Below are 57,168 nucleotides of genomic sequence, written 5' to 3' on the forward strand. Positions count from 1 at the left end.
GACACCTGAATGATCCTCAGATGCCGTGCCCGCCCGCAAATCCGGCATGTCAGGCCACGCAGACCGTGCCGACGCACGGCTAAACCACCACGAACCCAGCCGCAAGATCACTTTGTCATTGACCCTGGGCCGATGAGAAGGAAGTGAAGATCCTCAAGGCCCGCTACCACTACAGCGAGTGACCCGATCGCGTGATCTGCGCGGAGGGTGGCCGCGAGCGTTCGTCGTCTCGCGGCCATGCCTTGGCGGCGACGCTGCGGAAATACCGTTAGGGTCGGATCGTGAGCGATTTGAACCAAGCGCCGGACTCGGCGGGACGGTCAGCCGAAGAGCATCAGGAGGGTTGGGACGCCGCGCAGGCCGACCAGTTCGTGGACGAGTTGGTCCTCGGGCTCGAACGGGCCGCCGACGGCGAATCGGACCCGGAGATCAAGTCGCGGCTGCGGGGGGCGGCAATGATCCTGGCCACGGTGGGCCGCCACGTCACCACCGAGGTCGCGGCGAAGATCATCTCGCACGCCATGGACTTCTGAGCTCTCGCCGCCGTCGGCCGCTGAGCGGCCGGCACATACAAAGCACTTATTGCGCATGCTGACTCGCCTCGGCGAGGTAGGTTACGCCCGTGGCGACTGAGCGCGGGGCCGCGGCCCGCAAGGGGCCGAGCCGTAAGCAGCAGATTCTGAGCGCCGGCGCACTCGGCGCGGTAGCCGGGGCTGCGCTCGCCGGGCATCGCGGGCGCCGCGCCGGGCTGCTCGGGGCGGCAGCCGGGGCGGCGATCATGGGCGCCGCGGAGGCTGTGGCGCGGGCGCGGCAGCGCCCCGGTGAGATCCCGCCGCTGTGGTCGCGCATCCTCGCCAGCGGTGTACTGGCCGCCCCGGTCGGCTGGGCCGGCGGGCGGCTGAGCGGGGCCGGGCCGCTGACCGTGGGCACCGTGAGCGGCGCGGCCGCCGGGGCGCTCGGGCTGCGACCGCAGAAGGTGGCGCTCGGCCCGGCGCTGGGAGCCGCGGTGGGCGGCGCGTTCGAACTGCGGAACCGGGCCGCGGAACCCGCGGTCGTGGCGGCGACGAGCGTCGTCGCATTCCGGGTGCTCTCCGCGCTGATCTTCCGCGACCCGCAGGTCAGTATGCTGGCAGAACGGGTACACGCCGAGGAACTGCCGTTCGTCGTGCCGTTGGAATCACGCGGCCGATACGTGGGCACCGGATACGTCAGACAGCTCGCCCAGGTGCTCGGCGGCACCTACACCGCGGACGCGGCGGACGTGGGGATCGTCGCGTCGCTGGACTCGCTGGCCGGTCCCGAGTTCGACCCCGCCCAGGTGGATCCGCTGGTGCGCGAGTTCTACGAGCACACGACCCGCTTCACGCTCGACATCGTGCCCGAGTGGCGGCTGTGGGTACGTCCTGGTTACCTGCTGTACCGCAACCTGCTCGCGCGACCGTTGGGCCAGGCGAGTGTCCCGATGAACCAGCGTGAGACCCAGCGCGGCATCCGCAGTCGAATCGACACGATCGGCGCGCCCGACGACGACGTGGTGGCGGTGCGCGGGTGGATCCGGTCGTTCGCGGACAACGATGAGCCCATCTACATCGGAATTTATACGACGTACCGGCACGAAGGGCGCGGGTATGTCAGTGTCGGTTTCCCGCTTCCCCAGGCCAGCTTCACCGCGACCCTCGCGCCGGCGCCGCGACCGGGCGGCGGACTGGTCCTGTCCAGCCGCAGCCCGCTGAAGCACCCGGGCCATTACCTCACGTACATCGACTCGGAGTCGCGCGAGTTGACGACGGCGGCCGTGCAGGGCTTCGCCGAACAGCTCGACGTGTACGTGGAGGACGACGAGTTGCGCGCCGAGCACGCGTTCTGGGTCTTCGGCCTGCCGTTCATGGTGTTGCACTACCGGATACACCGCAAGGGCTGAGCAGCCGGCGCGCGGCGCGCGGCGGCGCGGCGCGACGGACCGAACGGACCGAACGGACTGGCTGGTTACGCCGGATCGCGCCCTGTCGACTACCCCGTTCGGGCCACCCTGCGCGCAGGTCACCACACAGCGTGTTACCACGGTTGGTGTGGGTTTACCGCGCGTCTGGCGCGGTCCGGTCGATGAGCAGGCGGTGACTACGGTGCGTCAGATTCCATTGGCCTCGGTCAACTTCAGCCAGGGCTTCACAGACGCGTGGAGCGCGGTGGCTCGATTCATCCCCAAGTTCGTGGCGTTCCTGGTCATCATGTTCATCGGGTGGTTGATCGCCCGCGTGCTGGCGAGGGTGCTTGAGGTGGTGCTGCGCAAGGTCGGCTTCGAGCGGATGGCGGAGCGCGGCGGCACCAGCCGGGCACTGGCGAACAGCAAGTACGACACCACCGGCCTCGTGTGCAAGGTCGTCTACTACACGCTGCTGCTGATCGCCCTTCAGCTCGCCATCGGGGTCTTCGGCACGAACCCGATCAGCGTCATGATCAACGGGGTGGTCGCGTGGCTGCCGCGGGGCCTGGTGGCCATCGCGATCGTGGTGGTCGCCGCGTTCATCGCCCGGGTGGTGCGGGACCTGGTCGGGGCCGCGCTCTCCGCCCTGTCCTACGGGCACGTGCTCGCGACGATCGCCTCCGTGTTCGTCCTGGGCATCGGCGTCATCGCGGCGCTCGGGCAGGCCGGGATCGCGACCACGATCACCGGTCCCGTCCTCGTCGCCGTGCTGGCGGCGATCGTCGGCGTGATCGTCGTCGGTGTCGGCGGCGGCCTGGTGGTACCGATGCGTCAGCGCTGGGAGCGGATGCTGGACACGGCGGAGCGCGACGCGCGTAGCATGTCCGCCTACCAGACGGGGCGGTCGGACGCATTGCGCGGCCAGGAGAGGACCACCGCCGCGCCGGCCCCGTACCCAGCGGCGCCCGGCGGCGGCGCCACAGGCGCTACCGGGACCCGCGGCGTCGGCGGCACAGGCGCCCCCTGGCCGACCGGCCAGGAAAGGCCGCCTGAGGCGCCCGGCAACCCGCCGATGCGCGGCTGAACGCGAGCCGGAAACCGGGTCCGTTCACCTTTCGGATCGGTGTGAGCGCCTGTCGCCGGACGCGCTCACACCGATCCGCTAGGGGCAGTACGGCTTACGACCAGTCGCGCGGTCACTCGGTCCTTCGGTCACTCGGTCACTCGGTCACACCGTGCTCGCGCATGAAGTGGCAGATCGCGGTCAACCGCAGCGTGGCGAAGTCGTAGCCCTCGTGCGCGAACCAGCCGATCTCGCGCAGCGCGTCTGTGAAGCCGAGCACGTAGTCGGTCAGCGCCTCACGCAGCGACGGATAGCCCTGGACGGCGTCTCGTATCGCCGCCGAGTGCTGGTCGATCGCCGCCACCAGTCCCGGTTCGAAGGCGAGTTCCGGCAGGCGGCGCCCGAATCGCTGGGCGACTGCGGCCAGCGGGGACGAACCCGCCCGCGGTCCATCGGCGAGCGGGCTGCCGAAGGCCGGACCGCCGAATGCGCTGTCACCGAACCCATCGTCACTGAACGTCGACTCATCGAACACGCCGCGCCGCCCCTCCCTGGTTCCCAAAGGCGGAGCAACAATACCTAGACGCTGTTGCGGTCTTGTCACGGCAGTGTCCACGTCTCGTCCGCGGCGCCCGGAGTGCAGGTGTAGATCTGCAGCTGGTCGGTGTCGTTGGTCGTGCTGGCGTAGAGACACAGACCTGAGCCCGTGTTGACGAGTTGTCCGGCCGAGTTCGCGGTCCACTGCTGCGCCATCGTGCCGTTGCACGTGTAAAGCTGCACCTTCGTGCCCGGGGCGGTGGCGCCGCCGACCACGTCCATGCACTTGTTGAACACCTGGAGAGTGTTGTCAGGTACGACTGTCCAGTTCTGCGCTCCCGCGCCGTTGCAGGTGTAGAGCTGGATGTGGGTGCCGTTCGATGTCCCCGAGCCCGCGTCGTCAACGCACTTGCCGGCGATCCCGGACCTGACCGGACCGACCGGCTCTTTGGCGAATGAGGTCGCCGTGCCGTCGTACGAGGGCGGTGCGGAGGTCGACGCCGTGGCCCACGAGGTGTTCGCGGACGATCCGAGCGAGTACGTCAGCGTCGCTCCGGCGGCGACGACGTTCTCGGGAAGGTAGGCGTTGTTCCAGGCGGCGCCGTTGTACGTCAGCCCTTGTACATAGGGCGACCCGTCGGCCGCGCTCGGTGCGTTGATCGTGATCTGGTTCGCCGCCCCGGGGTTGACGACGGCCTGCGCGAACAGCGCACTGCCGAGCGCGAGGTCCGCGGTGCCGGGGGTCTCCGGATACATGCCGAGCGCGGACCAGACGTACCAGGAGCTCATCTCACCGAGGTCGTCGTTCCCGGCCAGAGCGCCGGGCGAGTCGGTCCAGAGCTGGTCCTGGATCTGTCGTACGTCGCGCTGGGTCTTGTAGGGCTGCGCGATGTAGTCGTACTCCCAGGGCAGTTCGAAGCTCGGCTCGTTGCCCATGTTCGCCTGGAAGCCGGCGAGGCTCAGCAGCCCCGAGTAGCCGGAGAGCACGTGGTCGAGGTATCCGGCCATCGCCGTGTTCCCGCCCTCGGCCGCGGCGAGCCCGGCCAGGTTGAAGGGAATCATCCCGGTGTAGATCAGCGAGTCGCCCTCGGCGAAGTCGTTGGTGTTCGTGCCGCCGCTGATCGGAGCGGCCAGGAAGCCGTCCATCCAGCGGCCGTTGGAGTGCCGGGGCTGGATGTAGCCGCTGGAGGGGTTGAAGATGTTGCGCCAGTCCTGCGCGCGGTTGCGCAACCTCGTCTGTTCCGCGCTGTCGCCGAGCGCCCCCGCGAACGCGGACACCGCGAAGTCCGCCGAGTCGTACTCCAGTTGCGTGGAGACGGTCGCGTACTCGTGGCAGCAGCCGTAGACGCTGTCGGTCGGCAGGTAGCCGAAGGTGTCGAGGTATCCGACGCCGGGTCGGTCGTCGTTGGGCGTCGTAGCCTGTCTCACCATGGCCGAGAGCGCGGCGGCGGTGTCGAAGTCCCGCGCGCCGAACGCGTAGTAGTCGGCCAGCACGATCGCGCCGGGGTCACCGACCATGATGTAGGTCTCGCCGTTGTCCATCGCCCACTTGGGCAGCGTGCCGCCTTGTTCGTAGTCGTCGACCATGGACTGCGCCATGTCGCTCGCGACCCCCGGGTCGATCAGCGCCGTGAGCTGCGCCTGCGAACGGTAGATGTCCCAACCCGAGTAGTTCGCGTAGTGCGCGCGGCCCGCCGGCACCGTGTGCACCCGGTTGTCAAAGCCCAGATACGAGCCGTCGGCGTCACTGAAGACGTTCGGGTGCAGCGAGGCGTGGTAGAGCGCGGTGTAAAAAACGGTCTGCTGGTCCGCGGTGCCCCCGGCGATCCGGATCCTGCCCAGTTGCGCGGTCCACGCCGCACGCGCGGAGGCCTGCACCGCGGCGAAACCCGCCGTGACGGGAATCTCGGCGTCGCGGTTGGCGCGCGCCTCGGCGATCGAGGTGTAGGAGATGCCGACGCGGGCGAGCACGGTCCGGTTCGCCGTCGTGTCAAAGGTCACGTATTCGCCGGCCGGTCCGCTCGCCGTGGAGCCGTACGCGCCGGAGGCGGTGAACGCGCGGTCGAAGCTGATTGCGAAATACAGCGTGAACGGGTTGGTGGCCTCGCAGAATCCGTCGCTGGTCACGGAGCCGGCGAGTTCCGTTCCGCTCAGCACGCTGACGCTGGTCGCACCGGTCGGCGTCTGGCCGGCGGCGACCTTGAGGATCAGGTTCGCCTGGGTCGTGGCCGGGAACGTGAAACGGCCGAGGCCGGCCCGCGCCGTGGTGGTCAGCTCGGTCCTGACGCCGTTGCCGAGGGTCACCCCGTAGTAGCCGGGGCTCGCGTCCTCGCCCGAGTGCGAGAACGAGGTCGAATCAGAGCCCGGAGAGCTGTCGACCGCACCGACGGTCGGCAGGACCGGGACGTCCCCGGCCGCGTCACATCCGGGCCCTGATATGTGTGTCAGGCTGAAGCCGGTGATGGCCGAGTCGCCGTAGTCGTATCCGCCTCCCTTGGGCCGCGAGGAGGTGTCCGGGCTCCACTGGAGCATGCCGTAGGGCACGTCCGCGCCGGGAAAGTCGTGGCCGTCCCCGGTGGTGCCGATGAACGGGTTCACCAGCGAGGAGGGATCGGAGACGAGGACCGCCGGGGCCGCCGGGGCCGCCGCGCGCGCGGCCGCGCCCGCCCCGCCCGACAGGGCGGGCGCGGTGGCGAGCGCGGTGGCGAGAGCAGTCACGGCGACCCTGCGCGGCAGGCTCGAAGCCCTGCGTGCGGGGGTCGTCATCGCGGTTCAGCCGCGCGGAAGGACTTCGGGCAGGACGCCGTCCGCGGGCGCGGTGGTCCAGTCCGTGGAGACGAAGGAGACGCTGTCCGAGGCGAGCAGCGCGACCCGCGCCTGCGCGTCGGCGAGCGCGGGGTCGGTGCTGGAGAGCGCCGGAGCCACGTCGTAGGCGTCGGTGGCCACGACGAGGTAGTGGTTCGCCTTGTACCACTCGGTGTTTCCGTCGCCGACGTAGGTGTTCGCGTCGCCGTCGAAGACCACGAACCAGGGCCGCAGCGTGGCGTCCGAGTAGCGGGTGCGCGGGTCACCGCTCTGCGCGCCGAGCACGCTCGGGAAGATCTCCGCGGCGCCGATCGCTCCCGACGCCGCCAGGCCCTTGAGATAGGTCGAGTACTCGGTGTCGGTCCACAGGTGGTCGAAGGGGTTGCTCTGCTCGAAGGTGCCGGGGATCGCCTCGATGATCGCCTTGCCCTGCAGCGCGGAGCGGCTCGGCCAGTTTCCGGCCCTGGCCGCGGTGTCCAGGTCCGGGTACCGGCTGCCGTCGGGCTTGGTGAGCAGGTCCACCGGTCGGTACACCAGGCCGCCGAGATGTGCCTTGATGTAGGCGTCGAGCGCGGCCGGGCCCATGCCGATCGATTGGTCGAAGCCGGCCTTCATCTCCAGCTTGATCATGATCGGGTTGGCGGCCGGATGCGCCTGGAGCCAGACGCGGATGTCGTCGAGGCAGCTGTCGAGGTTCTGGTCGCGGTTGCCGGTGTAGGCGCCGGCGAGGGTGCTGGTCTGCACGCAGTTGTTGCTGCTGCCGAGCGGGTCGCTGTGGCTCACGTTCCACTTGTGCGTGAAGGGGTTGACCCACACGTCGAGCTCGATCAGCGTGGATCCGGCGTCGAGGGCCTGATCGAGGTAGGTGTAAGCGCTCTGGTCATAGGTGTTGTGCACGCCGACGGAGGTGGCGCCGGAGAGCGGGAGCGAGCCGAGGTCGGCGGCGCTCGCGCTGCCCGGCTGCACCGCCAGGGCGGCGGCCAGGGCCCCGGCGAGGGTCAGCGCGGCGGCGCGGCGCGGGAGGTGGCGCGGGTGGGTAGGCATACCAGACTCCTGATGTGAAGCGGGACTTGCCTTTCGCACAAGGGAGCTTCGGCGCGGCAGGTGAATATGCGCGGTCTCGGGCGTAGCGAGCCGGAGACCACCGAATGTGAACTTCGGTTCAGCTATTCCCGGGCGCGCTCGGGCGCGCCCGTGCGCATAGGTAAGAACTCTGCAAAGGGTCGGCCGGGCGGGGCCGGTGAAGCGCGGCGCGGCCGCTTACGGGATCAGGCCGCCGGCGTAGATCGGGACGTAGCACGCGTACCAGCCCGCGCCGACCGCGAGCGCGGCCAGAACGAGATAGACGGCCGGCCGGCGGTGGACCTTCGCCAGGGACGAGGCGAGCGGCAGCAGCAGCGGGAAGAGCGCCAGGAACTCGCGTGGCACAACGGTGTACACGTGGATCGACGCGTATACGACCGCGGCGAGCAGGACCGTGTAGAAGATCAGCGGCCACGGAACCCGCTGAAGGATCAGGAGCACGATGAGTACGGGGACGGCGAGCAGCAAGGCCGTGGTGATCAGCGTCGGGTAGTTCTGATAGCCCGCAGCGGTACCGAGCATGCCCTCGTGAACACGATGCAGCACATTCTGCACGTTGCTGAATCCCGTACCCCACTGCTTCTGTGCCTTGAGATAGCCGGTGAGACTACCCATGCGCTGCGCGACATAGGCGAGGTAACCGATCATCCCGAGCGGTGGTACCACGAGGGCGAACCACGGCCGCCAAACCGCGCCGCCTGATGCGTCGTCGCGCGCGTGACCGCGGCGCCTGACCAGTTCGATGAGCGCGGCGAGGCAGACGGTGGCGACGAGCGCGTTCGCGGTCGGCCTGGTCAGGCCGGCGAAGAAGCCCAGGATGCCGACGGCGACCCACCAGCGCCGCAACAGCGCGTAAAGCGCCCAGGCCGACAGGCAGATGGCGAGTGCGTCGGCGTAGGAGGCACCCTCGATCACCGCCGAGGGCATCAGCGCCCAGAGCGCCGCGAAGATCACTCCGGTGCGCGCGTCGCGGACCAGCCGGCCGATCTCGTAGAGCGCCCATGCGCATGCCGCCGCGGCGATCCAGGTGATGATCACCCCGGCCACGTCCACGCTCAGCCCGGTGACCTCGTGCACCAGCCGCATCAGACCCGGATAGAGCGGGAAGAACGGGAACGGCGAGCCGAAACGCGCGAGGTGGGTGTTATAGCCGTGCTCTGCGATCAGCCGGTACCAACCCGAGTCCACGAACACGAACAGCCCGCGCTGCGCGTATCCGTGCCCTGCGGACAGGATCGCGAAAACCGCGGTGCTCACCGCACGGATCGACAGGTACAGACCGACCGCGGGCCAGGCGCGCAAGGCCGATCTGCGCGCACGCCGGGCCGCGGTACGCGGCCAGGGCGTCCGGCCGGCGGCGGGGCCGCCCGGCGAAGCCTGGTCGTCTGCCGCCACCACGGTGCTCACGTTCAGCCCGTCCCTTCGCCCTACGCAACGCGACGTACCCGGTACGTCCGCTCATCTGCCTCGTCAATCGGCGGATCATAGCAGCGTACCCCGCCTGCGACGGGAGCCGGTCAGCGCTCCGTGCCGGCGACGCAGGCCTGCTCGCGCGCGCGGCGCTGGCCGATCGTGAGGCTGAGGACGGTGGTCACGGCGAGGGTGAGCACGATGACGCCGAGCGAGAACGGAATCGACACCGTCGGCAGCGCGACCGGGCCGAGGTTTTCGACGCCGGAGCCGTGCAGTGCCTCCACGATCATCTTCAACCCGATGAAGCCGAGCACCACGGACAGGCCGACCGAGAGGTACACCAGCCGGTCGAGCAGGCCGCCGATCAGGAAGTACAGCTGCCGCAGGCCGAGCAGGGCGAAGGCGTTGGCCGTGAACACGATGTACGGCTGCTGCGTGAGGCCGAACACGGCGGGGATCGAGTCGAGCGCGAAAAGCAGGTCCGCCGCGCCGACCGCCAGGATCACCAGCGCCATCGGGGTCAGCGCCCGGACGGCGCCGACGCGGGCCGTCAGCGCGGTGCCGTGGTAATCGTCGACGGTCGGGTGGATGCGCCGCACGAAACGCACCAGGCCGATCTCGCGGGCCGGGGCGGGCCCGGCGCCGTGCCCGGCGGCGAGCTTCACCGCGGTGTACACGAGGAACGCGCCGAAGAGGTAGAAGACCCAGTCGAAGGTGGACACGATCGCCGAGCCGAGCCCGATGAACACCCCACGCAGCCCGAGCGCGACGAGCACGCCCACCAACAGCACCCGGTGCTGGTAGTCCCGGGGCACCCGGAAACGCGACAGTATGATCACGAAGACGAAGAGGTTGTCGACCGACAGGCTGTACTCGGTGATCCAGCCGGCGAAGAACTGGCCGCCGTAGGCCGTCCCGGCCAGGTGACTCAGGCCGAGGCCGAACGCCACCGCCAGTGCGGCCATGGCGGCCACCCACGTCCCGGCCTCCCGCAGGGAGACGGCGTGCGGCGCGCGGCCGACGACGAACAGATCGAGGGCGAGCACGGCCAACAGGCCGAGGACGGTCGCGGCCCAGACGAGTACGGGAACAGACACAGCGGCTTCCCTCCGGCGGACGTGAAAGTCATCAGTCATCGCCGGAGGTCTCTTCCGCCCCGCGGACCGCGGGACCGGTGGCACCGGGACGAGCACACGGACGCCGTTTCGACGCCGCGGTCTCGGCCGTGTTGACGGACGCCACCGCCGAAGTGGGGAGTACTCCCCTCCTTGCCCGCCCATTCTCGCACACCCGGCGCTCGGGCCGTTTTTTCATCCGCGCGAGTGAAGTAACCGGCCATTCGGCGTACGCACCGCAACCGGACGCCTACCCTTGGCTGCGGACTCGCGGCGGCGGACGGGAACAAGGACGCCGCGCCGCCGGTCACGACGTCTCGGCCCGTGCGGCGACTGCGCGGACCGGGACTCGACCGGGTGAGGATGAGCGAGGACGGGCGAGGGCAGGTGGGCGTGACGTGAACGGCATGGAGAGCACCGCGGGCGCGGTGCTGGAAAGCTCGCGGCCCGGACACGCCGGCGCGGCGGCGGACACGGGCGGCACCCGGGCCGGCCCGGCCGGCCCCGAGAGCGGCCCGCTGTGGGACGCCGGGCGGCAGGCGCCCGTACGGATCGGCTGGGATCCGCTCGACGAGCTCGCGGTGCGGGTCGGCTCGACCCTGGATCCGGCGATCACCGCCCAGGAGGTGGTGGACCTGGTCGTGCCCGGCTTCGCCGACCACGCCTCGATCCTGCTGCGGGAGAGCGTGCTGGACGGGGCCGGGTCAGCCCAGCCGCATGCCGGACCGGTGCGACTGGTGCGGATGGCGTTCACGGCCTGGGACCGCGAACTGGCCGAGCGGCTGCGCCCGGCGTGGCCGGTGGGAAAGGTCGCGTCGGTGCCGGAGCACTCACCGTGTGCGCAGAGCATGCGCTCGCACGAGGTGATCATCGACACGATGCACTCTCTGCCGGGCAGCGCCGACGGCTCGGACGTCGAGACGCTTCTCGCGGGACGCCCCGCGGTGTACGCGCCGCTGCTGGCCGGCGGCCGCGTGCTCGGGGTGATGGTGTTCTCCCGCGCCCCGGCGCGCGGCGGTTTCTGCCAGGCGCACGTGGCCTCGATCGAGCGCCTGGCGGCGCGCGCGGCGATCTGGATGGACAACGCGCGGCTGCACGACCAGCTGCGGCACACCGCGATCAGCATGCAGAAGGCGATGTTGCCGACCAGGCTCGCCGCCCCGCCGGGTCTGGAGATCGCGCACCGGTACCTGCCGGGCAGCGACATGGCGCTGGTGGGCGGCGACTGGTTCGACGTGATCGCGCTGTCCGGCGGCCGGGTCGCGCTCGTGGTGGGCGACGTCATGGGCCACGGCGCGCAGGCGGCCAGCGCGATGGGCCAGCTTCGCACGGCGGTGCGGACCCTGGCCGCGGTGGACCTGCCGCCGGCCGAGGTGCTCGCGCACCTGGACGACCTGATGCCGGACATCGACGACTCGCTGTTCGCGACGTGTGTCTACGCGGTCTACGATCCGGCGACCCGGCGGTGCTCGATCTCGCGTGCCGGGCACGTTCCGCCGGTGCTGGTGCGCCCGGACGGCGCGACCGAAGTGCTCCACCAAGTCGCGCCGGGGCTGCCGCTGGGCCTGGGCGGCGCCGTGGGCACGTTCCGGGCGCTGGACGTCGAGCTGCCGGAGGGGTCGCTGTTCGTGCTGTGCACGGACGGGCTGCTGGAGAACAAGGCGCGCGACTTCGACTCGGGGCTCGAGCTGCTGCGGGCCAATCTGGCCGGCCCGGACCGGCCGCTGCAGGAGATCTGCGACCAGGTGGTCAAGGAGCTGGATCTGACTTGGGATCGGGACGATATCGCGTTGCTGATCAGCCGGGTGTGCCGGCAGCCGCCGCGGGACTCGGCGGCCTGGCGGCTGCCCGGGGAGCCTCGGCAGGTGGCGCGCTGCCGGCGGCTGGTACGCGAGACGCTGCGCGCCTGGGAGCTCGACGCCCTGTCCGAGACGGCGCAGCTACTGGTCAGCGAACTGGTCACGAACGCGATCCGGCATGCGGGCGGGGAGTTCCGGCTCCGGCTGCGTCGCGACGCCCGCGCGCTCCTGTGCGAGGTCTGCGATCAAACCGGCGAACCGCCCGAGCTGCTGAGCCCGTCCGCGACCGCCGAGATCGGTCGCGGCATCCTGTTGGTCGATGAGCTGTCCGGCACGTGGGGACACAGGCGCACCGAGTCCGGCAAGATCGTCTGGTTCAGTATCGCCGTGCCCTGAGCCGGCCGTCCGCCGGTAACGCGTCAAAGCCGGCTGCGCCGAAGAGTTCCGCCGCGTGTGCTGGTCTGCTTGTGTGCCGGTCCGCTGGTCTGCTCGTGGGTGCGTGTCGCGCGGCGGCCGCTCCCGCTGAGTGCGCGTCAGACGCCTGCCGCGCGCATGCCGCGCAACTCCTTCTTCAGTTCGCCGATCTCGTCGCGGAAGCGGGCCGCCAGCTCGAAGCGAAGCTCCGCGGCCGCCGCGTGCATCTGCCCGCTGAGGTCCTCGATCAGCGCCTCCAACTCCTCGGCCGGCTTTCCGACGAAGTCCAGCGACGAGACCCCGCCCTTCGAGCCGACCCCCGGAACCGGGGACCTTCCCCGGCTGTTGAGATGGGCGCCGCGCTGGGCCGCGCCGCCGAGCAGTTCCCTGGTGTCGGCGTCCTCACGCGCCAGCGAATCGGTGATGTCCGCGATCCGCTTGCGCAGCGGTACCGGGTCGACGCCCCGCTCCTTGTTGTACGCGATCTGCTTGGCCCGGCGCCGGTTCGTCTCGTCGATCGCCTTGGCCATACCCGGGGTGATCTTGTCGGCGTACATGTGGACCTGCCCGGAGACGTTGCGCGCCGCGCGGCCGATGGTCTGGATCAGCGAGGTCCCGCTGCGCAGGAAGCCCTCCTTGTCCGCGTCCAGGATGGCCACCAGCGACACCTCGGGCAGGTCCAGGCCCTCACGCAGCAGGTTGATGCCGATCAGGACGTCGAACACGCCGAGGCGCAGCTCGCGCAGCAGCTCGACCCGGCGCAGCGTGTCGATGTCCGAGTGCAGATACCGGACCTTGACGCCGAGTTCGAGCAGATAGTCGGTCAGATCCTCGGACATCTTCTTGGTCAGCGTGGTGACGAGCACCCGCTCGTCGCGCTCGGAGCGCACCCGGATCTCGTGCACGAGGTCGTCGATCTGGCCCTGCGTCGGCTTGACGATCACTTCGGGGTCCACCAGGCCGGTGGGCCGGATGACCTGCTCCACCACCCCGCTGGCCTGGGACAGCTCGTACGGGCCCGGCGTCGCCGACAGGTAGACCGTCTGACCGATCCGCTCGACGAACTCCTCCCAGCGCAGCGGCCGGTTGTCCACCGCCGAGGGCAGCCGGAAACCGTGGTCGACCAGCACCCGCTTGCGCGAGGCGTCACCCTCGTACATCGCGCCGATCTGCGGGACGGTCTGGTGGGACTCGTCGATGACCAGCAGGAAGTCCTCGGGGAAGAAGTCCAGCAGGGTGTTGGGGGCGCTGCCGGGCTCACGGCCGTCGATGTGCCTTGAGTAGTTCTCGATCCCGGAGCAGAAGCCGACCTCGCGCATCATCTCCAGGTCGTAGCTGGTGCGCATGCGCAGCCGCTGCGCTTCGAGCAGCTTGCCCTGCCGTTCCAACTGCGCGAGGCGGGCGGCCAGCTCCGCCTCGATGCCCTCGACGGCGCGGGCCATCCGCTCCGGGCCGGCGACATAGTGCGTGGCCGGGAAGATGTAGAGCTCGGGGTCGTCGGTGAGCACCTCGCCGGTGACCGGGTGCAGCGTCATCAGCCGCTCGACCTCGTCGCCGAACAGCTCGATGCGCACCGGGTGCTCCTCGTACACGGGGAACACCTCGACCGTGTCCCCGCGCACCCGGAAGGTGCCGCGCGTGAAGGCCAGGTCGTTGCGGGCGTACTGGATGGAAACGAGCTTGCGCAGCAGCCGGTCGAGCCCGTACTCCTCGCCGACCTTGAGCCGGATCATCCGGTCGACGTACTCCTGCGGCGTGCCCAGGCCGTAGATGCAGGACACGGAGGCGACCACCACCACATCGCGCCGGGTCAGCAGCGAACTGGTCGCCGAGTGCCGCAGCCGCTCGACCTCCTCGTTGACCGAGGAGTCCTTCTCGATGTAGGTGTCGGTCTGCGCGATGTACGCCTCGGGCTGGTAGTAGTCGTAGTACGAGACGAAGTACTCGACCGCGTTGTTCGGCAGCAGTTCGCGAAACTCGTTCGCCAACTGCGCGGCGAGCGTCTTGTTCGGGGCCATCACCAGGGTCGGCCGCTGCAGCCGCTCGATCAGCCAGGCCGTGGTCGCGGACTTGCCGGTGCCGGTCGCGCCGAGCAGCACGATGTCCTTCTCCCCCGCCCGCACCCGCCGCTCCAACTCGGCGATCGCCTGGGGCTGGTCCCCGGACGGCGTGTAGTCGCTGACGACCTCGAAGGGCGCCACTTTTCGCTCAAGGTCGGTCAACGGTCGAGTCATGCTCACTACCGTAGACGGCCACGCCGACAACGCGCGAAGCCCGGCAAAAGCCGCCGCCCGACCGGGGCTTCATGACCTTCGACCCTGTCTTTCGGCGCGGCCGCGTCCCAGCGTGGAGACATGAGCACGACGAGCACACAGACCGCGTCGATCGGTTCTCTCTACAAGGGGCGCAAGGGAACGGTCGACATCATCGACGTCCCGACGCTTTCGTTCCTGGTCATCGACGGACAGGGCGACCCTGGTGCCGACGAGTTCGCCGGCGCCGTCCAGGCGCTCTACAGTGCCAGTTACGGCGCGCACTTCCTGCTCAAGCAGCAGTTCGGCGGGTCCACGCACGTCATGCCGCTTGAAGCGCTCTGGTGGGTCGATGATCCGGCGCAGCAGCACCTACTGGCGCAGGTTGCGCTGGGCGGTGCCACGATGGCCGACACCGACCGGAACCTGTGGCGGTGGCGGGCGATGATCATGCAGCCGGAGCCGATCGACGAGGGCACGGTGGCGCGTTCCGTCGAGCGGGCCCGCAACAAGCATGTACCTGCGCTCGACCGCATCCGGTTCGTGACGTGGAGCGAGGGCCGGTGCGCGCAGACTCTGCACGTTGGGCCTTACGCCACCGAAGGCCCGGCTATCGCGCTGCTGCACACCGAAATCGCCGCTGCCGGTTGTCGGCCGCGCGGTCGGCACCACGAGATCTATCTCGGCGACCCGCGACGATCCGCTCCGGACCGGCTTCGCACCATCCTGCGGCATCCGGTCGAGCTGATCTGACGAGGGCGCAGGCGAGCGCGGGACGGCACCCGCGCCGTGCCTGCGCTGAGCCGTGCCTGCGCTGAGCCGTGCCTGCGCTGAGCCGTGCCTGTGCTGAGCCGCTGCTACCGCTGGGCCACCTTGCGGAACACGGGGCGGGGCAGGTGCCGCAGGCCGGACAGGACGTAGCGCAGCGCGGCCGGGACCCAGACGATCTCCGCGCCGCGGCGCAGCCCGGCGACGATCGCCTCGGCGACGGCGTCGGGCGTCGTGGACAGCGGGGCCTTCTCCATGCCCGCGGTCATCTTGCTCTCGACGAAGCCCGGGCGCACGACCATCACGTGCACGCCGCTGCCGTGGAGCGAGTCGCCAAGACCCTGCGCGAAGGCGTCGAGTCCGGCCTTGGTCGAGCCGTAGATGAAGTTGGCCCTGCGGGCGCGTTCCCCGGCCACCGAGGAGAGCACGACCAGCGAGCCGTGTCCCTGCTTCTTCAACGCGTTGGCGCACACCAGGCCCGAGGAGACGGCGCCGACGTAGTTGGTTTGGGCGACCTTGGCCGCGGCCACCGGGTCCTGCTCGTCGCTGGCCTGGTCGCCGAGCACGCCGAAGGCGAGCAGCACCACGTCGATGTCGCCGGCGGCGAAGACCGCGCCGAGGGCCTTCTCGTGCTCCTCCACCGCGTCGGCGTCGAAGGCGACCGTCTCGACCTCGGCGCCGTGCGCGCGCAGTTCCCGGGCCGCGGCGTCCAGGCGGGCGGACGGGCGGGCGGCCAGCACGATCCGCGTGGTCTTGCCGGCGGCCATCCGGCGGGCGGTGGCCAGGGCGATGTCAGAGGTGCCGCCGAGGATCAGCAGCGACTGGGCGGAACCGAGCGCGTCCTTCATGGTCTGTCTGCTTCCTTAGTGAGCCGATCGGCCTTAGGCGGTGCTGGGGAATGCCTCAAGGGGCGAATCCGGACAAAGTGGCGACCGAATCGTTGCCTTGACACATTCCCCGGCAGTGCCTAGACAGCCAACCGGCGGGACTGGTCTGAGACGAACACCCCGTGCGGATCCACCTTCGCACGCACTTCCCGGAAGTCGCCGAGGCGCGGGTACATCGCCGGCAGGTGCGCGGCGGCCATGCGCGCGTCCTTGGCCAGGTACACCCGGCCGCCTTCCGACAGTACCTGCTCGTCGAGCCAGTCGAGCAGCCGGTCAAGACCGGGCGTGCCGGTCGGGAAGTCCAACGCCAGCGTCCAGCCCTGCGCCGGGAACGAGAGGTAGCCGGGCGAGCCCGGGCCGAACCGCTTGAGCACCGAGACGAACGAGGGCGCCTGCACCCGGCTGATGCGCTCGACCATCCGGCGGAACGTCACGTCCGCGGTGAACGGCACGACGAACTGGTACTGGACGAACCCGGCCCTGCCGTAGACGCGGTTCCAGTCGCGGATGCCGTCGAGGGGGTGGAAGAACCCGCCGATGCTGGCCAGGTGGTGGTGCGTGGCCGGGGTCTTGCGGTACCAGACCTCGTTGGCGATCGCGATCGTGCGCCGGTTGAGCAGACCGGAGGGGAACAGGTCGGGCGCGGAGGTGATCGGCTTGGCGGAGAAGGCCAGCGGCTCGGCCCGGTGCTTGGCCGGCAACTGGTCGAGGGTGGCGAAGTTGCCGCAGTCCAGCAGCGCGCGGCCCAGCTTCGGGCCCTTGGCCAGGCAGTCCATCCAGGCGACGGTGTAGCGGTAGTCGGCGTCGGTGCCGGCCAGCTTCTCCATGAGCGCGTCGAGGTTCGGCAGCTTGAAGGTGTCGACCGCCAGCCGGGAGGTCTCGATGGGGACCATGCGGATCGTGGCGGACACCACGACGCCGGTCAGGCCCATGCCGCCCGCGGTGGCCCAGAACAGCTCGGGGTCGGACTCGGGCGTGATCGTGCGCACGGTGCCGTCGGCGAGCAGCAGGTCCATCGAGGTGACGTGCCGGGTGAACGAACTGTCGGCGTGATGGTTCTTGCCGTGGATGTCGCTGCCGATCGCCCCGCCGACCGTCACATACCGGGTCCCGGGCGTGACAGGCACGAAGTAGCCGAAAGGCACCAGCGCGCGCATGAGGGCGTGCAGCGACACGCCGCCCTCCGCCGTGACAAGCCCGGTTTCCAGATCCACGGAAAGGATCCGGTTGAGGCCGGTGAGGTCGAGCACTCGGCCGCCCGCGTTCTGGGCGGGATCGCCGTACGAGCGGCCGAGGCCGCGGGCGATCAGGCCGCGCGGACCGGCCGTGGCGACGGCTTCCGCGGCCTCGGCGCGGGTGCGCGGCCGCAGGACCTGCGCGACCGTGGGCGAGGTGCGGCCCCAGCCGCTCAACAGCCGCGGGCCCTGCCCGGAATCGTCGTCCTCGGCGGCCCGGCCGGGCTGGGCGGGCGGCGCGTACTGGTCAGTTGGCATAGAACACTCCCAACGCGAAGCAGGCGAGCCAGGTCGCCGCGATGGCCATGATGACCCGGTCGCCGAGCAGCACGTCCTCAGGCTCTCCGGCGTTGCCCGCGTCGACGAACATGGCGTACCGCAGGAAGATGAACGACCACGGCACGATCGAGATCTCGTGCCAGTTCACCCCGGATTCGTGTGCCCCGAGGTTCACCGCCCACAGCGCGTAGGTGAGGATCGTCAGGCCCGCGGCCATCTGCCAGACGAAACGCAGGTAGGACTCCGAGTACGCGGCCAAGGACTTGCGGGTGGTGGCGGCGGCCTCGCCCATGAGCACCATCTCGGAGTGCCGCTTGCCGGCCACCATGAACAGCGAGCCGAACGCGGTGGTCAGCAGGAACCACTGAGACAGCGGGATGCCCGCGGCGACGCCGCCGACCATCGCGCGCAACAGGAAGCCGCCGGCGACCAGCGCGAGGTCGAGCACCAGGATGTGCTTGAACCAGGCGCTGTAGGACAGGTGCATGGCCAGGTACACGGCGACCACCGCGGCCGTAGCCGGGTTCGCGGTCAGCCCCACGCCGAGCGCGGCGACGGAGAGCACCACGACGGCGGTCCAGGCGATCGGGATCGGGATCAGACCGGCGGCGATGGGCCGGTGCCGCTTCCTCGGGTGCATCCGGTCGGCCTCGACGTCGAGGGCGTCGTTGGCGTAGTACACGGCCGCGGCGGCGAGGCAGAACGCGGCGAAGGAGATCGCGCTGGCGCCGAGCACCCTGGACTCGTTGATGCGCCCGGCGGCCAGCGGGGCGGTCAGCACCAGCAGGTTCTTGACCCATTGCTTCGGCCTGGCCTCTCGCACCAGGGCGCGCACGAGCCCGAGACCGTGCGCCGGCTCGAGGATCGCCCCGGACGGCGCCGCGGCAGCCGCCGTGGTCACCGGCGCGGCGTCGGACGGCGAGAGACCGTCCGCGTCCCGTACCGCTTCGGCGAGGACCGTTTCGGCGGCCTCACCGACACGGTCGCTCACCGGTTGGCTGCGCTCGCGCGCGGGGATCGTCGCCACGTCATCCTCCCAAGGCTGCTCGCTCCGAGCGGCGGCGGACGTTCCGCCGGCGCACCCGGGCGAATGCAGCAGTCGTACACGTCGGGGTCCGGCACCGCGCCCCGGCCGCTGCGGTCCACGGGCAACGCTCCCGCCTGGACTGACGGCTAACGGAGGCTATCAGGCGCACGGCCGTGCGACCCACTCACCCGCCCGGCCCGGCGACGCCGCCGCGTCGGAGTTTTCGCACGTCGCCGACAGTGGGCCGGGGCGCGCGCGCCATTGTCACGATCCTGTCCCAGAGCGCTGTGACCTGCTCGGTGAGCTGCCTCGGCGTGCCGTCGTTCGCGATCACCACGTCCGCGACCGCGAGACGCTGCTCGCGGGGAGCCTGCGCGGCGATACGAGCGGCGGCCTGCGCCTGCGTCATACCGCGGTCTTCGACCAGCCGCGAGATGCGTACCGCGTCCGCGGCGTCCACCACGACAACGAGTTCGAACAGGCCGGCCAGTCCCGATTCGACCAACAGTGGGATGTCCTGGACGACGACGGTTCCGTCGGGCGCTGCGACGGTGCGTTCCGTCATCCACGCTCGTACGCGGGGATGGACGATGCTGTTGAGTACCGCCCGCCGGCTGTCGTCCGCGAACACGACGGAGGCGAGCGCCTCGCGGTCTAGTGCGCCATCCGGACCGAGTACCGCATCGCCGAAGGCGTCGCGCACGGCGGCCAGGCCTTCGGTGCCGGGCTCGACCACCTCGCGGGCGGCGACGTCCGCATCGAGGATCAGCGCGCCGCGCTCGGCGAGCAGCCGCGCGACCGTGGACTTGCCTGCTCCGATGCCGCCGGTCAGTCCGACCAGGACGGTACGTCCCTCGCTCATGCGGCCCTTTCTCGTCGAACACGGCGGGCGCCGGGGCGCGGTCGCGCGCCACCCTCCCGTGAAACGCCGACGGGCGCCTGAACGAACCGGGGTGGTTCGTTCAGGCGCCCGAGCGGTGCTCAGCTCAGCCGTTGCCTACCGCTGCTTCAGCTCTGGCCGCCGGCCAGCTTCTCGCGCAGCGCGGCCAGGGCCTCGTCGGAGGCCAGCGCGCCGGTGCTCTCGGCCGGGGCCGAGGAGGAGTAGCTGGACGGGGCGGCCTCGCCCGGAGCGGCCGCGCCGCCGGTCGCGGCGGCCTCGGCGTCGGCCTTGCGGGCCTCGGAGATCTGCTTCTGGTGCTGCTCGAAGCGGGCCTGCGCCTCGGCGTACTGGCGCTCCCACTCCTCGCGCTGGGTGTCGTAACCCTCCAGCCACTCGCCGGTCTCCGGGTCGAAGCCCTCGGGGTAGAGGTAGTTGCCCTCGGCGTCGTACGAGGCGGTCATGCCGTAGAGCGTCGGGTCGAACTGGTCCACGGTCGCGTCGCCGGTCAGGCCCTCGTTGGCCTGCTTGAGCGAGAGGGAGATGCGGCGGCGGTCCAGGTCGATGTCGATGACCTTGACGAAGATCTCGTCGCCGACCTGCACGACCTGCTCGGGGATCTCCACGTGGCGCTCGGCCAGCTCGGAGATGTGCACCAGGCCCTCGATGCCCTCGTCCACCCGGACGAACGCGCCGAACGGCACCAGCTTGGTGACCTTGCCGGGCACGACCTGGCCGATCTGGTGGGTGCGGGCGAACTGCTGCCACGGGTCTTCCTGCGTGGCCTTGAGCGAGAGCGAGACCCGCTCGCGGTCCATGTCCACGTCCAGGACCTCGACCGTGACCTCCTGGCCGACCTCGACCACCTCGGAGGGGTGGTCGATGTGCTTCCAGGACAGCTCGGAGACGTGCACCAGGCCGTCCACGCCGCCGAGGTCCACGAAGGCGCCGAAGTTGACGATCGAGGAGACCACGCCGTTGCGCACCTGGCCCTTGAGCAGGGTGGTGAGGAAGGTCTGACGCACCTCGGACTGGGTCTGCTCCAGCCAGGCGCGCCGGGAGAGGACCACGTTGTTGCGGTTCTTGTCCAGCTCGATGATCTTGGCTTCGAGTTCCTTGCCGACGTACGGCTGCAGGTCGCGCACCCGGCGCATCTCCACCAGCGAGGCCGGCAGGAAGCCGCGCAGGCCGATGTCGATGATCAGGCCGCCCTTGACCACCTCGATGACGGTGCCGGTGACGATCCCGTCCTCTTCCTTGATCTTCTCGATCGTGCCCCAGGCCCGCTCGTACTGCGCGCGCTTCTTGGACAGGATCAGCCGGCCCTCCTTGTCCTCCTTCTGGAGGACCAGGGCCTCGACGTGGTCGCCCACGGAGACGACCTCGTGCGGGTCCACGTCGTGCTTGATCGACAGCTCCCGGGACGGGATGACGCCCTCGGTCTTGTAGCCGATGTCGAGCAGGACCTCGTCCCGATCGACCTTCACGATGGTGCCGTCGACGATGTCGCCGTCGTTGAAGTACTTGATGGTCTCGTCGATCGCGGCGAGGAAGGCCTCCTCCGAACCGATGTCGTTGATAGCGACCTGCGGGGTTCGGACGGTCTCGGTGCTGCTCGTCATGGGGGAAAGGGCTCCGGGTACGGATATGTGGTCGGATGACACACGCGGCGGAGCCTGACTCGGGAACTGAGCGGTTCGAAAGTCGGTGCGGCCCCCTCGGTCCGAAGCCACACGGGTCCGCAGCGCAACAGCCAGGATACGGTCCGCACGCTTCCATGGTCAATCGAGCTTGGTGCGATCGCACCGAACCGTTGCACAGCCGTTGGACACTGCGGGGTGCTGCGAAGCCTTCCGCAAGATAGCGTGTCGGGGCTTCGTTTCGGAAGTACGCACGCTCGCGGCGGTTTAGTGCGCGGTCACGGGCGGTGTGAACGGCAAGAGTCAGGCGGCGGGAGGTAGGCGGCGTGGGCGAGACGGTCGAGAGCGAGGACACGGATCGGCGTGATCTGGTGACGCGACGTCAGGCGGGTCGCGCGGAGACCGTTCGGGCTAACCGGAACTGGTGGGACGGTGCCGCGGACTGGTATCAGGCGGAGCACGGCGAGTTCCTCGGAGACGACCGCTTCTTGTGGAGCCCGGAAGGGCTGTACGAGGACGAGGCGCATTTGCTCGGTCCGGTGGCCGGCCGGCGCGTACTGGAGGTCGGCTGCGGCGCGGCGCAGTGTTCGCGCTGGCTGGCGAAGCAGGGTGCGGATGTCGTGGGCTTCGACCTGTCGTGGCGGCAACTGGAGCACGCGCGCCGCATCGACGACGCGGCGGGCGGACCCGCGCTGCGCCTCGTGCAGGCCGATGCGACCGTCATGCCGTTCGCGGACGGTTCGTTCGACATCGCCTGCTCGGCCTTCGGGGCGGTGCCATTCGTGGCCGATTCGGCGGCGGTCATGCGTGAGGTCGCACGGGTGTTGCGGCCGGGCGGCCGCTGGGTGTTCGCGGTACCGCACCCCTTCCGTTGGTGTCTGCCGGATGACGGCGGCGAGGGCGGGTTGCGTGTGCGCGATTCGTACTTCGATCGGCGCCCTTACGTCGAGCAGGACGAACAGGGCGTCGCAACGTACGTCGAGCATCACCGGACGCTCGGAGATCGAGTGCGTGAACTGACCGGTGCTGGGCTGGTGTTGCTGGATCTGGTCGAGCCCGAGTATCCGCCGAACATGGACGAGCGCTGGGGTGGCGGCTGGTCGAAGCTTCGCGGGCGGCTGGTTCCGGGGACGGCGATCTTCGCGGCCGAGAAGCGTTAGCGGCCAGCCAGAGTAAGGCGCAGCGCCCGCTCTCTTCCCTCCGCTGGAACCAGGCGGGCCACACGGCTACTGTGCGGCTACGGTCCCGGCCCTGGCACGTTTGGAGCGGGTCGGCCGGAACCGCCCGCGACCGCCTTCCGGAAGGGGCGCATCATGGCCCGTCGCCATCTCGCCGACAGCGTCCTGGTGGCCGTGGGAACGTTGACCGGCAGCGTGTTGTCCTACGGCTTCAGCTTCGCGCTCGCGCACCGGCTCGACCAGACCGGCTACGGGCAGATCGGCTCGCTGCTGATGATCTTCCTGGTCGCGTCGATCCCGGCGACGGCGATCCAGGCGGTGACCGCCCGGCGGATCGCCGCGGCGCAGCCGCTCGACCAGGCCGGGCTGCGCGCGCTGACCGGGCCGCTGGTGCGCTGGTCACTCCTGGTCGCGGTCGCCACGACGGCGCTGCTCGGCGCGCTGGCCCCGGCGCTGTCGGCGCTGCTGCCCGCGGTGTCGGCCGGGCAGATCGCGTGGACCGCGCTGGCGTTGGTCCCGAACGCGCTGATCTTCTGCTACCTCGGCGTGGCGCAGGGAAGCTCGCGGTTCGCCGCGTTCTCGATCCTCTTCGTGGGCTTCAACGGAGCGAAGCTGGTGGCCGGCGCCGCGGCGGGCGCCGCCGGGGCACGCCCCGGCCTGATCATGGGTGCGGTGGCAGGGTCTTGGTTCGTGACCGCGGCAGTGGCGCATTACGCACTGCGGGATGCAGTCGGCAAGCCACACCTGGTGCGCGGGATCGGATATGTCCGTGAGCTCGGTACCGCGTCATGGAGCCTGGGCGCGGTCCTCGTCCTTTCTCTGCTGGACGGGCTCATCGCCGCGCACTACTTCAGCGGGGAAGTACTCGGCCGCTACCAGGCCGGCGCGCTGTTCACACGCGCCGGCTATTTCGGGCCGCAGTTCGTCGGCGTGCTGGCCTACCCGAGACTGGCGGTGCCGCACACCCGTCGCAGGGCACTGACCACTGCTGTCGTGCTGTCGCTCGGCATCGGCTGCGCCGTCGTCGCCGCGACCGTGTCGGCGGCCGGGCCGATGATCCGGGTGGCGTTCGGCGCCAAGTACCTCAGCGGCGCCGGCGGCGGATTCGACCTGGCCGCGGCGGCGTGGCTGTTCGCGCTGGCCGGGGCGACCCAGGCGCTGGTACAGCTCGCGCTGCTGGACGCGGTCGCGCGGCGTTCGCACGTGATCGGCTGGCTCGTGTGCGGTGGCATTCTGACCGAGAGCGCGCTGATCTTGACCGTCGCGCACCACTCGGCGACGCAACTGATCGCGACGGCGGCCTGCTGCGGATCGGTGACGGCCGCGGTGAGCCTCACGGTGTCGTTCTCAGCCCGGCGCCACGCGGCTTCGCAGCATCCGCCGCGGCTGGACGCGGAGTACGCGCCCGCGGCGACGTGACCGCGGGTTCTCGCCGAGCCGCGCGGCCGCTCCTACAGGTTCCGCGCGGAGTATGTGGATCGCCCACATGCGCGTGACCTCGGCGTGACCCTACGGTCTCCTTCATGACGACGGTAGATCTGGCGCCCGAGGTTCACGGTGTGGACCTGACGGGGCGCACTGCGCTGGTCACGGGTGCCGCGAGCGGAATCGGGCGGGCATGCGCGCTGGCGCTGGCCGCGGCCGGGGCGCGGGTGCGCGCGGTGGACCTGGACGAGGCGGGAGCGGCCGAGGTGGCCGCGGCGGTCGGCGGCGAGGGCCGGGCGGTGGACCTGGCCGCGGCCGACGATCTCGGCGCGCTGGCCCGGGATGCCGACATCATCGTCAACAACGCGGGTTTCCAGGTGGTGCGGCCGGTGGAGGAGTTTCCCCCGGAGGTCTTCCGGCGGATGCTGGCCGTGATGGTGGAGGCGCCGTTCCGGCTGGTGCGCGCCGCGCTGCCCGGCATGTATCTGCGCGGCTGGGGCCGGGTGGTGAACATCTCCTCGGTGCACGGTCTGCGCGCCTCGGCCTTCAAGGCCGGTTATGTGAGCGCCAAGCACGCCCTGGAGGGCTTCTCGAAGGTGGTGGCGGTCGAGGGCGGACCGCGCGGCGTGACCTCCAACTGCGTCAATCCCGGTTACGTGCGCACGGCACTGGTGGAGCGGCAGATCGCCGAGCAGGCCGCGGCGCACGCCATCGCGCGGGAACAGGTGGTCGAGCAGGTGTTGCTGGCCAGGTCGGCGACGAAACGGCTGATCGAGCCGGCGGAGGTGGCCGCCCTGGTCGTTTACCTGTGCTCGCCGCAAGCCTCGTTCATCAACGGCGCGTCACTGGCGATCGACGGGGCCTGGACTGCGCAGTAGCGTGCGCCCGGAACCAGCGCCGCGGAATGGACCACACGGAATGGACCACGCTGCGGCATCGACAACACGCGGCATGGACGACACGTATGAGACCACCGCGGTACGAACAGCGTCGGAGACGGACACGGTGAGCACGGTGCCGAACATGAACGCCGCATCCGGGATGGTCGCCGAGCTTCCTTTCCTCAGCCTTCTGGTTCAGGACGCCTCCGCCGTCGAGTACGACGGACCGCTCGCGCAGGCGCACGCCGAGGGCGCGGGGCCTGAGGTGATCGCGCAGTTGGAGCGCGCAAGGACACTCGCGCTGCGCGTACGTGCGACGCTGCGTGAACAGCGGCGGCGGGAGACCGAACTGGCGGCGCTGTTCGAAACCGCCAGCGACCTCGCGGGGTTACGCGACCTCGACTCGGTACTGCGCGCGATCGTCGTCAGGGCACGCAAACTACTCGGTACGGACGTCGCGTACCTGACGTTGAACGATCCCTCGGCCGACGACACCTACATGCGCGTCACCGACGGCTCCGTCTCGGCGAAGTTCCAGCAGGTGCGGCTCGGCATGGGTGAGGGGCTGGGCGGACTCGTCGCACAGACCGCCTCGCCTTACGTCACCGCTGACTACCTCAACGACGCCCAGTTCCACCACACGCGCACCATCGACGCGGCCGTGCACGAGGAAGGTCTGGTCGCCATCCTCGGCGTGCCGCTCCTGGCGAACGGACAGGTGATCGGCGTGTTGTTCGCGTCCGACCGCAGGGTGCGGCCCTTCAGCCGGGACGAGATCGCGCTGCTCAGCTCGCTGGCGACACATGCGGCGATCGCGATCGAGTCGGCGAACCAGTTGGCGGAGACCAAGGCGGCGCTCGCGGAGTTGGCCGCGGCGAGCCGCACGATCCAGGCGCACAGCGCGTCGGTGGAGCGGGCCGCGGAGGCGCACGAGGCGCTGACCGGGCTGCTGCTGCGCGGCGCCGGTCTCGGCGAGCTGGCCGGCTCGGTGGCCGAGTTGCTCGGCGGTTCGGTGGTCATCGTGGACGACACCGGACGCTGCCTGTGCGGCCTGCTGGAACCGGACGAGCGGAACGCGGTCGAGGCGGCCGCGGCGCAGTCGGCCAAGACCGGGCGCGCTCTGCCGGCCGGACGGCTGTGGATCGCGGCGGTGACGGCCGGGCAGGAGCGGCTCGGCGCGCTGGTGCTGCGGGGGCGGCCGGAGCTGGATCTGGAGGGCGCGGACCAGCGGATCCTGGAACGCGCGGCGACGATGACGGCGCTGCGGCTGCTGATCGAGCGCTCGGTGCAGGAGGCCGAGCACCGGGTGCGCGGCGAACTGGTCGCGGACCTGTTGGCCGCGGCGGACCGGGGCGAACCTGGGCTGGAGTCGCTGCGGGAGCGGGCTCGCCGGCTCGGCGCGGACCTGGACGCGCCGTACGTGGCCGTGGTCGCGCAGGCCCAGGACGCCGACCGGCGGCGGCTCGGTTCGGCGGCCGCCCACCTGGCGGCGACCGGCCGGGGACTTGCCGGGGAACGCGGCGGATCGACGGTGCTGCTGCTGCCGGGTTCGGATCCGAGCGCCGTCGCGCGCGACGTGGTCCACCATCTGCACGGCGCGATCCAACGGCCGGTGACGGCCGGCGCGTCGGGCCCGGTGCGCGGACCGGCCGCGTTCGCCGCCGCGCACGCCGAGGCGGCCCGGTGCCTGGCGGCGCTTCAGTCGCTCGGACGGATCGGTGACGCGGCCTCCACGCGGGATCTGGGCTTCGTCGGGCTGCTGCTCGGCGGCGCGCAGCCGCGCAGGCCGGAGGTGCCGGCGTTCGTGCGGGCGACGCTCGGGCCGGTGCTCGACTACGACGCCCGGCGCTCGACGGATCTGGTGCACACGCTCGGCGCGTACTTCGGTTCCGGCGGGAATCTGATGCGCACCAAGGACGTACTGCACGTGCACGTCAATACCGTGACGCAGCGCCTGGACCGGATCGCGCAGCTGCTCGGCCCGGACTGGAACTGCCCCGAGCGCGCCTTGGAGTTGCAGTTGGCGCTGCGGCTGCACCACCTGCTGTGACAGGCAGAGCTCTGTCATCGCACAAGGCGCGCTCGGGGCGTCGTCGGATACTGCTACGGACAGTGCGAGTCCGCGATCACGTAGTAACCCGGCCCGGTTTCCTCCAGCGCGTGCACGGTGAAGACGTTCCACAGGCCCATGTTCTGATTTGAGCCGTCAGCGTACGTATAGCCGCCGGACTGGTATGCGTGTCCGTCCACGGTCTGCTGGTAGTTGCTCTCCGTGAAGCACTGCGGCGCGAACGTCGGGGACGGCGAGGACGACGGTGACGCACTCGGGCTCGCGCTCGGTGTCGCGGTGCCCGTCGCCGTCGCCGTGGCCGTCGCGCTCGGAGACGAGCCGGAACCGCTCAGGCCCCAGAAGACGGCGGTGTAGTAGGTCGAGCAGATGTAGTTGAGGAAGTACGCGCCGGTCGCGCCGCACTGATTCGTCCCCGAGCCGGGGTTCACGGCCAAGCCGTGACCCATTCCGGAGATCGCGTACACCTCGACGGCGGGTTCACCGGTCGCGTCGTCGTAAATGCTCTCACTCGTGCCGCCGGGCAGCGACGCGGTTGACGAGGCGGTCTGGCTGATGCCCCACACGCCGGTCCACTGGTCCATCAGCTCGGTCGAGTTGGCCGTGTTGACCGTGTAGTCGGCGGTGCCCTGCCAGATCGCTACCCTCGGCCAGGGACCGCTGTATCCGGGGTCTGAGCCGGTGGCGAGTGCGGCCCACTGCGAGACGCTCTTGCTCACCGGGCCGTCCATGCAGGGGTACGCGGTGCTCTGGCCGCCGGCGGCGCACTGCGCGGGAATGCCGGAGTCGACCGAGCCCGCGGCGAAGACGTCCGGGTAGTCGGCCAGCAGGTCCGCGGTCATCGCGCCGCCCGCGGACAGTCCGGTGACGTAGATCCGTGAGGCGTCGATCGAGTAATGCGCCTGCATGTACTGGACCATCTGCATGATCGACTCGGCCTCGCCGTGGCCCCGGGTGTCCTCCGAGGAGGTGTACCAGTCGAAGCATTCGGTGGCGTCGTTCGTCGAGGGCTGCTGCGGGAAGACCAGGTCGAAGCCCCACAGGTCGGCGTACTTGGGCCAGCCCGAGTCGTCGTAGTAGTCGGAGGCCTGCTGGGTGCAGCCGTGCAGGGCGACCACCAGCGGGGCGCCCGGCCGGGTGGAGGAGGGTACGTACTCGTACATCTGTAGCGCGCCCGGGTTCGAGCCGAAGTTCGAGACCTGGGTCAGCGCGGCGGCGGCCAGGGCGCGCCGGCCCGAGCCGGTGGCGACGAGGAACGCGGTGAGGACGGCGAGCACGACGGCCAGCGCGCAGGAGGCGCGGGTCGGCCGGCGGCGCGCAAACGACAGCGGTTGCACGGAATGCCTTTCGCCGGGGGACGGGACACGGCGCCGGAGGCGACTTGCCCGGGGTGTTCGTCCCGGCGCCGTCTGCCGTGAAGGTAGGGCCGATTCCGTGCGGCCATCATGTGGCGCGGCTCTACTTCAGGCCGTGCCGACGTGTTGTTCGCGTGCGGTCTGCTCGACCAGTTCGGCGGCGACGCGATCGGCGCCGGCGCCCGGGCCGACGATCGTGTAATGGTTCGTGTCCGGGATCAGCGTCACGGTGACCCGGGAGCGGTCGAGACCCGCGGCCGTCAGCGTATCGGCGTCGTAAAGGCCCTGCGGCTGGTTGAGGATGCCGCGTTCCGCGTAGAGCAGCGCGACCGGGCAGTTCAGGGTGTTGATTGCGCCGCGGACGAATTCGTCAACGATCAGCTGGCGCCCGTCCGCGCGTATCGCCTCCGCGACGCACGAGGAGACCACCTTGCCGTCCGGGCGCCTGAGTGTGTCGCGACCCAGATACGCGGTCAGTTGCGCACTCCAGTTGCCGACGAACGCGGGGTGCTCGCGGTGGAAGTCCAAATAGGCTTCACCGTCGGCGAAGGTCATGCGCAGCTTGCGGATGGCGGGGCCGACGGTGTTTTCGAGCACCTCGTCCGGGTCGGTCTGCGGCGCCGGCGCCAACCGGACGCCGCCGTCCACGGCGAGGAGTGAGCGGACCCGGTCCGGATGCCGCGCGGCCAGCGCGCAGACGACGAACGCGCCGAGGGAGTGCCCGGCGAGTACGGCGCGCTCCAGTCCGGCGTGGTCGAGGAGGGCGAGGGTGTCTTGCACGTCCACGTCGATGCCGAACGGCGCGGCCAGATCGCGCGAGTGGGCGCGGCCGCGCAGGTCGAGAGCCAGCAGGTTGACGCGCCCGTCGACGGCCTCTGCGACCGCGGCCCAGGCGAGCGCGTTGGCGGTGATGCCGTGGACCAGGACGGCGGTCGGCGCGCCGGGATCGGCGGCGGGCCAGCGCAGGACGGCCAGTTCACCGCCGCGCACCGGTACCCGGATCTCCTCGAACGCGCGGAAGTCAGCCATGCGGTGTCACCCCTTCTTCGGCGGCGCCTGTCGAGGACGCCGCGTTGTGCCCCGGAAGGACGTTCGGCCCGGCTTGCGGGGCGGATCGGCGGATCGGCGACCTTGGCTGCGTCGCCGAAGCGTCCGCAGACAACCCGCTGTGTCGGCTCCCGGCGCGCTGCGCCCGTCTTCCGTTTCTTGTCCGCACCCCATGCCCTACCCGCGTCTTCGATGCGCGTAAGCGCGCGGGCAGCGTGGCCAGTCCGCCCGGAAGGAAGAAGACCACGGCCACGAAGCAGACGCCCAGCAGGAAGAGCGGCTGCTGCAGCGGTCCGCGCAACGCGCCGGGGAGCGCGGCGACCGAGGCGGAACCGGACAGCCGGGTGAGCGACTGGTCGGCGTAGGCGTAGAGCACCGCGCCGGCGACCACGCCCCAGCGCCGCCCCGCGCCGCCGAGCACCACCATGACCAGCAGCCCGAGGGTGAAGTCCGAGCCGGCCACCACGGGCGTGGCCCCGCCGAGCAGCAGCAGGTAGACCACTCCCCCGCCGGTCGCCAGCAGCCCGGCGACGACGAAGGCGAGCAGCTTGAACAGGTACGGGTTCAGGCCCAGCACCTCGACGCGCCGCTCGTTCTCCTTGACCGCGCGCATCACCCGGCCCGGGACCGAGGTGGTCAGCCACCAGAGGACCGCCGCGCACACCGCGAGGTAGCCCAGGGCGAGCCAGTAGAGGTTCGCGGTGTTGCGCACTCCGGACAGAGCGGCCGGGACCGCGCCCGCGTTGAGGGTCTGGCCCTGCTCGCCGCCGGTCAGCGCCGGCGAACCGGAGACCACCAGCAGCGAGACCGCCTGCCCGAACGCGAGGGTGACCATCGCGAAGCCGATGCCGTCCACGCGCAGCGCCACCGACCCGAGCACGAGCGCGGCGGCCAGGCCGACGCCGAGCCCGGCCAGCGCGGCGGGCACGAGGCCGTACCCGGCGTGGTTGACCAGGATCGTGGTGACGTACATGCCGCCCGTGACGAACAGCCCGTGCCCGAAGGACATGATTCCGGTGTGCCCGAACAGCAGGTCGTAGCTGAGCGCGAGACCCGCGAAGAGCAAGCACACGGCGAGAAGTTGCAGCACGCCGGGCGAGTCGAGCGGTCCGTCGAACACGCCCGGGAGCCGCAGCGTCGAGTAGGGGACCGCGTACAGCGCCGCCGCCGCGAGCAGGACGGCCGCCGCGCGCCTGCCGGCCGGCCGCATCAGTGATCTGACGTGGTTCACGCGGGCCTGCCCTTGAGGTCGCGCCGGCGCAGCAGCAGCACCGCGGCCAGCAGGATGACGACCGACTCATCGCCGAGGTCGGCCGAGAGGTAGTTGGCGAACTGCTGCACGAGCCCGACCGCCGCGGCCGCGACGGCGGTACCGGTGAGCGAGCCCATCCGGCCGAGCACCACGACGACGAACGCGAAGATCAGCAGCGAGGTGCCGTCGCCGGGCGAGATCGAGCCCTGGTACAGCCCGTCCAGCAGCCCGGCCAGGCCGGCGGCCGCTCCGCCGAGGGCGAAGACCCCGGTGAACGCGCGGTGCACGTCGACGCCGAGGGCGGCGACCATCTCGCGGTTCTCCACACCCGCGCGCACGATCAGCCCGGCGCGGGTGCGCGTGAGGAGCAGTTGCAGCGCCCCGAGCAGCGCGAGGGCTGCCGCGATCAGCACGAAGCGGACCGTCGGGATGCGGGCGCCGAGCACGTCGAGCGTGCCGGCCAGCCAGGCCGGCAGCGTCCAGGTGCGCGGGTCCGCGCCCCAGACCGCCTGCAGCAGCGCCGGGATCGCCAGGCCGAGGCCGACGGTCGCCAGCACCTGGTCCAGCGGGCGCGCGTACAGGGGCCTGATGATCAGCAACTCGGTGAGCGCGGCCAGCGCGGCGCCGGCGGCCACCGCGACCGGCAGCGCGAGCGCCAGCCCGAGCGTGCCCGCCACATGGTCCGCCACGGTCCAGGCCGCGTAGCCGCCGACCGCCACGAAGGCGCCGTGCGCGAAGTTGAGCACGTCCATCAGGCCGAAGATGAGTGAGAGGCCGGAGGCGACCAGGAAGTAGAGCGCCGCCAGGCCGAGACCGGTCGCCGTCAGCAGGATCAGGGTGCTCATCGCGCGCTCCCGTTCACGTCGCGGGTCCGCGGCCCGGACACGCCGAGCAGTCGGTTGGTCAGATCCGGGTCGGCCAGCAGGGCGCGCGCGTCGCCGACGTGCACGACGCGCCCCATGTCCAAGACCACCGCGTCGCGAGCCATTCTGCGCACGACGGCCAGGTTCTGCTCGACCAGCAGGATCGGCACCTCTCGCGCGACGAGTTTGAGCGCGGCGGCGACCTGCCCGGCGTATTTCGGGGACAGCCCCTTGGTCGGCTCGTCGATCAGCAGCAGCCGGGACGGGCCGAGCAGCACCCGGCCGAGCGCGAGCATCTGCTGTTCGCCGCCGGAGAGCGTTCCGGCGCGCTGCCGGGCGCGCTCCCGCAGGACCGGGAAGAGTTCGTACACGAGGTCGTAGCGGTGCGGCCGGCGCGCGGTCTCGGCCAGCCGAAGGTTCTCCTCGACGGTCAGCGCGGCGAACACCGCGCGGTCCTCGGGCACGTAGCCGATGCCGAGCCGGGCGATCCGATGCGTCGCCAGGGTCTTGATGTCGCGCCCGGCGAACCGGATCGCGCCGCCGGCCGGGTGCAGCCCGAGCACGGATTTGACCGTCGTGGTCTTGCCCACGCCGTTGCGTCCGAGCAGCGCGGTCACGCCGGTGGCGGCCACGTCGAAGGTGACGCCGCGCAGGATCGCGCTGCCGCCGAGCGTCACCGTCAGATCGCTGACACGCAGGATCGGCTCGGCCGCCGGGACCTCGCGCATCGAAGCCTGGTGTGTCACAACGGCTCCCCGAGGTAGGCCTCGCGCACCGCGGGGTCGTCGACCACGGCCGCGGGCCGGTCGCAGGCCAGCAGCGCGCCGTGGTGCAGCACCGCGATCCGCTCGGCGAGGCCGAGCACGACCTCGATGTGGTGTTCGACCATCAGGATCGTGGCTCCGTCCCGGTGCACCTGCCGGATCAGCTCGCTCAGGTCCGGCACCTCCTCGACCGCCATGCCGGCCATCGGCTCGTCGAGCAGGATCACCGAGGGCCCGGCCGCGAGCAGGATCGCCAGTTCCAGCTTGCGTTTCTCGCCGTGGGACAGCGCGCCGGCCAGGGCGCGGGCGCGGTGGGCGAGCCGGGTGCGTTCGAGCGCGTCGGCCGCCCGGTCGCGCGCCGGGCCGCCGATCCGGCGCCACACCGCCAGGGCGCCGATCGGCCCGCTGACGGCCGCCTGGGCCGCGAGCTGAACGTTCTCGGCGACCGTCAGGCCCGGAAAGACGCTGGAGGTCTGGAACGTGCGGCCCAGGCCGTGGCGCACCCGACGGTGCGGCGCCAGGCGCGTGACGTCGCGCCCGCCGAGCAGGATCCGGCCCGAGTCCGGGCGGGTCAGACCGCTGATCAGGTTGAACAGCGAGGTCTTGCCCGCGCCGTTGGGCCCGATCACGGCCAGCAGTTCGCCCGGCGCGGCCGCGAACGCGACTCCGTCCACGATTGCGCGGCCGCCGATCCGCCAGGTCAGTTCCTCGACCGCGAGCGCGGGGGCCACGCCCCGCTCGGACGGCGCGCGGCCGGCGGCCTGCGCTTCGTCCTTCCCCTCGGCGGCCGGTGCGGCGGCCGCCGAGGGGAACTGTTCCGAATCAGCCAACGCGTTCACGCGTCAGGAACCCGAGGTGGGCCACGCGGGCGTGGCGGGCGCCGGCGGGGCGATCGCGCCCGGTTCCACCGCCTTGACCAGCTTGGCGGTCCAGGTCGTGCCGGAACCGCTCAGCGTGGCCTGGAACTCCGGTTGCAGCAGCGCGTGGTCCGCGGCGCGCACCGTGTACTGTCCCGCCACGCCCTGGAAGCTCCAGCCCTCCAGCGCCGCGATCTGCTTGGCGACGTTCGCCGGGTCGGTCTGGACGGCGTGCGCGAACATCTGCGCGGCGATGAAACCGTCCGGGGTGAACAGGTCCACCGTCCCGCCGGCCTTCTGCACGCTCGCCGTCATCGCGGCCTCGACCGGGTTGTTCCCGCCGGCGCCGGTGAAGTAGTGCGCCAAGAACTGGATCTTCGAGCCCGCGGGGCCGGTGGCAGGGTACGTCGCCGTGTTCGCCAGGCCGGTGACCACGTGTGTCGCCGAGAGCACGCCCTGCTGGTCGAGCGCGGTCCACAGCTGCGTGGCGTTGGTGCCCGCCCAGGCGACGAACAGCAGGTCCGGCCTGGCCGCGAGGATCTGCTGCGTGAACGGGGTGAAGTCGGTCGCGGTCGGCGGCACCAGGACGCTGGAGACGCTCGCGCCCTTCGCGCCGAGCACCGCCTTCACCCCGGCCGCGTTCGCGGTGCCGAACTCGCTGTTCTGCGCGAGCACCACGACTCGCTTGCCGGCCAGGTCGCCGACGAAGGTCCCGGCGGTGGCGATGTCCTGGTACGACTCGCGGCCGGAGCGGAAGGTGTAGCGGTTGAGCGCGTCGAGCTTGTCGGTCGCCGCGGGCCCGGCGATGAACAGCACCTTGTTCTGCGCGGCCACCGCGGCGACCTGGAGCGCGATCGCCGAGTCCACCGAGCCGCCGATCATGGTGACGCCCTGGCCGATCAGGTCTTTGGCCTCCGCGACCGCGGTGGTCGGGTTGTCCGCGTCGTCCTCGACCACCAGGTCGATCTTGTGCCCGGCGATCGCGCCGGTGCCGTGCGTGACATAGGCGAGTCCGGCGTTGAGTCCCGCCAGATACTCGGTGCCATAGGGCGCGTAGGGTCCGGACTTCGCGGTGATGATGCCGATCTTGAGCTCGGCTCCCGCGGTCGTGCCGCCGCCGCTGCCGTTACCGCTGCCGGAGGCTGCCGAGGTGGGCGAGGCACAGCCCGCGGCCGCGGCGGCCAGGGCGGCGCAGGCCAGACCCGCGCCGAGGCGGCGAGGGGAAAAAGAGCGCATCGTTGCTGCTCCTTCGAGAGGACGGACGGTCTGGGTGCGCTGTGAGCCGTGAGCCGTTTCAGTGCGCTGCGGGAACCCTAGGAACTGCGGCGATCGGCACCCATGGAGTGCGCCGCCATACTCGCGGCGGTGCGCATGTGCGGGTCCGCCATCCGTTCGGCCGATGACCGGCCCGAGACTCGCCGAAGACAGTTCGCTGGTTAAAGTCGACGGTGGTACGTGGTTCTTCGAACCGTGAAGTCACGCAGCGGCTTCGCCGTCAACGAGGATTGGGCCGCTGACAATTTAGGGATGGGCTCGATGGACAAGGTGGTCATCGCGGCGCGGGCCGTGGCCGACATTGCGGACGGGGCGAGCATCGCCGTGGGGGGCTTCGGCCTGTGCGGTATCCCGTCCACCCTGATCGCCGCCCTGCTGACGCAGGGCGCGACGGATCTGCGGGTGGTGTCGAACAACTGCGGGGTGGACGGCTGGGGGCTGGGCCTGCTGCTGGAGGCGGGCCGCATCTCCCGGATGACCAGTTCCTATGTCGGGGAGAACAAGGAGTTCGCGCGGCAGTACCTCTCCGGCGAACTGGAGGTGGAGCTCACGCCGCAGGGCACGCTTGCGGAGCGGCTGCGCGCGGGCGGCGCGGGCATCCCGGCGTTCTACACGGCGACCGGGGTCGGCACGCAGGTGGCGGAGGGGGGTCTGCCGTGGCGGTATGGGCCGGACGGCGCGGTCCGGGTCGCCTCGCCTGCCAAGGAGGTGCGCAGCTTCGGCGGCCGCGAGTACATCCTGGAGCAGGCCATCACCACCGACTTCGCGCTGGTGCGCGCGGCGGTCGCGGACCGGCACGGGAACGCGGTGTTCAACGGCTCGGCGATGAACTTCAACCCGCTCGCGGCCATGGCGGGGCGCATCTGTGTGCTGGAGGCCGAGCGGATCGTCGAGCCCGGGCAGATCGCCGCGGCGAGCGTGCAACTGCCCGGCGTGCACGTGCACCGGGTGGTGGCGGCGACCGTGACCGAGAAGCGGATCGAGCGGCGCACCGTACGGCCGCGGCCCGCCGCCGCGCCAGCCATGACCGCCGGCACCGCCGGCACCGCCGAGCCGAACGCCGCTACGACCACGGACGGGAACTGACATGCCCCTCGACCGCAACCAGATGGCCGCCCGCGCCGCGCTCGAACTGCGCGACGGCCAGTACGTGAACCTCGGCATCGGGCTGCCGACCCTCATCCCGAACTATGTGCCGGAAGGCGTCACCGTCGTACTCCAGTCGGAGAACGGCATCCTCGGCACCGGACCGTACCCGTATGCGGGCGAGGAGGACCCGGACCTGATCAACGCGGGCAAGGAGACGGTGACGCTGCTGCCGGGGGCCTCGCTGTTCGACTCGGCGGCCTCGTTCGCGATGATCCGCGGCGGCAAGATCGACGTCGCCGTGCTCGGCGCGATGCAGGTCAGCGAGCAGGGCGACCTGGCCAACTGGATGATCCCCGGCAAGATGGTCAAGGGGATGGGCGGGGCGATGGACCTGGTGCACGGGGCGAAGAAGGTGGTCGTCCTGATGGAGCACGTCGCCCGCGACGGTGGGCACAAGCTGGTCAAGGAGTGCTCGCTGCCGCTGACCGGCAAGCGCGTGGTGAACCGCGTGATCACCGACCTGGCCGTCATCGACATCGAAGACGGCGGCCTGACGCTGCGCGAACTGGCGCCCGGCGTGACCGTCGAGCAGGTCGCGGCCGCCACCGGCCCGGCGCTACACGTTCCGGACGGCGAAGTGCCCACGATGTCTGTGGCCTGATCCGCGGCGCCCGGCCCCGCCCGGCCCCGGCCGGGGCCGGGCGCTGTCAGCTTCGGTGAGACACGATCAGACGCTCCGCGAGAACGCCGGCGGTGCGCCTTATGCGGCCGCAGGCAAATAGCGCCAAAGCGCATTCGGAAATGCCGAACATCGCATTCCCGTAGACTGCGGCCATGCCCGCGCCGAGTGTGCACTGGAAGCCGATCGAACCGTTGCCCGAGCTCAACGGAGAACTGACGACGCGGCTCGCCGGCGTTGACGCGCTCAAGTCCGCTTGGGAAGAGCTCCAGGAGACGCTCTCGCCCGGCGAAATCGAAGCGGCGTTGAAACGGCGGCTGCGCCGTCACGCGATCGAGACCGGCATCATCGAACGGCTCTACGAGATGAGCTGGGGCGTCACCGAGGCGCTGGTCGCCGAAGGACTGACCAGTGAGGTCGCGATGGCCGGCGGCGAAGTCACCGACTCGACGCTGGCGATCATCACCGACCAGTTCGAGGGCCTGTCGTACCTCGTCGACTGGGTGCGTGCGGACCAGGATCTGTCGGTCCATTTCGTACGATCACTGCACCAGCTCATCGTTCGGCATCAGGAGCATCACGAAGGCAGAGACCAGTTCGGCCGAACGGTGAGCATTGCGCTGAGCCCCGGTCAGTGGAAGGAACAGGGCAACCGGATCACGCGGCAGGACGGCGCGGCCATCGAGTTCTGCCCGCCCATGCTCGTCGATGACCAGATGGAACGACTCGTCGAGTTGTACAAGCAGACCGAGGGCGCTCACCCGGTCATTCGGGCAGCTTGGCTGCACCACCGCTTCATCCAGATCCACCCGTTCGCCGACGGCAATGGACGCGTCGCACGGGCCTTGACCTTGCTGTCGCTGCAACGCGGCCACTATGCGCCAATCGTGGTGGATCGGCTTCAGCGGACCACCTACATCGAGTCGCTCGACGCGGCCAATGACGGCGACCTGCGGCCGTTGGTCCGCTTCTTCGCGCACCTTGAAGAAAAGGCGCTGCGTGCCGAGATCCAGACACCCGCACTTCACGCCCAGCCGAGTGGCGCCATCGCCGTCGCACGCGCATATGCGACGCGTCTTAAGGCGCGCGAGGTAAGCGACTGGGCGCTCAAGGCCGCGCGTGGCGCCGAACTGGCCGATGCTGTGCACCAAAGGCTCGTCGACTACCTCGGGAAGACCTCTGTCGAACTGGAACAGGTTTATCGTGAGATCGACTCCAGGGCGTCCGGGAGCCTTGATTCCGCCAAGCCACCCGCGCAGAAGGCGGCGTATTGGCACGGCCAACTGGTGCACGCGGCGAACCTTGCCGATTTCTTCACGAATCTGACGAACGGATCCTGGTGGGTTCGGCTGCATCTGAGGGCCCGCGGATTCCTGCTGCGATTCATCGTCGCCGTCCAGAAAGTCGGGCAGGGTGAGACCGGCGTGATGGCGATGACCGTTTTCGGCGAGGTGCTGAACGCGGGTTCCCCGGCAGAGGGCGGCTCGTCATTGCTGTTCCGAGTCTTCGATCGGCCGAACAACGTGCCGGACAGCATCACCTTCGTCTATACCGACGACGTTGAAACGCGGTGGCCGGAGGTCGAACAGCTCATCGAGACCTCGCTCAGCTCGGCGATCAGCGCATTCTCCGAACAGCTGGCCTGATTTCGCGTCCTGCTTCTCAGCGCGTGGAAGGATCGGCAGCCGGCGGAACCGGCTCAGTGGACGGCGTCCTGCCAGTCGCGGCCGAAGCCGACCGACACGTCGAGGGGGACGCGCAACTGGTAGGCGGCCCCCATCTGCTCCCGCACCAGCCGCTCCACGTCTTCGCGCTCCTCGTCGCACACTTCCAGCACCAGTTCGTCGTGCACCTGGAGCAGCAGGCGGGATTTGAGCCGGCGCTCCCGCAGCGCGTCGTCGACGCGCAGCATCGCGACCTTGATGATGTCGGCCGCCGAGCCCTGGATCGGGGCGTTGAGCGCCATCCGCTCGGCCATCTGCCGCAGGTGCGGGTTGGTGGCGGTCAGGTCCGGCAGGAACCGGCGTCGACCGAGGACGGTCTGCGTGTAGCCGGTCTTGCGTGCCTCGTCCACCACCGCGCGCAGGTAGTCCCGGATGCCGCCGAAGCGGGCGAAGTAGTCCTCCATCATCCGCGTCGCCTCGGCGTTGCTGACGCCCAGATTCTGCGCGAGGCCGTACGCGGACTGCCCGTAGGCCAGGCCGTAGGAGACCGCCTTGACCTTCCGGCGCAGGTCGGCGGTGACCTGCTTGGGCGGCACGCCGAACACCCTGGCCGCGACCGAGGAGTGCAGGTCCTCACCCGAATTGAACGCCTCGATCAGGCCCTCGTCGCCGGAAAGGTGCGCCATGATGCGCATCTCGATCTGGCTGTAGTCGGCCGTCATCAGCGTGTCGTAGCCGGGGCCGGCGACGAACGCCTTGCGGATGCGCCGCCCCTCCTCGGTACGCACCGGGATGTTCTGCAGGTTCGGGTCGACCGAGGACAGCCGGCCGGTGGCGGCGACCATCTGGTTGAAGGTGGTGTGGATGCGGCCGTCGTCGAGCACCGTCTTGATCAGGCCCTCGACCGTGGTTCGCAGGCGGTTGACGTCACGGTGGCGCAGCAGGATCACCGGCAGTGGGTGGTCGGTCTGGCCGGCCAGCCAGGTGAGCGCGTCGGCGTCGGTGGTGTACCCGGTCTTGATCTTCTTCGTCTTCGGCAGCTTGAGCTGGTCGAAGAGGATCTCCTGCAGCTGCTTGGGCGAGCCGAGGTTGAACTGCACGCCGGTGGCCGCGTGCGCCTCTTCGACCGCGTGCTTGACGTCCGCGGCGAAACCGACCTCCAGGTCGGAAAGGTACTCGCGGTCCGCGGCGATCCCCGCGCGCTCCATCCGCGACAGCAGCAGCACCAGCGGCAGTTCGACGCCGCGCAGCAGGTTCTCGGCGACCTGCGCGGACTCGGCGCGCCGGTCCAGCTCCTGCTCCAGCTTCGCGGACAGCTCGATCAGGACGGAGGCGGCGCGCATCAGCCCGGTCGGGGCCTCCTCCTGCTCGCCGAGGACGTCGAGCGCGAGCTGCCCGTCGGGTTGCGGGGCGGTCAGCTCGCGGCCCAGGTACTGGCGCACCAGGTCGGACAGATCCGCCGTGCGCATTCCCGGCTGCACCAGGTACGCGGCCAGCGCGGTGTCCCCGCCCAGGCCGGCGAACTCGAAACCGTGCGCGGCGAGGGCGAGGATCGGGCCCTTGGCGTCGTGCAGGATCTTCGGCCTGGCCGGATCGGCCAGCAGCGCGGCGAACGCGGCCTCGTCGTCCGGGTCGAGGCTGTCGGGGGTGAAGAACGCCGCGTGCGCGTCACCAGCGGCCAGGGCCACCGCGGTCAACTGCCCGGCGCCGCGTCCCCAGCGGCCCTCGACCGCGATGCCGAGCGGTTCCGTGCCCGTGGCGTGTGCGGCGATCCACGGGGCCAGTTCCCCGGTGAGCAGCACGGTGGTGTCCAGATGCGGCTCGTCGGCGCCCGCCGCCTCGGCGGCCGGCCCGGCGGCGTCGAGGCCGAAGACGTCGCCGACGCGACCGCGCAGGGCGCGGAACTCCAGCGTGGTGAACAGCTGGTCGACGGCGGCCGGATCGCCCGGGGTGCGCACGAGGTCGGCCGGTTCGAATTCGAGCGGCACCCGCCGGTCCAGCTCGGTGAGCAGCCGGTTTGTGCGGACCTGCTCCAGGTGCGCGCGCAGCGCCTCGCCGACCTTGCCCTTGACCTCGTCGACGCGCTCTACCAGCTGCGCGAGCGAACCGAACTCGCGGATCCACTTGGCGGCGGTCTTCTCCCCGATACCCGGGATCGAGGGCAGGTTGTCGGAGGGGTCGCCGCGCAGCGCCGCGAAGTCCGGGTACTGCTGCGGGCTCAGCCCGTACTTCTCCTCGACCGCCTCGGGGGTGAAGCGCACCAGATCCGCCACGCCCTTGCGCGGGTAGAGCACGGTCACCCGGTCGTTCACCAGCTGCAGCGTGTCCCGGTCGCCGCTGACGATGCTGACCTCGAAGCCCTCGCCGGCGGCGCGGTCGGCCAGGGTCGCGATCAGGTCGTCGGCCTCGGAACCCTCCATGCGGAAGACCGGGACGCGCAGCGCCGCCAGCAGTTCGCTCAGCAGCTCGACCTGGCCGACGAACTGCGCCGGGGTGGATGCGCGCTGCGCCTTGTACGCCGGGAAGAGCTCGGTGCGCTTGAGCGTCGAACGGGACACGTCGAAGGCCACGGCGAGATGCGTCGGGGCCTCGTCGCGCACTACGTTGATCAGCATCGAGGTGAAGCCGTAGATCGCGTTGGTGGCCTGGCCGGTGGAGATCGTGAAGTTCTCCGCGGGCAGCGCGTAGAAGGCTCGATAGGCCATCGAATGTCCGTCGAGCAGCAGCAGCTTGCCGCTCGTGGTGTGCGCCGCGGACGATCCCTCGTGCGCCGCGCCGCCGCGGATCGCGCCGCTGACGGCTGCGCCCCCTGCCGGTACTCCCGTCTTTTCCACGGATGCGATCCTATGCGCTGGGTCCGACATCGACGGGACGACGACGTAGAAAGGATGGCCCGGCACATGGGCGAGACACAGCTGCCTGACGAGCGGGAGTTCGAGGATCTGATACGGGATGTCTACGCCTCGGGCGGGAGCCTGGGCGAGAAGCTGGGCATCCGCTTCACCGAGATCTCCGCGCAGCGGCTCGTGGCGACGATGCCGGTGGAGGGAAACACCCAGCCGGCCGGGTTGCTGCACGGCGGCGCGTCGGCGGCGCTCGCCGAGACGCTGGGCTCCGTGGGCGCCGCGGTGCACGCCGGCCCGGGTTCGTTGGTCCTCGGCGTCGACATCAACGCCACACATCACCGCTCCGCGCGCTCCGGCCTGGTGACCGGCATCGCGACGCCGCTGTTCCTCGGCCGCTCGATGGCCACCTACGAGATCGTGATCACCGACGAGGCGCAGCGGCGGATCTGCACCGCCCGGATCAGTTGCCTGATCCGCAAGCCCTGATCGCCGCGCCCTTCGCGGTGGTTCGCGGCGGTACTGGCGCCAACGTCCGGCCTGTCGCATGCTGTCACCGTGGGAGTATTACGAGACAATAACGGATCAGCACCGAAGCTATATATCGAATTCGAGGACGACGCGGACGCCGACCCGAAGGAGGACGGCGCCCGGTCCCCTTCGCCGCCGGGCGAACCCGGCGAAGGGGGGCTGGTGGGCCCGCGCGAGACGATCGAATGGCCGCCCGGAGGGTGGCCCGCCCGGTCGGCTGCGCCCGGGGGCTTGAGGCTCGTCGTGCTGCCGCCGCGTTACCGCAAGTTCGCCGCCGCCGCGATCGTCGCGGCCGGATTGGCGGCGACGGCGGGCGGCAACCTGGCCGCCCAAGCCGCGCAGCGGGAGGCCGCGCGCGCGACGGTAACTGTCCTGGACGCCTCTTACGCACCCAGCGAGGACGGCCAGACCCTCAACCTGCTCGTGGATCTGACGGATCCGAGCGCTCACGCGGTGACGGTCACCCGACTGCAGGCAAGCCAGTCCGGTCTGAAGCTCGACTACTTCGGCGCTCCGCTCAGCTTGGTGCGCACCGAGCAACTGGAGATCGTCCTCTCGGGTGCATTTGACTGCGCCGCGGGTGACCTGAGCCGGTCGGGCGCGCCCGATGCGGACTCGCACCCGGGCGTCTTGCACCTGACCGTGCGCAACGCTCAGGGCAACGAGACGACGATCGATGTACCGCTTCCGGCCAGTGCGCAACTGCCCGGCCGCTTCGCAGGCGGCCGGGCAGCTAATTGCGCACAGCTGTGGGGCAGCTGAAGGACGGCGGTCCGATGTCTCGTTCGACTTCGAACTCCCGTCAGGCGAGCGGGTTCCAGTAGTCGCCGGCCATCACGATGTAAACCAGCATCTTGATGGTCTGGCCGTAGTACCCGTCGCCGAAGGGGTTCGTGGCCAGGTAGTTCCACAGCGTGTCGGTCCATGCCTGCTCGCCCGCGGCCAGGTAGGTCGCCTTCCACGCGCGGTAGGCCGCCTCGACCTTCGCGTCCTTCGTGGACTGAGGCGCTGAGGGCGTCACGCCTACCTTGTAACTGACATGGGTGGGGAACGCATGCGTGGGCGTGTGCGTGGCCGCCTGGGCCCCGGTTGCCGCGATGCAGGCCGTCGCCGCGGCCGCCGCGCTCATCGCCGTGATGAGCCGGTGCTGCGCGAGGTATTTCATCGTGCGCGAAGCCATCTGCTCGCTCATTGAGGGTCATGCGCCCGGAATCGCGCCGCACACCGCACGCCGGGCGGGGAGCGATGCGGAGTAAATCGAGTTAGACAACTTTCCTAGCTTCGAAACGGCTTCATGGGCGCTCCGGAGTCCGTCAAGAGCCGTTCCGCAGCTGGGTCACAAGGCCGACACTGGGGTTCATGAGACGCAGGAAGGGCTCAGCGGCCGAACCGGGCCACGAGGCGCCGGGCCCGTTCCGTCGGCGCGCTCACGGCCGGGCCGCGGGCGCGGCCGCGCGGAGTGACGACGGGCCCGGCGCGTTGGAGATCGAGTTCGAGGACGATGACACGGCCGACCGCTCCCCCGTCGAGCGCCGCCGGGACCTGCGCCCCGCCGCGCTGAGCACCCTGGCGGCCGTCCTTCTCGGCGCGGCGCTCTCGGCGTCACACCACCCGGGCGCACCGGGCACGGCCGCACCGAACGGCACGCCTTCCGCCGCGCCGCCGGACTTCGGCGCATACGTGGTGACCGTCGCGTACCAGGGTTCGCATATAGATTCCACGGCGCAGCGCCGCATCGAGGTCGACCTGAAGGTCAAACCGGTGACCGGAGCGAAGGTGCGGATCATCGCTTACTACGTGAGCGAGAACGGGGTCAGCGCCGCCGCCGATCCCGCGCCCTCGGCGGACCCGCTGCCCGCGGCGGGCACCGATGTCAGGCTGCGACTGACCGTCACCGACTGCGCCACGGTGCCGATCGGCGAGTCCATGGGCTTCGTCGACGTGATCGCGGACGGCCCCGCGGGCGTCATCGACCGCTTCACCATCCTCGGCGCCCGGTACTCCGCAGACATGACCGGCCTGCTGCGGCGACTGTGCCCGGGCCGCTCGGCCGGCCAGGCCGCCGCCACGACCGCGGCGAACTCGGCACAGACCCGGCCTTGAACGACCCGGACGAACGCGGGCGGTGACGCGCCGCGGGCGGCCGCGGCCCGCCGCTACTCCTCGCCGAGGTACGTCTTGCGCACCTGCTCGTCGTGCAGCAGATCCGCGCCGCGCCCGGACAGCGCGATGCGGCCCACCTCCAGCACATGGCCCTGGTCCGCCAGCGAGAGCGCGGCCTGCGCGTTCTGCTCGACCAGCAGGATCGTGGTACCGGACGACTTGAGCTGCGTGATGGTGTCCATGATCTGCTTCATCATGATCGGCGAGAGTCCCATGGACGGCTCGTCGAGCATCAGCAGCCGTGGCCGGCACATCAGCGCCCTGGCCATCGCGAGCATCTGCTGCTCGCCGCCGGACAGGGTGCCGGCGGCCTGCGAGCGCCGTTCGCCCAGGATCGGGAACATCGAGTACGCGTTGGAAACGTCTTCCGCGATGCCCGCCGCGTCCTTGCGCAGGTAGGCGCCGAGCAGCAGGTTCTCCTCGATGGTCATGCGCGGGAAGATGTGCCGCCCCTCCGGGGAGTGGGCGAGCCCCATCGAGACGATCTGGTGCGCCGGGGTGTTCTGGATCGTCTTGCCGTCGAACATGATCCGGCCCGCCGCCGGCCGCAGCAGGCCCGAGATGGTGCGCAGGGTCGTGGTCTTGCCGGCGCCGTTCGTCCCGATGAGCGTGACGACCTGGCCCTGTTCGACCTCGAAGCTGATCCCCTTGACCGCCTCGATCTTGCCGTAGGCGACGTGCAGGTCGCGGACCTCCAACAGAGCCATCAGGAGGCCGTCCCTTCGTCCTCGCGGGCGCCGGCCGCGCCGTCCTCGTAAGGCGTGCCCAGATACGCCGCGATGACCCGCTCGTCCGCGCGCACCACCTGCGGCGTGCCCTCCACCAGCTTGCGGCCCTGCACCAGCACCGCCACCCGATCGCAGAGCCCGAAGATGAACCGCATGTCGTGCTCGATCACCACCACGGCCAGGCCCCGCTCCCGGATCTTGAACACGACATCCTGGGTGGCCCGGGTCTCCTGCGGGTTCATCCCCGCGGTCGGCTCGTCGAGCAGGATCAGGCCCGGGTCGCTGGCCATGGCCCGGGCGATCTCCAGCTTGCGCTGGTCGCCGTAGGGCAGGTTGCGCGCCAGGGAGCCGGCGTGCCGGCCGATGCCGAGGAAGTCCAGCAGTTCGCGGGCGTTCTCGCGGGAGTCGCGCTCGGCCGCCCGGTAGCGCGGCCCGCGCCCGATCGCCGAGAAAAGACCCTCCTTGGTGCGGCAGTGCCGGCCGACCATGACGTTTTCGAGCACTGTCATGTTCGCGAACAGCCGGATGTTCTGGAAGGTGCGTGCGATGCCGGCCTGCGTGACCCGGTACGGCTTCGAGGGCAGCACCGTGCCCTTGTACCGCACATCGCCGGACGTAGGCACGTACAGCCCGGTCAGGCAGTTGAAGAACGTTGTCTTACCGGCGCCGTTCGGCCCGATCAGCCCGACGATCTCGCGGTCGCCGACGGTCAGGTCGACCCCGTCCACGGCGGTCAGGCCGCCGAAACGCATGGTCACGCCGCGCGCTTCGAGCACCGAGGTGCCCACCGCGCCCGCGGGCCCGGGCTCGGTCGTCATGGTGCTCGTCATGCCACCGCCTCCGCTTCCGACGCGTCCGCCTCGGCCACCGCGTGCGCCTCGGCCTCGGCGACCTCTTCCTCGTGGAACTCCAGTTGCCTGCGCTTGTTCGGCACCAGGCCCTCCGGGCGGAAGCGCATCATCAGGATCAGCGCCAGGCCGAACAGCAGCAGCTGCTTGTTCTGGAAGAACTCGAACTTGGCCGGCACCAGATACAGCAGCGAGGCGCCGAGCAGCGGTCCGCTGATCGTGCCCATGCCGCCGAGCACCACGGCCGCCAGCAGGAACGCCGAGTTCGGCGGAGAGGAGGCGGAGAACATGTACTGGTCCGGGGTGACCGTGTTGAGCAGGTGCGCGTTGATCGTGCCCGCGAACCCGGCCAGCGACGCGCCGAGGGCGAAGGCCAGCAGCTTGAAGCGATAGCCGTGGATGCCCATCGCCTCGGCGGCGGTCTCGTCCTCGCGGATCGCGACCCAGGCCCGGCCGAGCCGCGACTCGTTCACCCGGGCGTAGATGAACACCACGATCGCCATCGCCACCAACAGCAGCAGGTAGTAGTTGCCGAACTTGCCGAAGGTGACGCCGAACAGCACGTGCGGCTTGCCGAAGTCGTATCCGAACAGGCTCAGGTCGGGAACGCCGTAAACGCCCTCCGGCCCGTTGGTCAGGGACGGACCCGACACGCCGTTGAGGTTGTTGACGACGATCCGGAAGATCTCACCGAATCCGAGCGTGACGATCGCCAGGTAGTCGCCGCGCAGCCGCAGCGTCGGGGCGCCGATGATGACGCCCGCGATGATCGACACGCCGACGCCGATCAGGATCTGCGCCCAGAACGGCAGCGCCGTGTGCGCGAACCGGGACGAGGCCGCGCCCGAGACCAGGGCCGCGCTGTACGCGCCGACGCCGAGGAAGGCGACGTAGCCGAGGTCGAGCAGGCCGGCCAGACCGACCACGATGTTCAGTCCCAGGGCGACCGTCGCGAAGATCAGGATGTCGTCGGCGATCGTGTTGTACTGATCGGAGGTCTGGAGGAACACGAACAGCAGCGCGGCGGCGAAGGCGGCCGCCGAGGTCGCGACGCGGTTGCGCGCGTTGAGCTCCGTGAGCCGGGCCAGCACGCCGCTGGAGTTCAGCCCCCAGGCCGCCAGGCCGACCGCGAGCGCGAAGCCGATGAACTCCTCGGTGAAGCTGGTCGTGATCCCGTAGTCGGCGATGAACATGGCGGAGATGATCGCCGCCAGGATGATCACCGTCTGCGCCCAGCGCGGCAGGGCGGCCGGCGGGCGGGCCGCCTCGTGCCGGTCGTCGGCCAGCAGGAAGGCGCCGGCCACCGGCAGCGCGGTGGCTGTCAACGCGACCCACGAGCCCGTCACCCAGTTCGCGATCCCGTTGAGCTCGATCGCCACGGCGAGCAGGATGTACCAGGTGGACACCGCGCCGGCCAGTGCCAGCCCGCGCAGCAGCCGCACGTGGCCGCGCGGCGCGAGCCACCGCAGTCCGGGCAGGCCGTACGCCGTGCCGAGCGCGACGAGCAGCAGCACGCCGACGACCAGGGTGATGACCTGGTTGCCGCCCGGGTAACCGGTCACCGACAGGTCACCCGGGAACGACGTCGTCCAGGTCCAGGCCAGGAACGTCGAGGCGATCGTGGCGAGGGCGCCGAGCCCGATCAGGGCCTTGGCGAGCGCCGGGCTCACCGCCGCGTTCCGCTGCGGCTGCGCCGACAGCGTGTCCGGTTGCCGCGGCTGGGAGGCGGACCCCCACTCGGGAACTTTGTCAGCCATGCCACTCACGCCCTGTCCGCCACGCGCTCACCGAGCAAGCCCTGCGGTCTGACCAGCAGCACGATGATCAGCAACAGGAACGCCCACACGTCCTGCCACGCGGTGCCCCACTGCTGCGTCGCGTGGTAGTTGGCGAGAACGCCCGTAGTCACCTGCTCCGCGATGCCGAGCACAAGGCCGCCGACCATCGCGCCGTAGATGTTCCCGATCCCGCCGAGCACCGCGGCCGTGAACGCCTTCAGGCCCGCGGAGAAGCCCATGTCGTAGGAGACCTGTCCGAACCGCAGGCCGTACGTGATCGAGGCCACCGCCGCGAACGCCGCGCCGAGCACGAACGCCACCACGATGACCTTGTCGGTGTTGATGCCCATCAACCTGGCGGTATCAGGGTCCTGCGCAGTTGCCTGCATGGCGCGGCCGGTGCGGGTCTTCGCCACGAAATAAGCCAGGTACGCCATGCACAGGAAAGCGACGATCACGGTGAGCAGGTTCGCGCGCTGAATCAGCACGCCACCCAGATGGAACGGCTTGCCGGCGAACGTCGGGAACTGCACCGGGGCGTTCACGCCGACCTGCACCTTGCCGCCTCCCGGCTGCGGGTACCACAGGAAGACGAGTTGCTGTAGCAGGATCGACACGCCGATGGCGGTGATCAGCGGTGCCAGCCGTGGCGCGTTGCGCAGCGGCCGGTATGCGAAGCGTTCGGCGAGCACGGCGATGACCACCGAGGCGATCATGCCGCCGACGAGCATGATGGGCAGCGCGGCGAGCAGCGGCAGGTGCTGGACCGGCGGGATCCACAGATACACCGCCAGCGCGCCGAAGCCGCCGAACATGAAGAACTCGCCATGGGCGAAGTTGATCAGCTGGATGATGCCGTAGACCATGGTGTAGCCGACGGCGATCAGCCCGTACATCGCGCCCTGCGCGATGCCGTTGGTCACCAGCTGAAGGAAGACCGTGGTTGTCACGGGGCGTCCTTCCGAATCGGAGCGGGGACTAGAGCGACCGAGGATTGGGGGCCAGACCAGCGAGCGGGTCGAGGGCCGAGGATGGCAAGGCGGAGGAGGGAGGCGGCCCGGGGTTGGCCGTCGACCGACGACAACGCAGCCAGCCGAAGGTCATCGGCACGAGGGCCTGGCCCCCAATCCTCGGTCGCTCTGGGTCAAGCATGGCCGCGCGGAGGGCGCTGTGGTAGCCGCCCTCCGCGCTTGAGACCGGATCCTCGCTCAACTGTGGCGCGGTGTCAGCCGGTGAACGTGCCGACCTTGACTCCGTTGTCCCACTTGCCGCTTTCGACCTTGTACATCGTCAGCTGCTTGTTGGTCGCGTCACCGTACTGGTCGAACGAGACGTGCCCGGTGACTCCGTCGAAGGAGACGCTCTGCATGGCCGCCTCCACCTTCTGCCGGAAGTCGGAGGAGCTGCTGGGCACCTTACCGCCGTTGGCGCTCACGACCGCCTTGACCGCCTGGATGATGGCCCAGGCCGAGTCGTAGGAGTAGCCGCCGTACGCCGAGTAGGCCGCGGAGTAGCCGGCCGCGTTGTAGTTCTGGATGAAGGTCTTCGCCGAGGCCAGCGACTCGACCGGCGCGCCGACCGAGGTGCAGAAGTCACCGTTGGCCGCGGACGCGCCCGCCAGGTCGACGTACTTCGGGTCGTAGATGCCGTCGCCGCCCATCACCGGGATGTTGACGCCGCCGCCCTTGAGCTGCTTGGAGAGCGGTCCGGCCTGCGGGTACTCGCCGCCGTAGTACAGCAGCTGCGCGCCCGCGCTCTTGACCGCGCTGACCACCGCGGAGTAGTCGGTGCTGGTGTCCGAGATCGTCTGGGCGACCGCGACCTTGCCGCCGAGCTTGGTGAACTCCTGGGTGAAGGTCTGTACCAGGCCCGCGCCGTAGGTCTTGCCGTCGTTGACCGTGGCGACCTTGGTCAGGTGCAGGTCGTTGTAGACGTAGTCAGCGGCGAACGGGCCCTGGATCGCGTCCGTGGTCGCGGTGCGGAAGTACGACTTGTACGGCCGCATCTTGCTGGTCTGCCAGTTCGGGCCCTGCGTGAGCGACGGGTTGGTGTTGGCCGGGGAGACCTCGGTCACGTTCGCCTGGTTGAACACCTGCTGCATGGACTGCGCGACGCTGGAGTTGAGCGGGCCGACCACGCCGACCACGGCGCTGTCGGCGACCAGCGCGGTGGCGTTCTGCTGGCCGATGGTCGGGTTCGCCTGGTCGTCCTTCGCCACCAGCTTGAAGGTGACGCCCGGCACTTCGTTGTTCTTGTTGGCGGTCTTGACCGCCAGGTCGGAGGAGTTCTGGATGCCCAGGCCGAGTGCGGCCAGTGAACCGGTCAGCGGGGCGTCCACCCCGATCTCCACTGTCGTGGCGCCACTGCCGCCGCTGGATGTGCTCCCGCCTCGGGAGCCGCATCCGGCCAGAGTCAGAGCACCGACGGCGACGACTGCGCTCAGTTTGTAGAGCGAAGCACTTCGCATAAACGTCTCTCCCTCGTAGGTGGCAGGGCGCCGAAGGCGGGGGCGTCGTGGCGCCCGCTTCTTCCGACCTAGCCTCGTAGGCGAATCCGCATGGATTGCGGCTGACACTAATGCGCAGGCCGCAGCCTGGGCAGTGGTTTGCACTACACTTGATCGTCTCGTTATGTGAAATCCACTTGTCCCGTCGCACGTGGACCCGCCCTTCCGGCGATCACCTGCGCTCTCGGGCGGGTTCGCGTCCCGGCCGCGCTCGGAGGTTCACCCTGGCGGGCTACCGCCGTTCGGGTGGACAGCGCGCCGCCCGGCGGGCCGCGACAAAGGCGGCATACGCCCGCCAGGGATCACGAAACGGATAACATCCCGGTCTGCGGCTCGATCGGGCGGTCGCCCAGGCAACAAGATGAACACGGTTCTTCCGGTTGCAATATCCAAGTGAAACCATGCGGCGCAGCAGCCCCTACGCCACGAACGAAGGAAGCGGATCTCTTCATGCCACAGCTCATCGGGCACCGCGCCGTCGCGGCCGGCGCAATCCTCGCCGCCGCCCTGCTCGCCGCCGGCTGCGCGAGCAACCCGGCCTCGTCCACCGGCTCCGGCTCGGGATCGAGCGCCTCGGCGAGCACCGGCAGCGACCCGAAGTCGCTGGTGCCGGCCGACATCAAGTCCAAGGGCACGCTCATCGTCGCGACCGACGCCTCCTACGCGCCCAACGAGTTCTTCGACACCGACGGCAAGACGATCATCGGCATGGACGCCGACCTGGCCCAGGCTCTCGGCCAGGAACTGGGCCTCAAGGTGACCGTGCAGAACGTGACGTTCGACAGCATCATCGCCGGTCTCGCGGCGAACAAGTACGACCTGGGCATGTCCTCCTTCACGGACACCAAGGAACGCGAGAAGACCGTCGACTTCGTCACCTACTTCTCCGCGGGAAGCTCGCTGATGGTCAAGGCGGGCAACCCGGAGGGACTCAAGCCGAACGACGTGTCGCTGTGCGGCAAGACGATCGCGGTGGAGAAGGGCACCATTCAGGAGAGCACGGACGTGCCGGCGGACACCAAGACGTGCACCGCCGCCGGTAAGCCCGCGGTCAAGGACCTGTCCTTCGACGACCAGAACGGCGCCAACCTCGCGCTCGACAGCGGACGCGCGGACGGCGTGCTCGCCGACTCGCCCGTGGCGGCGTACGCGGCCAAGCAGTCCAACGGCAAGTTCGTCATCACCGGCCAGCCCTACGGCACCGCGCCCTACGGCATCGCGATCCCCAAGGGCAACGGCATGGCGCCCGCGGTGCTCGCCGCCCTCAAGGTTCTGATGACAAACGGCTCGTACACGCAGATCCTGACCAAGTGGGGCATCCAGGACGGCGCGATCACCAATCCGGTGATCGACGGCGCGACGAGCTGAGCAGAGCGCTGCGTGAGTGAGCAAGTGAGCGCGCAGACGACGAGCGCGGAAGGTGAGCACCGCGCACGGCCCGAGACCATACGGGCCGTGCCGGTGCGCCACCCGGGCCGCTGGGTGGCCGCGGCGGTCATCGCCGTCCTGCTGGCGATGCTGGTGCACAACCTCGCCACCAACACCCGCTGGCAGGGCTGGATCATCAACCAGTACCTGTTCACCAGCCAGGTGCTGCACGGCCTGCTGGCCACCCTGTGGCTGACGGTCATCGCCATGGTGATAGGCGTGTTCGGCGGCGTGATCCTGGCCGTGATGCGGCTGTCCGAGAACCCGGTGGTCTCCGCCTCGGCGTGGGTCTACATCTGGTTCTTCCGCGGCACCCCGGTGCTGGTGCAGCTGATCTTCTGGTACAACGTCGCGGCGCTGTTCCCGACGATCTCGATCGGCGTCCCGTTCGGTCCGGCCTTCCACACGTGGTCGACCACCACGCTGGTCACGACGTTCGCGGCCTCGATCCTCGGACTGGGCCTCAACGAGGCGGCGTACATGTCCGAGATCGTGCGCGCGGGAATCCTGTCCGTGGACGAGGGCCAGAGCGAGGCGGCCAGCGCGCTGGGCATGCGCAGGCTGCTGATCATGCGCCGCATCGTGCTCCCCCAGGCGATGCGGGTGATCATCCCGCCGACCGGCAACGAGACCATCTCGATGCTCAAGACCACCTCGCTGGTCTCGGTCATCGCCAGCTTCGACCTGCTTGTCTCGGTGCAGCGGATCTACAACGCCAACTACAAGGTGATCCCGCTGCTCGTGGTGGCGTCGATCTGGTACCTGGTGGTGACCTCGGTGCTGACCGTCGGCCAGTACTACGTGGAACGGCATTACGCGCGCGGCTCCATGCGCGGCCTGCCGCCGACGCCGCCGCAGAAGTTCCGCGAGTTCTTCGTTCGGCACATCGGCATCACGCACGCCGCGCCGGTGATACCCGAGCGCGACACAGGAGGAGCCGGCTCATGACCACCGTGCCCACTCCCGAAGACGGCGCCGCGCCCGAAGCATCCGGCGCCGGCGCGGCACCGGCCGAGGACCCGCGCGCGGGCATGGCTACCGCGACGACGGTCCCGGTCACCCCGATGGTCGAGGCGCTGGAAGTACACAAGTCCTACGGCCGGGTCGAGGTGCTCAAGGGCATCACGCTCAAGGTCATGCCGGGCGAGGTCATGTGCCTGATCGGCCCGTCCGGCTCCGGCAAGTCGACCTTCCTGCGCTGCATCAACCACCTGGAGAAGATCAACGCCGGGCGGCTGAGCGTGGACGGCGCACTGGTCGGCTACCGGGAGCGCGGTGACCGGCTGCACGAGCTGCGCGAGCGCGAGGTGGCCGGCCAGCGCACCGAGATCGGCATGGTGTTCCAGCGCTTCAACCTGTTCCCGCACATGACGGCGCTGGAGAACATCACCGAGGCGCCGATCCGGGTCAAGCGCGAGCCGAAGGACGCGGCGCGGGCGCACGCCCGGGAACTGCTGGAGAAGGTGGGCCTCGGCGACCGCGCCGGGGCCTATCCGAACCAGCTGTCCGGCGGCCAGCAGCAGCGCGTCGCGATCGCCCGCGCGCTGGCCATGCAGCCGAAGCTGATGTTGTTCGACGAGCCGACCTCGGCGCTGGACCCGGAGCTGGTCGGGGACGTGCTCGCGGTGATGCGGCAGCTGGCCGACGACGGCATGACCATGATCGTGGTCACCCACGAGATGGGCTTCGCCCGGGAGGTCGGCGACGCGGTCGTCTTCATGGACGGCGGCGTCGTGGTCGAGAGCGGCGACCCGCGCGAGGTGCTGACCGATCCGCGACACGAGCGCACGCGCTCGTTCCTGTCCAAGGTGTTGTGACCGCGGAGACGGGCCACGAGCAGAAAGGGCGGACGCCAGACGGGTCCGCCCTTTCGCTTGTGCGCGTGCGCCGGGCCCGTGGCTGCGAACCGGGTTCAGGCCGGGTTCAGGCCGGGTTCAGGCCCGGCTGTCCGCCTCCGCGTCGCCGCCCTCGGTCTTCGGCGCGTTCGCCCCGTCGATCACGGCCTGCGCGACCTCGCGCATCGTCAGCCGCCGGTCCATCGACGTCTTCTGTATCCAGCGGAACGCCTCGGGCTCGGTCATCCCGAGCTGTACCTGAAGCAGGCCCTTGGCGCGGTCGACCAGCTTGCGGGTCTCGAAGCGGGCGGCGAGGTCGGCGACCTCGTTCTCCAGGGCGCGAAGCTCCTCGTAACGGGTGGTGGCCATCTCGATCGCGGGGACCAGGTCGGCCTTCGAGAAGGGCTTGACCAGGTACGCCATCGCCCCGGCGTCGCGCGCCCGTTCGACCAGTTCACGCTGGGAGAAGGCGGTGAGCATCAGCACGGGCGCGATCTTCTCGGCGCCGATGCGCTCGGCGGCCGAGATCCCGTCCAGCACGGGCATCTTCACGTCGAGTATGACCAGGTCCGGCCGGTGCTCGGTGGCGAGTTTCACCGCGTCCTCACCGTTGCCGGCCTGCCCGACGACGTCGTAGCCCTCTTCCTGGAGCATCTCGGCGAGGTCCATCCGGATCAGGGCCTCGTCCTCGGCGATCACCACGCGCTTGCGGGCCTGGCCCTTGTCGTCGGCGGTCATGTCGGCTGCCCCTCGTCTGTCGGCGCTGCATCTGCCGCCAAGCTTAGTGGACCGATAACGAGGAGGCCGGAGCCCTCCACGATCCGGTATGCTGCGGCACGCGCCCTGGTATTCCAATCGGCAGAGAAAGCGGTCTCAAACACCGTATAGTGTGGGTTCGAGTCCCACCCAGGGCACTTACTCGGATTGCTTGGGGAATTCCACCCGCACGCCCGGAAGGTCGTCGAACGACGCCTTGCCGTCGCGAGAGATGATGATCCGCCCGGTCTGAGCCGCGGTGGCCGCGATGATCAGGTCGATGGATCCGCGTTTGGTTCCGGTGACGTGAGTGAGCGCCAGCAGTTCGCCGTGACGTTGCGCGGTGGCCAGGGTGTAGTCCTCGATGGGAATCTGCTCCAGAATCCGCTCGAAGAAATCCGCACGCCCCGACCGTCGTGCCGGATCCGCACGCACCACGCCTTCCCAAAGCTCCGCGACGGTCACGGTCGCGATGGAAAGTTCGTCATCGAGCGTCGCGAAGTCGCAGCGCCGCAGGCGTCCGCGTTCCATGTCGATCAGGATGCACGTGTCGAGAATCAGTCTTCGTCCCATGCCGACCCCTGAACGATCTCCGCCTGGCGTGATTCCTCATACTCGTGCGCCCACGAAGAGTCTCCCACCCCGTATGCGGCGATATGCCGCCGGATCGCTTCATCCAGCGCGGCGCCCGTGCCGCGCCTGGGAATCTCGCCGCGCCCGATTCGATCTTCCACAGCGCTGACCGGGGCGATCGCCGCCACACGCTTGCAGTGCCGGGTCACGTAGGTGATCTCGTTGTGGTAGGCGGCGTTGTTCACGATGTCCGCGAAGTGCTCACGCGCGACGCTGACCGGAAGCTCGGTACTCGGCTCAGCCGTCATGTAATGATTGTACATCTTGCACGAGATGTACGAAACGCTCTTTCGGGTGAAACAACGGCGGGCCGGTCCCGTCCCGGACCGGCCCACTGCGCCTCTGCTTCTTCTCCCGTCTGCGGCTCAGGTCTGGCGGTATGCCGGGGCCGCACCGGTGACCGCGTCGCCGATGCGGTGAACGCGCACGGCGTTGGTCGAGCCGGGGATGCCGGGAGGGGAACCGGCCGTGATGATGATCAGCTCGCCGGGCTGGCAGCGGCCCAGCTTGAGCAGCGCCTGGTCGACCTGCACCACCATCTCGTCGGTGCTGCCGACCTCCTCGCCGATGAACGTCTCCACGCCCCAGCTCAGCGCCAGCTGCGAACGGACGATCTGCTCCGGGGTGAAGGCCAGGATCGGGATCGGCGAGCGGTATCGGCTCAGCCTGCGGGCCGTGTCGCCGCTCTTGGTGAACGCGACCAGATAGCTGGCGCTCAGATAATCGCCCAGCTCGGCCGCCGCGCGGGCGACCGCGCCGCCCTTGGTGCGGGGCTTGGAGAGCGACGGCGGCAGCCCCTGGGCCAGGACCTGCTCCTCGACCGCGCAGATGATCTTGGCCATGGTCTGCACGGTCTCGACCGGGTAGTCGCCGACCGAGGTCTCGGCCGAGAGCATCACCGCGTCGGCCCCGTCGAAGATCGCGTTGGCCACGTCGCTGGCCTCGGCCCGGGTCGGACGCGAGGCGCTGATCATCGAGTCGAGCATCTGCGTCGCGACGATGACCGGCTTGGCGTTGCGCCGGCACATCTTGATCAGCTTCTTCTGCACCAGCGGGACCTGCTCCAGCGGCATCTCCACGCCGAGGTCCCCGCGGGCGACCATGATGGCGTCGAAGGCGTCGACGATCTCGTCGAGGTTGTCCACCGCCTGCGGCTTCTCCACCTTGGCGATGACCGGAAGGCGCACGCCGATCTCGTCCATCACCGCGTGCACGTCGTCAGCGTCCTTGGCGCTGCGCACGAAGGACAGCGCGATCATGTCGGCACGCACGCCGCAGTCGTTCTCGCCGAGCGCCCAGCGCAGGTCCGCCACGTCCTTGTCGGACAGCGCCGGGACCGAGACCGCGACACCGGGAAGGTTGATGCCCTTGTTGTTGGAGACCTTGCCGCCCTCGACCGTGGTGCACACGACCCGGGGGCCGTCCACCTCGACCACGTCGAGCGCCACGCGGCCGTCGTCGATCAGGATCCGGTCGCCCGGGTTGCAGTCGGCGGCCAGGCCCTTGTAGGTGGTGGAGCAGATGTTCCGGTCGCCGGGCACATCCTCGGTGGTGATGGTGAAGCGGTCGCCGCGCTGCAGCCGGATCGGTCCCTCGGCGAAGGTGCCCAACCGGATCTTCGGGCCCTGCAGGTCGACCAGCACGCCGACCGCGCGGCCGGCCTCGTCGGCGGCCTTGCGCAGGTTGAAGTAGCGGGTCTCGTGCTCGGCGTAAGAACCGTGCGACAGGTTCAGCCGGCCGATGTCCAGCCCGGCGGCGACCAGGGCCTTGAGCTGCTCCGGTGATTCGGCCGAGGGGCCGAGAGTACAGACGATTTTCGCGCGACGCATGAAAGCGACCCTATCCCTTACCCAGCGGTAACAAGCCCCGAACGGGCTCATTCGTAACGGATCGCCGAATGCGCGCACCACTCGGCGAAGTGGCCTGCCGACCATGCTACCCAGACCGGGTGAACACAGGTCGGCCGCCCACCGAGAAGCGGTGGGCGGCCGGTGAAGCATTGGCGTGTTCACGGTCCGGAGTGCGCCGGTGGCGGTCGGACCGGGAGCATTCCGTAGTGGCCCGGTAACACGGCGATGACATGGGCCGGGCGCCACGGGACGCGCCGTGCGCCGTGCGCCGTGCGCCGTGCCACGCCACGCCGCGTCAGACGGTCAGCGGGCGCACGGTCGGTTCGATGGCACTGGGCAGCGCGGAGACACCGGCCAGGAACTTGTCGACCGCCGCGGCGGCGGAGCGGCCCTCGGCGATCGCCCAGACGATCAGGGACTGGCCGCGACCGGCGTCTCCGGCGACGAACACGTTGTCGACGTTCGTGCGGTAATCGCGGTCGCGCTTGATGTTGCCGCGCTCGTCGAGGTCCAGGCCGAGCTGGCCGACCAGGCCGTTGTCCTGCTCGGGTCCGGTGAAGCCCATGGCGAGCAGCACGAGTTGTGCCGGGATCTCCCGCTCGCTGCCCGGCACCGGGTTGAACCGGCCGTTCTCGAAGACGACCTCGCTCAGGCGCAGCGCCTGCACGTTGCCGTTCTCGTCGCCGACGAACTCGGTGGTGTTGACCGCGTAGACCCGCTCGCCTCCACCCTTGATCGAGTCCAGTTCTTCGTGGGCGGAGGAGACGCGGTAGATCATCGGGTAGGTCGGCCAGGGCTGGCCGGCCGGACGCTCGTCGGTCGGCCGCGGCATGATCTCCAGCTGGGTGACGCTGGCCGCGCCCTGCCGGGTGGCCGTGCCGAGGCAGTCCGCGCCGGTGTCGCCGCCGCCGATGATCACCACGTGCTTGCCGCGCGCGGTGATCGGCGCGGTGACGTAGTCGCCCTCGACGACCTTGTTCGACAGCGGCAGGTACTCCATGGCCTGGTGGACCCCACCCAGCTCGCGTCCGGGGACCGGCAGGTCGCGGGCCTTCGTGGCCCCGACGGCGAGCACGATCGCGTCGTAGCGGTCGCGCAGCGCGGAGGCGAGGATGTCCTGGCCGATGGCGACGCCGGTGCGGAACTTGGTGCCCTCCGCGCGCATCTGCTCGATGCGGCGGTTGAGGTGCCGCTTCTCCATCTTGAACTCGGGGATGCCGTAGCGCAGCAGGCCGCCGATGCGGTCGGCGCGCTCGTACACCGCCACGGTGTGCCCGGCGCGGGTGAGCTGCTGGGCGGCCGCCAGACCGGCCGGACCGGAACCGACCACGGCGACGGTCTTGCCCGAGTGGCGTTCCGGAGCCTGCGGGATGACCAGGCCGTCGTCCCAGGCCCGGTCGATGATGGCCAGTTCGACGTTCTTGATGGTGACGGCCGGCTGGTTGATGCCCAGCACGCAGGCGGTTTCGCAGGGCGCGGGGCACAGCCGGCCGGTGAAGTCGGGGAAGTTGTTGGTGGCGTGCAGCCGTTCGACCGCGGCGGCCCAGTCGCCGCGCCAGACCAGGTCGTTCCACTCGGGGATGATGTTGCCCAGCGGGCAGCCGTTGTGGCAGAACGGGATGCCGCAGTCCATGCACCGCCCGGCCTGCTTCTGGATGATCGGCAGCAGGGCCCGCTCGGGGTAGACCTCCTTCCAGTCGCCGACGCGCTCGGCGACCGGACGGCGGACAGGGTGCTGGACCGGGGTGTTGAGG

48 protein-coding genes and 1 tRNA gene (1 of these 49 only partly in view) are annotated in these 57,168 nt (G+C 70.1%); 19 read left to right on the plus strand and 30 right to left on the minus strand.

The genetic code is table 11. The features are described 5' to 3' along the window. Nucleotides 1–281: 281 nt before the first annotated feature. The 3 genes from KGA66_RS06315 to KGA66_RS06325 all read left to right on the plus strand — a co-directional run bounded on the left by KGA66_RS06315 (nt 282) and on the right by KGA66_RS06325 (nt 3,008). The gene (locus tag KGA66_RS06315) at nt 282–533 is read left to right on the plus strand and encodes a hypothetical protein (RefSeq protein WP_211465546.1); all 252 of its coding nucleotides are present in this window, start codon (nt 282–284) and stop codon (nt 531–533) included. Between the two features lie 89 nt (nt 534–622). Beyond that, nucleotides 623–1,921 carry a hypothetical protein gene (locus tag KGA66_RS06320; RefSeq protein ID WP_211465548.1) on the plus strand — a complete coding sequence of 433 codons (1,299 nt, stop codon included), beginning with the start codon at nt 623–625 and terminating at the stop codon, nt 1,919–1,921. A 202-nt stretch (nt 1,922–2,123) separates the two neighbouring features. Further along, a complete protein-coding gene (locus tag KGA66_RS06325) occupies nt 2,124–3,008 on the plus strand; it encodes a mechanosensitive ion channel family protein (RefSeq protein WP_211465673.1) in 885 nt (294 codons plus the stop codon). Between the two features lie 136 nt (nt 3,009–3,144). On the opposite strand, the gene KGA66_RS06330 is transcribed toward KGA66_RS06325, so the two are convergent. The 5 genes from KGA66_RS06330 to KGA66_RS06350 form a co-directional block, all read right to left on the minus strand. Beyond that, nucleotides 3,145–3,414 (minus strand): DUF6401 family natural product biosynthesis protein, encoded by a 270-nt coding sequence (locus KGA66_RS06330; protein WP_211465675.1) that lies wholly within the window; start codon nt 3,412–3,414, stop codon nt 3,145–3,147. A 173-nt stretch (nt 3,415–3,587) separates the two neighbouring features. Continuing rightward, nucleotides 3,588–6,290, minus strand: a complete 2,703-nt coding sequence (locus KGA66_RS06335; RefSeq protein WP_211465550.1) for a lectin — start codon at nt 6,288–6,290, stop codon at nt 3,588–3,590. Nucleotides 6,291–6,296: 6 nt separating this feature from the next. Continuing rightward, nucleotides 6,297–7,373 carry a phosphatidylinositol-specific phospholipase C domain-containing protein gene (locus KGA66_RS06340; protein ID WP_211465558.1) on the minus strand — a complete coding sequence of 359 codons (1,077 nt, stop codon included), beginning with the start codon at nt 7,371–7,373 and terminating at the stop codon, nt 6,297–6,299. A gap of 216 nt (nt 7,374–7,589) precedes the next feature. Then, entirely contained in the window at nt 7,590–8,819 is a 1,230-nt protein-coding gene (locus KGA66_RS06345) for a putative hexosyltransferase (RefSeq protein WP_211465560.1), read from the minus strand. Between the two features lie 110 nt (nt 8,820–8,929). Next, nucleotides 8,930–9,922, minus strand: a complete 993-nt coding sequence (locus KGA66_RS06350; RefSeq protein ID WP_211465562.1) for a TerC/Alx family metal homeostasis membrane protein — start codon at nt 9,920–9,922, stop codon at nt 8,930–8,932. Nucleotides 9,923–10,347: 425 nt separating this feature from the next. Between KGA66_RS06350 and KGA66_RS06355 the strand changes: the two genes are divergently transcribed. Next, a complete protein-coding gene (locus KGA66_RS06355; protein WP_246507120.1) occupies nt 10,348–12,135 on the plus strand; it encodes an ATP-binding SpoIIE family protein phosphatase in 1,788 nt (595 codons plus the stop codon). A 137-nt stretch (nt 12,136–12,272) separates the two neighbouring features. On the opposite strand, the gene uvrB is transcribed toward KGA66_RS06355, so the two are convergent. Then, nucleotides 12,273–14,387 (minus strand): excinuclease ABC subunit UvrB, encoded by a 2,115-nt coding sequence (uvrB, locus tag KGA66_RS06360; protein WP_211465566.1) that lies wholly within the window; start codon nt 14,385–14,387, stop codon nt 12,273–12,275. A gap of 120 nt (nt 14,388–14,507) precedes the next feature. Between uvrB and KGA66_RS06365 the strand changes: the two genes are divergently transcribed. Beyond that, nucleotides 14,508–15,158 carry a GyrI-like domain-containing protein gene (locus KGA66_RS06365; protein ID WP_211465575.1) on the plus strand — a complete coding sequence of 217 codons (651 nt, stop codon included), beginning with the start codon at nt 14,508–14,510 and terminating at the stop codon, nt 15,156–15,158. Between the two features lie 104 nt (nt 15,159–15,262). On the opposite strand, the gene dprE2 is transcribed toward KGA66_RS06365, so the two are convergent. The 5 genes from dprE2 to rpsA all read right to left on the minus strand — a co-directional run bounded on the left by dprE2 (nt 15,263) and on the right by rpsA (nt 21,100). Further along, the gene (dprE2, locus tag KGA66_RS06370) at nt 15,263–16,021 is read right to left on the minus strand and encodes a decaprenylphospho-beta-D-erythro-pentofuranosid-2-ulose 2-reductase (protein ID WP_211465577.1); all 759 of its coding nucleotides are present in this window, start codon (nt 16,019–16,021) and stop codon (nt 15,263–15,265) included. A 119-nt stretch (nt 16,022–16,140) separates the two neighbouring features. Next, on the minus strand, nt 16,141–17,553 hold the full coding sequence (gene dprE1 / locus KGA66_RS06375) for a decaprenylphosphoryl-beta-D-ribose oxidase (RefSeq protein WP_211465579.1): 1,413 nt from the start codon (nt 17,551–17,553) through the stop codon (nt 16,141–16,143). Beyond that, on the minus strand, nt 17,543–18,601 hold the full coding sequence (locus KGA66_RS06380) for a decaprenyl-phosphate phosphoribosyltransferase (RefSeq protein ID WP_312886779.1): 1,059 nt from the start codon (nt 18,599–18,601) through the stop codon (nt 17,543–17,545). The genes dprE1 and KGA66_RS06380 overlap by 11 nt, the downstream gene beginning before the upstream one ends. 184 nt (nt 18,602–18,785) lie before the next feature. Beyond that, nucleotides 18,786–19,463 (minus strand): dephospho-CoA kinase, encoded by a 678-nt coding sequence (gene coaE, locus KGA66_RS06385; protein ID WP_211465581.1) that lies wholly within the window; start codon nt 19,461–19,463, stop codon nt 18,786–18,788. 146 nt (nt 19,464–19,609) lie between these two features. Then, nucleotides 19,610–21,100: a 30S ribosomal protein S1 gene (rpsA, locus tag KGA66_RS06390; protein WP_211465583.1), complete on the minus strand. Its 1,491-nt coding sequence runs from the start codon at nt 21,098–21,100 to the stop codon at nt 19,610–19,612. A gap of 344 nt (nt 21,101–21,444) precedes the next feature. Here rpsA and KGA66_RS06395 point away from each other — a divergent pair, with 344 nt between their 5' ends. The 4 genes from KGA66_RS06395 to KGA66_RS06410 all read left to right on the plus strand — a co-directional run bounded on the left by KGA66_RS06395 (nt 21,445) and on the right by KGA66_RS06410 (nt 26,652). Continuing rightward, nucleotides 21,445–22,278 (plus strand): class I SAM-dependent methyltransferase, encoded by an 834-nt coding sequence (locus KGA66_RS06395; protein ID WP_211465585.1) that lies wholly within the window; start codon nt 21,445–21,447, stop codon nt 22,276–22,278. Nucleotides 22,279–22,431: 153 nt separating this feature from the next. Beyond that, the gene (locus KGA66_RS06400; RefSeq protein ID WP_211465587.1) at nt 22,432–23,715 is read left to right on the plus strand and encodes a polysaccharide biosynthesis protein; all 1,284 of its coding nucleotides are present in this window, start codon (nt 22,432–22,434) and stop codon (nt 23,713–23,715) included. Nucleotides 23,716–23,819: 104 nt separating this feature from the next. Then, entirely contained in the window at nt 23,820–24,599 is a 780-nt protein-coding gene (locus KGA66_RS06405; RefSeq protein ID WP_211465589.1) for an SDR family oxidoreductase, read from the plus strand. A 145-nt stretch (nt 24,600–24,744) separates the two neighbouring features. Further along, nucleotides 24,745–26,652, plus strand: coding sequence for a helix-turn-helix domain-containing protein (locus tag KGA66_RS06410; protein WP_211465679.1), 1,908 nt, complete (start codon nt 24,745–24,747; stop codon nt 26,650–26,652). 53 nt (nt 26,653–26,705) lie between these two features. On the opposite strand, the gene KGA66_RS06415 is transcribed toward KGA66_RS06410, so the two are convergent. The 7 genes from KGA66_RS06415 to KGA66_RS06445 all read right to left on the minus strand — a co-directional run bounded on the left by KGA66_RS06415 (nt 26,706) and on the right by KGA66_RS06445 (nt 34,044). Then, nucleotides 26,706–28,007: an extracellular catalytic domain type 1 short-chain-length polyhydroxyalkanoate depolymerase gene (locus KGA66_RS06415; protein WP_312886780.1), complete on the minus strand. Its 1,302-nt coding sequence runs from the start codon at nt 28,005–28,007 to the stop codon at nt 26,706–26,708. A gap of 126 nt (nt 28,008–28,133) precedes the next feature. Beyond that, entirely contained in the window at nt 28,134–29,054 is a 921-nt protein-coding gene (locus KGA66_RS06420; protein ID WP_211465591.1) for an alpha/beta hydrolase, read from the minus strand. Then, on the minus strand, nt 29,047–30,303 hold the full coding sequence (locus tag KGA66_RS06425; RefSeq protein WP_211465593.1) for a branched-chain amino acid ABC transporter permease: 1,257 nt from the start codon (nt 30,301–30,303) through the stop codon (nt 29,047–29,049). The genes KGA66_RS06420 and KGA66_RS06425 overlap by 8 nt, the downstream gene beginning before the upstream one ends. Then, entirely contained in the window at nt 30,300–31,169 is an 870-nt protein-coding gene (locus KGA66_RS06430; protein WP_211465595.1) for a branched-chain amino acid ABC transporter permease, read from the minus strand. The genes KGA66_RS06425 and KGA66_RS06430 overlap by 4 nt, the downstream gene beginning before the upstream one ends. Continuing rightward, nucleotides 31,166–31,915: an ABC transporter ATP-binding protein gene (locus tag KGA66_RS06435; RefSeq protein WP_211465683.1), complete on the minus strand. Its 750-nt coding sequence runs from the start codon at nt 31,913–31,915 to the stop codon at nt 31,166–31,168. Before KGA66_RS06435 ends, KGA66_RS06430 begins: the two co-directional genes overlap by 4 nt. A 14-nt stretch (nt 31,916–31,929) precedes the next feature. Continuing rightward, nucleotides 31,930–32,682, minus strand: coding sequence for an ABC transporter ATP-binding protein (locus KGA66_RS06440; protein ID WP_211465685.1), 753 nt, complete (start codon nt 32,680–32,682; stop codon nt 31,930–31,932). 111 nt (nt 32,683–32,793) lie between these two features. After that, nucleotides 32,794–34,044 (minus strand): substrate-binding domain-containing protein, encoded by a 1,251-nt coding sequence (locus KGA66_RS06445; protein WP_211465597.1) that lies wholly within the window; start codon nt 34,042–34,044, stop codon nt 32,794–32,796. A 300-nt stretch (nt 34,045–34,344) separates the two neighbouring features. On the opposite strand from KGA66_RS06445, the gene KGA66_RS06450 reads away from it, so the two are divergent. The 3 genes from KGA66_RS06450 (at nt 34,345) to KGA66_RS06460 (ending at nt 37,497) form a co-directional block, all read left to right on the plus strand. Further along, nucleotides 34,345–35,169, plus strand: a complete 825-nt coding sequence (locus KGA66_RS06450; RefSeq protein ID WP_211465687.1) for a CoA transferase subunit A — start codon at nt 34,345–34,347, stop codon at nt 35,167–35,169. Nucleotide 35,170: 1 nt separating this feature from the next. Next, entirely contained in the window at nt 35,171–35,833 is a 663-nt protein-coding gene (locus KGA66_RS06455; protein ID WP_211465599.1) for a CoA transferase subunit B, read from the plus strand. A gap of 173 nt (nt 35,834–36,006) precedes the next feature. Beyond that, nucleotides 36,007–37,497, plus strand: a complete 1,491-nt coding sequence (locus KGA66_RS06460; RefSeq protein ID WP_211465601.1) for a Fic family protein — start codon at nt 36,007–36,009, stop codon at nt 37,495–37,497. 53 nt (nt 37,498–37,550) lie between these two features. On the opposite strand, the gene polA is transcribed toward KGA66_RS06460, so the two are convergent. Beyond that, nucleotides 37,551–40,379: a DNA polymerase I gene (gene polA / locus KGA66_RS06465; protein ID WP_211465603.1), complete on the minus strand. Its 2,829-nt coding sequence runs from the start codon at nt 40,377–40,379 to the stop codon at nt 37,551–37,553. A gap of 36 nt (nt 40,380–40,415) precedes the next feature. Here polA and KGA66_RS06470 point away from each other — a divergent pair, with 36 nt between their 5' ends. After that, nucleotides 40,416–40,847: a hotdog fold thioesterase gene (locus tag KGA66_RS06470; protein WP_211465605.1), complete on the plus strand. Its 432-nt coding sequence runs from the start codon at nt 40,416–40,418 to the stop codon at nt 40,845–40,847. 69 nt (nt 40,848–40,916) lie between these two features. Next, nucleotides 40,917–41,651 carry a hypothetical protein gene (locus KGA66_RS06475; protein ID WP_211465607.1) on the plus strand — a complete coding sequence of 245 codons (735 nt, stop codon included), beginning with the start codon at nt 40,917–40,919 and terminating at the stop codon, nt 41,649–41,651. Nucleotides 41,652–41,691: 40 nt separating this feature from the next. On the opposite strand, the gene KGA66_RS06480 is transcribed toward KGA66_RS06475, so the two are convergent. Beyond that, entirely contained in the window at nt 41,692–42,069 is a 378-nt protein-coding gene (locus tag KGA66_RS06480; RefSeq protein ID WP_211465609.1) for a hypothetical protein, read from the minus strand. A 179-nt stretch (nt 42,070–42,248) separates the two neighbouring features. Between KGA66_RS06480 and KGA66_RS06485 the strand changes: the two genes are divergently transcribed. Continuing rightward, nucleotides 42,249–42,992 (plus strand): hypothetical protein, encoded by a 744-nt coding sequence (locus tag KGA66_RS06485; RefSeq protein ID WP_211465611.1) that lies wholly within the window; start codon nt 42,249–42,251, stop codon nt 42,990–42,992. Between the two features lie 53 nt (nt 42,993–43,045). Here the strand turns inward: KGA66_RS06485 and KGA66_RS06490 are convergent, their stop codons facing one another. The 5 genes from KGA66_RS06490 to KGA66_RS06510 form a co-directional block, all read right to left on the minus strand. After that, nucleotides 43,046–43,762 (minus strand): ABC transporter ATP-binding protein, encoded by a 717-nt coding sequence (locus KGA66_RS06490; protein ID WP_211465689.1) that lies wholly within the window; start codon nt 43,760–43,762, stop codon nt 43,046–43,048. Further along, a complete protein-coding gene (locus KGA66_RS06495) occupies nt 43,759–44,610 on the minus strand; it encodes an ABC transporter ATP-binding protein (RefSeq protein ID WP_211465613.1) in 852 nt (283 codons plus the stop codon). The genes KGA66_RS06490 and KGA66_RS06495 overlap by 4 nt, the downstream gene beginning before the upstream one ends. Further along, nucleotides 44,607–46,385: a branched-chain amino acid ABC transporter permease gene (locus tag KGA66_RS06500; protein ID WP_211465615.1), complete on the minus strand. Its 1,779-nt coding sequence runs from the start codon at nt 46,383–46,385 to the stop codon at nt 44,607–44,609. Before KGA66_RS06500 ends, KGA66_RS06495 begins: the two co-directional genes overlap by 4 nt. Nucleotides 46,386–46,390: 5 nt before the next feature. After that, a complete protein-coding gene (locus KGA66_RS06505; RefSeq protein WP_211465617.1) occupies nt 46,391–47,356 on the minus strand; it encodes a branched-chain amino acid ABC transporter permease in 966 nt (321 codons plus the stop codon). A gap of 275 nt (nt 47,357–47,631) precedes the next feature. Beyond that, on the minus strand, nt 47,632–48,873 hold the full coding sequence (locus KGA66_RS06510; protein WP_211465619.1) for a branched-chain amino acid ABC transporter substrate-binding protein: 1,242 nt from the start codon (nt 48,871–48,873) through the stop codon (nt 47,632–47,634). Nucleotides 48,874–49,362: 489 nt separating this feature from the next. On the opposite strand from KGA66_RS06510, the gene KGA66_RS06515 reads away from it, so the two are divergent. From KGA66_RS06515 to KGA66_RS06525, 3 genes are all read left to right on the plus strand, one after another. Further along, on the plus strand, nt 49,363–50,280 hold the full coding sequence (locus KGA66_RS06515; RefSeq protein ID WP_211465621.1) for an ABC transporter substrate-binding protein: 918 nt from the start codon (nt 49,363–49,365) through the stop codon (nt 50,278–50,280). A gap of 12 nt (nt 50,281–50,292) precedes the next feature. Beyond that, nucleotides 50,293–51,288, plus strand: coding sequence for an amino acid ABC transporter permease (locus tag KGA66_RS06520; RefSeq protein ID WP_312886784.1), 996 nt, complete (start codon nt 50,293–50,295; stop codon nt 51,286–51,288). Between the two features lie 83 nt (nt 51,289–51,371). Beyond that, nucleotides 51,372–52,157, plus strand: a complete 786-nt coding sequence (locus tag KGA66_RS06525; protein WP_369015824.1) for an amino acid ABC transporter ATP-binding protein — start codon at nt 51,372–51,374, stop codon at nt 52,155–52,157. Nucleotides 52,158–52,274: 117 nt separating this feature from the next. Here KGA66_RS06525 and KGA66_RS06530 read toward each other — a convergent pair whose 3' ends face one another. After that, complete coding sequence (locus tag KGA66_RS06530) at nt 52,275–52,913, minus strand: ANTAR domain-containing response regulator (RefSeq protein ID WP_211465623.1); 639 nt, start codon at nt 52,911–52,913, stop codon at nt 52,275–52,277. A 102-nt stretch (nt 52,914–53,015) separates the two neighbouring features. Here KGA66_RS06530 and KGA66_RS06535 point away from each other — a divergent pair. Further along, nucleotides 53,016–53,089, plus strand: a tRNA-Leu gene (locus tag KGA66_RS06535). Nucleotide 53,090: 1 nt separating this feature from the next. On the opposite strand, the gene KGA66_RS06540 is transcribed toward KGA66_RS06535, so the two are convergent. The 4 genes from KGA66_RS06540 to KGA66_RS06555 form a co-directional block, all read right to left on the minus strand. Continuing rightward, nucleotides 53,091–53,504, minus strand: coding sequence for a PIN domain-containing protein (locus KGA66_RS06540; protein WP_211465625.1), 414 nt, complete (start codon nt 53,502–53,504; stop codon nt 53,091–53,093). Continuing rightward, complete coding sequence (locus tag KGA66_RS06545; protein WP_211465627.1) at nt 53,489–53,812, minus strand: hypothetical protein; 324 nt, start codon at nt 53,810–53,812, stop codon at nt 53,489–53,491. Before KGA66_RS06545 ends, KGA66_RS06540 begins: the two co-directional genes overlap by 16 nt. A gap of 117 nt (nt 53,813–53,929) precedes the next feature. After that, on the minus strand, nt 53,930–55,393 hold the full coding sequence (pyk, locus tag KGA66_RS06550; protein WP_211465629.1) for a pyruvate kinase: 1,464 nt from the start codon (nt 55,391–55,393) through the stop codon (nt 53,930–53,932). A gap of 316 nt (nt 55,394–55,709) precedes the next feature. After that, nucleotides 55,710–57,168 carry the 3' portion of a glutamate synthase subunit beta gene (locus KGA66_RS06555; RefSeq protein ID WP_211465631.1) on the minus strand. It continues 20 nt past the right edge of the window, so the window shows 1,459 of its 1,479 coding nt (coding positions 21–1,479); its start codon lies beyond the right edge, outside the window; its stop codon occupies nt 55,710–55,712.

It is taken from the genome of Actinocrinis puniceicyclus, from assembly GCF_018283645.1.
GTDB lineage: Bacteria > Actinomycetota > Actinomycetes > Streptomycetales > Catenulisporaceae > Actinocrinis > Actinocrinis puniceicyclus.

Bases quoted from the DNA above. Each gene is read 5' to 3' on its own strand.
- KGA66_RS06335 (WP_211465550.1), bottom strand. From the start codon at position 6,290: ATGACGACCCCCGCACGCAGGGCTTCGAGCCTGCCGCGCAGGGTCGCC.
- KGA66_RS06340 (WP_211465558.1), bottom strand. From the start codon at position 7,373: ATGCCTACCCACCCGCGCCACCTCCCGCGCCGCGCCGCCGCGCTGACC.
- KGA66_RS06355 (WP_246507120.1), top strand. From the start codon at position 10,348: ATGGAGAGCACCGCGGGCGCGGTGCTGGAAAGCTCGCGGCCCGGACAC.
- uvrB (WP_211465566.1), bottom strand. From the start codon at position 14,387: ATGACTCGACCGTTGACCGACCTTGAGCGAAAAGTGGCGCCCTTCGAG.
- KGA66_RS06365 (WP_211465575.1), top strand. From the start codon at position 14,508: ATGAGCACGACGAGCACACAGACCGCGTCGATCGGTTCTCTCTACAAG.
- dprE2 (WP_211465577.1), bottom strand. From the start codon at position 16,021: ATGAAGGACGCGCTCGGTTCCGCCCAGTCGCTGCTGATCCTCGGCGGC.
- dprE1 (WP_211465579.1), bottom strand. From the start codon at position 17,553: ATGCCAACTGACCAGTACGCGCCGCCCGCCCAGCCCGGCCGGGCCGCC.
- coaE (WP_211465581.1), bottom strand. From the start codon at position 19,463: ATGAGCGAGGGACGTACCGTCCTGGTCGGACTGACCGGCGGCATCGGA.
- rpsA (WP_211465583.1), bottom strand. From the start codon at position 21,100: ATGACGAGCAGCACCGAGACCGTCCGAACCCCGCAGGTCGCTATCAAC.
- KGA66_RS06400 (WP_211465587.1), top strand. From the start codon at position 22,432: ATGGCCCGTCGCCATCTCGCCGACAGCGTCCTGGTGGCCGTGGGAACG.
- KGA66_RS06405 (WP_211465589.1), top strand. From the start codon at position 23,820: ATGACGACGGTAGATCTGGCGCCCGAGGTTCACGGTGTGGACCTGACG.
- KGA66_RS06410 (WP_211465679.1), top strand. From the start codon at position 24,745: ATGAACGCCGCATCCGGGATGGTCGCCGAGCTTCCTTTCCTCAGCCTT.
- KGA66_RS06420 (WP_211465591.1), bottom strand. From the start codon at position 29,054: ATGGCTGACTTCCGCGCGTTCGAGGAGATCCGGGTACCGGTGCGCGGC.
- KGA66_RS06430 (WP_211465595.1), bottom strand. From the start codon at position 31,169: ATGAGCACCCTGATCCTGCTGACGGCGACCGGTCTCGGCCTGGCGGCG.
- KGA66_RS06435 (WP_211465683.1), bottom strand. From the start codon at position 31,915: ATGCGCGAGGTCCCGGCGGCCGAGCCGATCCTGCGTGTCAGCGATCTG.
- KGA66_RS06445 (WP_211465597.1), bottom strand. From the start codon at position 34,044: ATGCGCTCTTTTTCCCCTCGCCGCCTCGGCGCGGGTCTGGCCTGCGCC.
- KGA66_RS06450 (WP_211465687.1), top strand. From the start codon at position 34,345: ATGGACAAGGTGGTCATCGCGGCGCGGGCCGTGGCCGACATTGCGGAC.
- KGA66_RS06455 (WP_211465599.1), top strand. From the start codon at position 35,171: ATGCCCCTCGACCGCAACCAGATGGCCGCCCGCGCCGCGCTCGAACTG.
- KGA66_RS06460 (WP_211465601.1), top strand. From the start codon at position 36,007: ATGCCCGCGCCGAGTGTGCACTGGAAGCCGATCGAACCGTTGCCCGAG.
- polA (WP_211465603.1), bottom strand. From the start codon at position 40,379: ATGTCGGACCCAGCGCATAGGATCGCATCCGTGGAAAAGACGGGAGTA.
- KGA66_RS06470 (WP_211465605.1), top strand. From the start codon at position 40,416: ATGGGCGAGACACAGCTGCCTGACGAGCGGGAGTTCGAGGATCTGATA.
- KGA66_RS06480 (WP_211465609.1), bottom strand. From the start codon at position 42,069: ATGGCTTCGCGCACGATGAAATACCTCGCGCAGCACCGGCTCATCACG.
- KGA66_RS06485 (WP_211465611.1), top strand. From the start codon at position 42,249: ATGAGACGCAGGAAGGGCTCAGCGGCCGAACCGGGCCACGAGGCGCCG.
- KGA66_RS06495 (WP_211465613.1), bottom strand. From the start codon at position 44,610: ATGACGAGCACCATGACGACCGAGCCCGGGCCCGCGGGCGCGGTGGGC.
- KGA66_RS06500 (WP_211465615.1), bottom strand. From the start codon at position 46,385: ATGGCTGACAAAGTTCCCGAGTGGGGGTCCGCCTCCCAGCCGCGGCAA.
- KGA66_RS06510 (WP_211465619.1), bottom strand. From the start codon at position 48,873: ATGCGAAGTGCTTCGCTCTACAAACTGAGCGCAGTCGTCGCCGTCGGT.
- KGA66_RS06515 (WP_211465621.1), top strand. From the start codon at position 49,363: ATGCCACAGCTCATCGGGCACCGCGCCGTCGCGGCCGGCGCAATCCTC.
- KGA66_RS06525 (WP_369015824.1), top strand. From the start codon at position 51,372: ATGGCTACCGCGACGACGGTCCCGGTCACCCCGATGGTCGAGGCGCTG.
- KGA66_RS06530 (WP_211465623.1), bottom strand. From the start codon at position 52,913: ATGACCGCCGACGACAAGGGCCAGGCCCGCAAGCGCGTGGTGATCGCC.
- KGA66_RS06540 (WP_211465625.1), bottom strand. From the start codon at position 53,504: ATGGGACGAAGACTGATTCTCGACACGTGCATCCTGATCGACATGGAA.
- KGA66_RS06545 (WP_211465627.1), bottom strand. From the start codon at position 53,812: ATGACGGCTGAGCCGAGTACCGAGCTTCCGGTCAGCGTCGCGCGTGAG.
- pyk (WP_211465629.1), bottom strand. From the start codon at position 55,393: ATGCGTCGCGCGAAAATCGTCTGTACTCTCGGCCCCTCGGCCGAATCA.